Genomic DNA, 57,005 nt, shown 5'->3' on the forward strand with positions numbered 1-57,005 from the left:
CCGACCCCGCACCCAGCCGATTTGGTTCGGCGGGAAAGGTAAGGGGAATTTCAGAGCGGTTTTTCACCATCCTGCTAACTCAACAAGCCGCACTGGCGAACAGAGCCCGCCGTCACCGACCCTTTTTTCCTCGTCCGCCGGCTGTTCCCGCGTCCGCCAGCCAGGGCAATTCATGATTTTCCCTTGCGCGCATCCCAGGCTTCCTTGAGCCGCTTGGCCGAGATCGGGTAGGCGGTCTTCAGCATCTGTGCGAACAGCGACACGCGGTATTCCTCAAGGCTCCAGCGGAATTCGTCGCGCTCGGGCCAGAGACCACGCGGATCGGCCTTGACCCTTGTCCAATACGGGGTCCAGAACGCCTGTACCTCGACCATCAGCTTCTGGTCACGGCCGGGGTCGCTCTGGGCCTTGTCGAGACGATGGTCCATCGCCTTCAGGTAACGCGGCAATTCGGTCAACTGGCGGGCCGGCGTGCGCACGACGAAGCCGCGGAAGATCATCAGGGCCAGTTGTTCGCGCAGATCCTTGCGGGTGGACTCGGGCAGCCGTCCTTCGAGTTTGCGCGCGATCGCAATCCGCTGCGTCAGGACGCTGTCGACCAGACGACTGAGCTTGTCGGCCTCCGTGACCAGTTCGCCGCGGTGTTGAGCCAGCGTGGCATCGAACGCGGCACGGGTCCGGATGGCTCCCGGATCGACGACGAACAGCGCGCCGACGATGCGGTCCAGCAAGTCGTCGCGCAGTTCGCGCGCCGTCGCAAGATCGGCATGGCATAGCGGATGCGCCGGCAATTGCCGGTAGGCCAGCTCGGCCGCGGCGCCGACCACGAGGTTCTTGCGCAGGTACTTCAGTTCCTTGTTCAGGCTCAGCCGGAACAGCCGGATCAGGCCTTGCTCGTGCTGCAGAGCGGCCTCAGCCTCGGTGTCGAACACCTTCACACCGACGGTGTCGCCCTCGTCGATGATGGCCTGGTAGCCGTGGATCGCCTGGCCGTCGTGCGTGCCATCGAACACGGCGGGCAGATCGTCGAAATCCCAGGCCGTGCGGCGCGTGCAGGTCACCACGCTGGCGGCGAGCAACGTGAACGTGTCGACGGCCTTGCGCGAATGTTCGCACTGCAATGCAGCCAGGTCGCGCGAGCGCCCGACAACGCGCTGGTTCTCGTCGACCAACGCGAAGTTCATGCGCAGATGCACGGGCAGCGTCGTTTCGTCGAAGGCGCTGGTCGGCGGCGTCAGCTTCCCCAGCTTGCGCAGTCCGCCGGACAACTGCTCGAACAGCGACCCGCGCCGGTAATCCAGCATCGGCAGCACACGCTCGGCGAAATCCGGCGCCGGCACGAAATGGATGCGGTAGGTCTTGGGCAGCGACTTGATCAGGCCGACGACCTTCTCGGGGAACAAGCCCGGCACCAGCCACTGGAACGGCTCGGGCGCAAGCTGGTTCAGGCAGTGCAGCGGTACGATCGCGGTCACTCCGTCGTCCTCGTGCCCCGGCTCGAAGCGGTATTGCAGCGCAATCGTCAGCTGGCCGACTTTCAGCTCGTCCGGAAAATCCGTCGCCTGGACGGCCGAGCGCGCCGGCTGGGTGATGTCATCGCGCGTCAGGAACAGCAGCTTGGGCTGCTGGCGCTCGGCATCGCGCCGCCACTTCTCGAAGGTGATGCCGTTGACGACGGTGGCCGGCACGCGCTCGTCGAAGAAGCGGTAAATCCAGTCCTCGTCCACAACGAGGTCGACACGCCGTCCCTTCTGCTGCAGGTATTCCGCCTCGGTCAGCAGTTCGCGGTTCCGCGTCATGAACGGCGCCTTGCTGTCGTAGTCCATCTGCACCAGCGCCGAACGGATGAAGATCTCGCGTGCCGCAACCGGGTCGATCTTCTCGTAGGGCACCAAACGGCCGGACTGGACGGTCAGCGAGAACAGCGTCGTCCGCTCGTGCACGACTGCGCCGGCCTGCTTGCGCTCCCAGTGCGGATCGTAATGCTGGCGCTTGATCAGATGCGCGCCGCAGGTCTCGATCCATTCGGGCTCGATCTTCGCGACCGTGCGGCCGTAGACCTTGGTCGTCTCGACCTGCTCTGCGGTCATAATCCATTTCGGCCGCGCCTTGAACAGGAACGAACCGGGGTGGATCTGGAACTTCAGGCCGCGTGCGCCGAGGTACTCGCTCTGCTCATGTTTGAAGCCAACGTTGGACAGCAACCCGGTCAGCAGCGCGCGGTGAATCTGCGGGTACTCGCCCGGAATCTGATTCACGCGCAGCGCGAGGTCGCCCTTGACCACCTGCATGATCTGCTGCTCGATGTCCTGCCATTCGCGCATGCGTAAGTAAGACAGGAAATGATCGCGGCAGTAGGCGCGGAGCTTCGCGTTCGACAGATGCTTCTTCTGTTCCTCGTGGTCCTTCCACAGGTTCAGGTAGGCAAGGAAGTCGGAATGTTCGTGCCGGAAGCGCGCATGCGACTGATCGGCCGCGGCGGCCTTTTCGACCGGGCGCTCGCGCGGGTCCTGCACGCTCAGCGCCGCGACGACGATGGCAACCTCGGCCAGGCAATGCTCGTCGGCGGCGGCCAGCAACATCCGTCCGAGGCGCGGGTCCAGCGGAAACTTGGCCAGCCGGCGGCCGATCTCGGTCAGGCCGCCCTGCGCGTCCAGCGCGTTGATCTCCTGCAAGGTCTTCAGACCGTCGCGGATGGCGCGATCGTCGGGCGGCTCGATGAACGGGAAGCGGCTAATGTCGCCCAGCCCGAGCACCTTCATCTGCAGGATCACCGCCGCCAGATTGGTCCGCAGGATCTCCGGTTCGGTGAACACCGGCCGGCCCTGGAAATCCATTTCCGAATACAGGCGGATGCAGATGCCGGGACCGAGACGGCCGCAGCGGCCGGAGCGCTGGTTGGCGCTGGCCTGCGAGACCTTCTCGATCGGCAGCCGCTGCAATTTGCTGCGCGCGCTGTAGCGGCTGATGCGCGCGTAGCCGGTGTCGATCACGCTGCGGATGCCGGGCACCGTCAGCGAGGTTTCGGCGACATTGGTCGCCAGCACGATGCGGCGCTGGCCGCGCGGCTTGAACACCCGCTCCTGCTCGGCGCCCGACAAACGCGAAAACAAGGGCAGGATCTCGCAGGCGTGCGGGTGATGCTTGCGCAGCGACTCGGCGGTCTCGCGAATCTCCCGTTCCCCGCTCAGAAAGATCAGGATGTCGCCCTGCCCTTCCCGCCACAACTCATCGACTGCCTCGACGATCGCGCGCTGTTCGCTCCGATCGGTTTCGTCCGCCGCTTCCTCGACGCCGACCGGCCGGTAGCGGACGTCGACCGGGTAGGTTCGGCCCGAGGCATGGATGATCGGCGCGTCGTCGAAATGACGCGAAAAGCGCTCCGGGTCGATCGTCGCCGAGGTGATGATCAGCTTCAGGTCACGCCGTCGCGGCAGCAGCCACTTGACGTAGCCGATCAGGAAATCGATGTTCAGGCTGCGTTCGTGCGCCTCGTCGATGATCAGCGTGTCGTACTGGTCGAGGAAACGGTCGTTCTGCGTCTCCGCCAGCAGGATGCCGTCGGTCATCAGCTTGATCAGGCTGTCGGGACGCGTCTGATCGTGAAACCGGACCTTGTACCCGACCGACTGGCCCAGCGGCTGGCCCAGTTCCTCGGCGATTCGTACCGCAACCGTGCGCGCCGCGATGCGCCGCGGTTGGGTATGGCCGATGTAGCCGGCGACGCCGCGGCCCGCTTCCAGACAGATTTTCGGCAACTGGGTGGTCTTGCCCGAGCCCGTCTCGCCGCAGACGATGATGACCTGATTGGCGAGCAGCGCCTCGCGGATCGCGTCGCGCCGCTCGACGACCGGTAACTCTTCAGGGTAGCGGAGACTCGGCAGACTGGCCGCCCGCAACTGCCGCAGCTCGACCGACTTCGCCAGCTCACCGTCGACACGGGCCAGCGCCTCCGCCGCATCCTGGCCCTTCTTCAGCTGATCGCGCGCCCGGTCGAGGCGCTTGCGCAGCGTGAACTGATCCTTGCGCATGGCCTCACTCAGCGCCCGCTCCAGGCGGCGCAGGTGCTGGTCCGGCGTCAGCGTGGTCTCGTCCATCAGCACAGCAGACGGCGGCGGAAACGCCGGATCGCGAAGCTCGTCGCGCCGAACGCATAGGCGACGGGCACGAGCAGATGCCAGAGCTGACCAAGCTCGATCCGCCCGCCGACCAGCGGGCGGATCACCTCGACGACATGATGCAGCGGCAACAGGGCCGCGCCGAGGCGGACCGGCTCGGGCAGGGTCGAGAACGGAAAGAACACCCCGCTCAACAGGATCATCGGCGTAATGACCAGCGTGATGTAGTACACGAAGAAGTCGTAACTGCGCGCGAAGGACGTGACCAGCAAGGCCAGCGCACCGAAGCACAGCCCGGTGATGAACACGACCGGCAAGACCGCCAGCGCCTGCCAGTCGACGACCAGCCCCATGCCGGCCGCGACCGTCAGGATCAGCGTGCCGCTGATCAGGCTCTTGGTCGCCAGCCACAGCACCTCGCCGGCCACGATGTCGGCGATACCGAGCGGTGCAGCGAGGATCGCATCCCAGGTCTTCAGCACCTCCATGCGCGTGTAGGCCAGATACAAGCCTTCGAAGGTCGCGGCGTTCATCGCGCTGGTCGACAGGATGCCGGCCGTCAGGAAGCCGATATACGACACGCCCTGCACCTGACCGATGAAGCTGCCGAGGCCGTAACCCAGCGCGAACAGATAGAACAGCGGCTCGGCAAAGCCCGCCAGCAAGGCCGTGCGCGCACTCTTGCGCCACGCGAGCGCGTTACGTCGCCACACCGCCAGCCAGCGGCGCACCGTGTCAGCCATCGCGCAGATCCCGGCCGGTCAGTTTCAGGAACACGTCTTCCAGGTTGCTGGAGCGGTAGCTGTAGTGAAGGTCGTCGTACTCGTCCAGCGAGCGCACCAGCGATTCCAGATTGCGGCCGTAGAAGAACCAGCTCTCCCCGGCCCGCTCGCGGCGCACCTCCGAGCCGATCGGTGCAGTGGCCAGCCAGCGCTCACAACCGGCTCCGTGCACCTCGACCACATGGGATTCGATGCGGTCGCGGATCAGCGCCTGCGGACTCGCATCGGCCAGGATGTGCCCGCCGTCCATCAGGATGATGCGGCCGCACAGCCGCTCGGCCTCGTCCATGTAATGCGTCGTCAGCACGATGGTCAGCCCGTCGCGCCGCAGTTGCCGCAACAGCTGCCAGATGGCCTGACGGATCTGCGGGTCAAGCCCGGTCGTCGGCTCATCGAGGATCAGCAGCTCCGGACGGTTCAGCAGAGCCCGTGCGATCGACAGCCGCCGCTTCATGCCGCCGGACAACTGGTTGATCTTGGCCCCGGCCTTGTCCTGCAGCGAGGCCAGTTCCAGCAGTTCGGGAATGCGGGTGCGCACCTCGGCCGCCGACAGCCCGAAATAGCGCGCATAGACGCGAAGGTTTTCCTCGACCGTGAAGTCCGGGTCCAGGTTGTCGCTCTGCGCGACCACGCCAATACGCGCCCGCATGGCCCGCGCATCCTGCGGCACTGCGTGCCCCAGAACCCGCAACTCACCGGCCGTCGGCGGCGTTGCCCCGATCAGCATCTTCATGGTCGTGGTCTTGCCGGCGCCGTTCGGGCCCAGCACACCGCAGCACTCACCGGCATCGATCGCGAACGAGATCCGGTCGACGACGCGCAGTTTGCCGTAATCCTTGGTTAGACCGTGGGCCTGGATGATGGGAAGGCTGGATGGACTCACTCGGGGGGCAATCGGTGCGTGCGGGGACCGGGCGAGTCCCGCGATGAGGACACGCATTATACCGTAAGGGCTCGGCGCTCCCTGCGGGGACCGATTCGGTTCGTCGATCGGGGCGCCGGCACCGAGGGAGGCCGACCGCCGCTTTCTCGAGCTACGATCGCCGTGGGTGATAAGCGGCGCTTCGCCCTGGCACGTTTCTCGGCTGGCAAGCCAGGTGCGGCAAAGCAGGTGGCGATGGCGTAACCATTCATTCTGCTGCCTTGTTGGGTAGTGGGAGCGGGCCGGGAGGGCGAGACCGTCTGCGGGAGGGAACCCGCAGACTAGCCTCCAGGGACGGATTCACGGCGTGTCTCGGCCTCCCGGATCGCTCCCGCCAGGGGGGCGTGAACGGTTACGCGATGGCTGTGGAAAAACTCGCTGCCAGTGACGGCTTCTCACCCCGCGTCGAACCCCACGTTGACGTCGTAAATCAATGGATTTTCGGACTCGTGCAGGGTCAATTGGCCGATCTTCACACGCAACGCCCCACAGTCGACGTAAATATCCGCCGAGCCGATCCCGGCCGCTACTTCCAAACGAAAGCGGGCATTTTGGCTGTAGGGGTTATCCGGAAACTTACGATGGGCCCCTGGCGACGGCAGTCCGATGACGCCCGCGGTCCTTGATCCCGCGTCCGGGAGACAGCCGGATGGCACCGCATACAGACTCGTGACAGGACCTGACGGTTCCCAGGGGGCCAGGATACCAGCAACGACGACGGCACCCTCGTTGCTTACCGACAGCCTGTCGAAGCCGAACGACTCGAAGTGCTCATGGAGCGCCCGCCGGGAAATGAGTTGCAAGCGGTTGTTCCCATAAAACAGGACCGAGGACTGTTCGAAAGAGTGGGGAATGCTCAGCAGGCGCGAAATCGAGTCAGCGTGATAGGGCAAGTCGAGCCAGTGGAACAGGGATTCCAGCACGGGCCCGGGGTTGATCAAGTCCGTGTAGTCGAGCGTGAAACTCTGCGAGGAGTTGCGTTCGGCAAACTCGCGGAACCTGCCCTGCATTGCGGCAACCCGCGCTCGGGCGGTGTCGCTCGGCAACCTCTTCCAGAACCCACTGGCGATGATCTCTTCGGTGTCCCGGAGCAGGAAAAGAAAGCGCGCAGACGGACAAACCGTCTCGATGAAGTGCAGATAGTCGTCCAGATCCGGCATGTCGTACCGTACCTCCTTGAAGCCACGCACAAGGGTATCCGGAGCATGACCGGCATTGACGAACTTGCGGCACAGTTCCACGACTGACTGCTGCATTTCGGCAAAGTCCAGCTTGTCGGCACCGAAGAACGGACTTTGGTAGGCCGGTTCCGACCCCAAATGAATCTGGGCCAACCTGACCGCCTCCAGCGCCTTGAACTGGAGATAGACGAAGCCGAAGTTCTCCCCCCGAATCTCGACGCGCGGCACTGCGCTGAGCATGCTGGCCAGTAACGTGGACCCAGTACGCCCGGCGGTAACGATGAAGACATAGCGCTGCATGGCGGACACCCGTGGAGAGACTCCCGTTCGCGAGTCGGTCAAATCCGCTATCAGCTTATCCGATCCCGCCTCCGTCAGTACAAGGAGCGAGGAACATCCAGACCGGGGGCCATACCCAAACGCATCCCGTAGCGCAAATGTTCAAAGTACGACACTCCGTTGACGGCCGGCCATCATCGCGCCTGAACGGCGATCGACGCATTTCTGGCCGACTTGCGGCTACGCAGCCCGAAACACGGATCATGATCGCGGTACAAGCCTTGACGAAGCGTGCATTTCCCTATTTAATGCGCGTTCTCACGAGGCCAGGTAGCTCAGTCGGTAGAGCAGGGGACTGAAAATCCCCGTGTCGGCGGTTCGATTCCGTCCCTGGCCACCAGCAGATACAAAGGGCTTGCAGCAATGCAGGCCTTTTTTGTTTCTGGCGGGATCACGCCGTGCCGAACTTCGGGGTCAATCGGCACTCGGTTGTCTGCTTCCGTGCGCCGAATGCGGGGTATGCGCCTAGTCATTGCCCCCGATTCTAGCTGCTACCATCGTCCAGCATCGACACCGGGCAGCGCCCGGCCTGACTCTACCGCGCCTTTGTGGCGAACGCCCTTATGCGTTTACATTGCAACAGGTCGGCATCGCCAGCATGCAATATCCGACCACTTCCCCCGGCAACGCCGGAAGCGGCAACTCAGCTGCGGCGCGAGGTAGCATAACGCTGCCACAACGGTATACAGAACAAACCCATGGCTTCCGTGCTGATTAAGAACCTCCCGGACGCACTGCACCAGCAACTCAAGCAGCGCGCCGAAAGACACCACCGCAGCTTGAACAAGGAGGTGATTGCGTTGATCGAGGCGGCACTGACCAACCCGCAAGCGGAGGACGCTTCGGAACGCGTCGCGTCTCTGCGCGACCCTCGGATTACGGAGCTGTTAGACGAAGTCCAGCAGCGCCGTGCGGCTCGTGTGTTGGCGTTGCAGGGAAAGTATCGAACGTCTATATCGTCGAGCGACGAATTTGCCGATCGCAAGGCGGAAGGAATTGCACTGGAACGCTGACAGGTGAGCGTCGCGCTCGACACCTGCCCGCTCATTGCGTATCTGCGCGGTGAATCGGGATCGGAACGGCTCGCAGAACATCTGATCGCAGGGAATTGCTTTGCCCACGCGGTCAATCTCTGCGAGGTCTATTGCGACTGCATTCGCGTCGCCGGCGAGGTTAAGGCCGAAGCACTGATCCGTGATCTGATGGATGCCGGCGTGACCATCCGGTCCGATACTGACGAGGACATCTGGAAGGATGTCGGCCAGATCAAGGCCCGCATTGGGCGGGTTTCCCTCGCTGACTGTTTTGCGATTGCGCTGGCAAGACGCCTGAATGTGGCAGTCATCACGTCCGATCACCACGGATTCGACAGGATTGCGGCCCATTAAATCTGCGCCGTCGAGTTCATTCGATGACTGCTTCAGTGGGCCTGAGCTTCCGGGGCACGTTTCATCGAACACGGGTTCACGCACAGAAGGTCCGGCTGCTGATGCGCCTGCTCCGCCCCGTTGACTGAAACGGAGCGGTACTCCAACTCCAGCAAGGACAGAAACAGACCGACCTTGTGGCAGTGGCCCGAGAGCGCCAAATCGTTGAGTTCGATCACGGGATTCGTCAGCCGATGTATTGACGTTTCACGGGAAACGGTTCAGAACCCTGCCGCCGCGCGCAGTTCGGCATTCTCCCGTTCCAGTTCGGCCACCCTCGCCTGCAGCGGCGCCAGCAGCCGACCTTGAATTTCCTCGACGGTGAACCGCGGCGTGATGTGCCGCGGGCAGTTCCAGTCATAAGCCTCCACGGTCAATAGGACGGCCCGTTCCACCTGAGCCCGGTAGGCTGGCATTTCCAGCCGAGCGATGAGCGCTGGATCGTCGGCCTCGTCCACCACCCTCGCCCGCGCCCAGATTTTCAGGCGACGGCGGTTCGGGTAGTCCATCAGGATCAGTGCGATGCGGCTCTCGGCTGCCAGATTGCCGACACTGATGTATTGCACATTCCCGCGGAAATCGGCGTAGCCCAGGGTGTGCTCGTCCAGCACCTTGAGGAAACCCTTCGGGCCGCCGCGGAACTGGACGTAAGGCCAGCCGTTCTGGCCCACCGTCGCCTGGTAGAAACCGTCGCGGGCCGCGATGAAATCCTGCTCGGTCCGGCTCAGGACGGGTCGCGGTTCCTCCAGTTCCTCGAACCGGCGATTGGCCTCCCGACTGCCATAGCGGGACTGGGCGGCTTTGACGCTGTCGGTGAAGGTGATTGCAGCGAATCGGCGGGGCATGGTCGTGGCTCCTTTGCGTTGAGTTTCATCCGGACTGGGCCGGCACCGCAGCACCGGCCCTTGGCTCCCTGCCGTCAGGCCGCTTGCTTCAATGCGACCTTGGGAAAGTCGATCTCCACCCGACTGGCCTTGCCGAGAATATTGGTCAAAAGGTTCATGCCGACGTGGACGATGATCTCAACCATTTCGGCATCGCCGAAGCCGGCCGAGCGGACCGCATCCAGTTCAGCCTGGGTCACCGCTCCCTTGTGCTCGACCAGAGCGCGGGCGAACGCGACCGCCGCCGCGGCCTTGGCATCCTGCGACGTGCCGTCCCGATTGGCGGCGAGTTCCTCGCTGCTCAGCCCTGCCTTGCGGCCGATGGCGCTGTGGGCTGACAGGCAGTATTCGCAACTGTTCTGCTCCGCCAGGGTGACGGCGATGCGCTCCCGGGTCGGACGATCCAGAGCGCCATTTCCAGCGATGTGGTGGAGACCCAGGAAGGCACTCAGCGCTGCCGGCGAGTTGGCCAGCACCCGGAGGAAGTTGGGCGTGGCGCCCAGTTGGGCCTGGACGGCGTCCAGCAGGGTCTTGGCTTCGCCGGTGGCAGTCTGCGGATTGATGACATTCATGCGGGCCATGGGAGTTCTCCTGGAAGTCGGGTTGGGTTCGGGTTGGTGCCGTTGTTGTCGGCACGGGGATAGGCTACGTCGTTACAGGAGCATGATGAATAGCCTATGATCACAAGACTCTATTCCATTCTTCGGAATAATCATGGATCGTCTCCACGCCCTTCAGGTCTTCGTGGCAGTGGCCGATGCCGAGGGCTTCGCGCCCGCCGCACGGAAGCTGCACCTATCGCCGCCCGCCGTCACCCGCGCTGTCGCCGCCTTGGAGGACCGGCTGGGGGTCATCCTGTTTCAGCGCACGACGCGGCAGGTGCGACTGACGGAGGCAGGCCTGCGGTTCCTGGAGGACGCCCGGCGAATCCTGCAAGATTTGGAAGAGGCAGAGGAATCGGCCGCCGGCGCCCATCGCACCCCGCGCGGCCCGCTGCGTGTGACCGCGTCCATGCGGTTCGGCGCCCTCTACATCGGTCCCCTCCTGCTGGATTTCCTGCAGCGGTACCCGGAGGTGTCGGTGGAGACGCTGTTCGTCGACCGGGTCGTGAGTCTGTTGGAGGAAGGGCTGGACGTGGCCATCCGAATCGGCGAACTGCCCGATTCGTCCCTGACGGCGATCCGGGTGGGATCGGTGCGGCGAGTAGTCTGCGCGGCACCGGATTACCTGGAACGCCGCGGCATCCCGCAGGCACCGGAGGACATTCGGCGCCATGACATCATCCTGTTCTCCAGCCTCAACGCCAAACCGGAATGGCAGTTCCGGGGACCGGTCGACGGGCTGTCGGTGGCGTTTGCGACCCGGCTCACGGTGAACACGGCGGAGGTCGCCATCAATGCGGCGGTAGCGGGCCACGGGCTCACGCGGGTGTTGTCCTACATGATCGCGCCGGAACTGCGAGAGGGGCGGTTGCGGATCGTGCTGGCGGACCAGGAGACCCCGCCTCTACCTATCCATGTGGTCTACCAGGGGGGCCGGAAAGCGCCGGCCCGGGTCCGGGCATTCACCGATTTTGCAGTGGCACGACTACGGGCGGACCCGTCGATCAATTGAGGGACAAGCGCCCGACCGGCCGACGAGCCGACCTTTCGCTTGGGCTCGCACCGAGCGTGTGCGTCCAGTTTGCTCTAACCGGGTTGGCTAGGGGGATGGGGCTCGGCGCGAATGTCCCGACATTCCTGCCGCGCCACGACGCGCCTGGCGGATTGCGCCCGTTCAGCCGGATAATCAGAAGTATCTTCGGAGATCCATGCCCGCATACATTCCAGCCACTTGTTCGGCATAGCCGTTGAAGGGCAGGGTCGGGCGCTTGAGGAATTCGCCGATGCGGCGTTCCTTGGCCTGACTCCAGCGGGGATGATCCACGTCCGGATTCACGTTGGAATAGAAGCCGTACTCCCGCGGTCCCGCGTCATTCCAGGTGGTGACGGGCTGTTGCTCGGTGAGGCGAATCCTGACGATGGATTTGGCGCTCTTGAAACCGTATTTCCAGGGAATGACGATCCGCACCGGGGCACCGTTCTGGTTGGGCAGAATCTCCCCGTACAGGCCCACGGCCAGCAAGGTCAGCGGGTGCATGGCCTCGTCCATGCGCAGCCCTTCCCGGTACGGCCAGGTCAGGACCGAAGTCTTCTGTCCCGGCATCCGCTCGGGGTCGAGCAGGGTCGTGAATTCGACGAACTTGGCGTTGCCGGTGGGCTCGACTCGCTTCAGCAGTTCCGCCAGAGGAAAGCCCACCCAGGGCACCACCATCGACCAGGCTTCCACGCAGCGCAGCCGGTAGATGCGCTCCTCCAGCGGCGCCAGCTTGAGAATATCCTCGATGTCGAAGACCCGCGGCTTGCGAACCTCCCCTTCAACGGCAATGGTCCAGGGGCGGGTTTTGAAGTTTGCTGCGTGGCGGGCCGGATCCTCCTTGTCCGTTCCGAACTCGTAGAAGTTGTTGTAGCCCGTGACGGCTTCGTAGGGGGTGGGCTTGTCCTCGTCGACGTAGGCACCCCGCTTCAGGCCGGGGAGTTTCTCGCCGGCCGCCGCGAGCCCCGGCCAGGCGCTCAGCGCCGCCATGCCGGCGGAGAATTGCAGGAACCGCCGGCGGTCGTAGAACAGCTCAGGCGGGGTGATCTCTGACGAACGAAGGTCCGCTGGGCGCTTGATCAGCATGAGTTTTACCGTCTTGTGTTTTTTTCGGCAGTTCGCCGTCGCTGGCCGGAACCGTCAGCGCTCCGCCAGCCATAGCCGGTGAACCAGATGGTCCACCGACAACCGCCCCGGTCCGTGCAGGAGGCTGACCAACAGCATGAGGCCCCAAACCTTGTGTTGCTCCAGCCCTGCGGGACCCATGTCGGGATAAGAGATCACCGCGACGAGATTGAAGACGAACAACACGAACGCGGCGAAACGCGCCCCTAGTCCCAAGGCCAGCAGGACCGGGAACAGCAGTTCCACGCAGGTCCCGACGTAGGCTGCTATTTCCGGGGGCAGCAGCGGCACCGCGTATTCGTTCTCAAACAGATAGAGCGTGCTGTCCCAGGACTGGATCTTGGTCAGCCCGGACACCCAAAAGGCGTAGGCGACCCACAGCCGCAACAGCAGATCACCGAGGGGGGCTGCGTAGTTCAGGCCCTGAGTGACCCGGTGGAGTCGGCCACGCCAGCCGAGTTGGCGCGCGGTCCGTGGGGAATTGACGTAATCCATCATGGCAATGCTCCTCAGGCGGATCGCGCGGGATGGCTGAACACTTGGAGGCCCATCAACCGGACGAGACTCGCGGGTAAGTCGAACCCAGGCTCCGCGCGGATGGCGGCTTCGAAGGCCGTCTCGAGACTGCCCTCTCCGGACAGGTGTTCCAGGCACGCGAACTCGCCGGCCGACAGGGAATGCAGTAGTACCTCCGCCCCTTCTCGAAGGACCAGTACCCGGCATCCGGTCTCCCGGTCGAGGTCGATACTCGGGTCTCCAGAGTATTGCGGCTGATTGACATGGAAGATGCGCAGCACCGGCCAGGGAGAGGCCAGAAGACGGACGCTTGGCCGGAGGCGGAGAGAGAGTTGCGCGTGACGTTCTGGCGGCACTGCGGCGAGTTCGGCGATGCCGAAAGCAGGCCCCTCCGCTGCATGGAAGGCCTCGTGCCAGACCCATTCCAGACGCGCCACGTCCGGCAGGTACGGCAAGGAGGCCGCCAGCTCCGAGTCCGCGATGGAAGCGGGAAACTCCGCGCCGTAATCCAACAGGCAACCACTGCGGGGCGGACGCTCGGACACGAAACTCCGGGCCAGGGCGTCGAAGAACTCCGTTCCCACAAGCCGGTGGACTACCGGAAATCCGTCCCGCAGCGCCTCGCTCAGACCCAGGAAGGTGTTGTTCTGGTAGAGGGCAAGGCGCCGCTCCGGCGACAGGCCGTTGGCTCGTATCCAGGGCCGGATGGACCCGGGATCGCTAGCGAACACGGCGGCCGCGAAGCCTCGTTGAGTTTCAGCCAGCGAGGGCATAGGACCTTGCCTCCAGATGGCGATCGGCGGTCCGGGCTTCGACCAGCAACTCCGCCAGGGGTGGTAGCCGCGCGTCCCATTCGATCAGCGTGGGTTTCGGCCCGAATGCCGTCAGGGCCTCGACATACAGCGCCCAGACTTCGCGACACACCGGCCCGTCGTGGGTGTCGATGAGCAGATCGCCGTCCTCCATGGGCCGACGGGTATGTCCGGCTAGATGCAATTCCTCGATCGGACCGCCGGCGAGACCCCGCAAATATTCGTGGGTGTCCCAGCCATGATTGCGGCAGGACACATAGAGGTTGTTCAGATCCAGCAGAATGCCCGCTCCGGATCGGCGCGTGGCTTCAACGAGGAATTCCCACTCCGGCAGCGTGGAGTGGGCAAATTCCAAGTAGCTGGAGGGATTCTCGATCAGCAGCCGCTGGCCCAGGAACTCTTGGACCCGGGTGAGCCGCCCCACAAAATGATCCAGCGCTTCTTCCGTGTACGGCAGCGGCAGAAGATCGTTGTGGAAGCACCCGCCATAAGATCCCCAGGACAGATGTTCGGAAACCAGTCCCGGCTCGATCCGCATGATCAAGGCCTTCAGCCGAGTGAGGTGGCGCTGGTCGAACGGATCGACAGACCCCAGCGACATGCCCACACCGTGCAGGCTGACGGGATAGTCGGCCCGGAGGCTTTCCAAAACCCGAAGCGGTGTGCCACCCCCGCCGAAGTAGTTCTCGCTGTGCGCCTCGAACCAGCCCACAGTCGGGCGAGTTTCCGCTACCTCATGGTAGTGCTCGGCGCGGAGGCCGATTCCGGCCGACGCCGGAATCGTGCCTTGGGCGCGCTGGAGGCACGGGGCCGGCAGCACGACCGCCATTTACTTCCCGCCCTGCGGGGCTTCCAGTGAACCGCCAACGATCCGCTCGCAGGTGCCCTTGGGCACGACGAGAAAGGCATCCTTCTGCCCGTCTTCCATTGAATGGCCCGCGCAGGCATTGGACAGGGTCTTGCAGTCGTTCTTGCCGGATTTGACGATGCCATAGCATTTGTCCCCATCGGCTTTCTTTTCGGCGGCGCCGGCATTTCCGGCCAGCCCGAGGGCGACAACGGCGGCCAGGGTGGAGGTGACGATCGTCTTGTTCTGAGTCATATATTGATCCAAGGGCTTGAGTTGATGGTAAGAAGTCGGTCGCGGTCATTCATCGCGACGGAGGCTTAACAGCGAATGCCGTGCCAGGTTCTGAAGTGGCCATTAATGCGCAATAAATACAGCCGCTTGTAGCATCCTGGATAACGCCTCCAAGCGTTACATAGGACTGGCCTGGCCACGAATCGTTGAGGGCAGCCACCAGATTTGGTGGGGGTATTGCGGAACCGGGTAAGATGGCACCCTAGACACCGGAACCCGCTCTCCTATGTCCCAGGCCTCCCCCCAAGCCTCGCCAGAATCCCGAAACTCCGCCGATCCCAGCGAATTCGCCACCCTGCGTGCCCTGGTGGAAGGCACGGCCCAGGCCATTGGCGAGGACTTCTTTCGGGCCCTGGTAGGCAATCTGGCCCGGGCAACGGGTGTGACCGGCGCCTTCGTCGCGGAATTCGCCGATGAGAAGACCCGAGCCCGCTCCCTGGCTTACTGGAACAACGGGGCGTTTCTCGACACCCAGGAATGGGAACTGGCCGGTACGCCCTGCGAGATCGTCCTGAGTGGCGAGTTCTGCCATTACCCGGCGGCCGTTTCGGCCCGGTTTCCAAAAGAGGAAGGCGTGGAGAGCTACCTGGGGGTTCCACTGCGCGATGCGGACGACCAGATCCTCGGGCACCTGGCCATCTTCGATCGCCAGGAAATGCCCGCCGAATCCCGGCTGCTCTGTACCTTCCGGATCTTTGCGGCGCGGGCCGCCGCCGAACTGTCACGCCTCCGGATGATGGAGCGGTTGCGGGAAAGCGAGGAGCGCTTCCGGGATCTTTTCGAAGAGGCTCCCATCGCCTACGTTCACGAGGATCTGGACTCCCGTTTCCTTAGCGCCAACCGGGCAGCCATGCGCATCCTCGGCATCGGACCGGAAGACGTGCCAGGCTTTCTGGGCCGCTCCCTGGTGCCGAACTCGCCCGACGCACAACGCCGGGTTCAGGAGGCGTTAGGCACCATCGGCCAGGATACGGGCCATATCGGCACGGTGCTGGAACTCCGGCGGAGGGACAATGGCCGGCCGGTATGGATTCAATGGTGGTCGAAGCCCGATCCCCGCGGCCGAACGACCCGGACCATGTTTATCGATATCACCGAACGGGTTTTGATGGAACAGGAACAGGCCCGGCTCAAGGCGCAGAATCGTTATCTGAAGGAGGAAATTCAGGAGACCCACAACATCGAAGGGATCGTCGGCCAGAGCCCGGCGATTCGGGCACTGCTCGCCAACATCCGCCGGGTCGCAAGCACCGACGCCTCGGTACTGATCCAGGGAGAGTCGGGCACCGGCAAGGAATTGGTCGCGCGCGCCATCCACGCCGCGAGCCCAAGGCGCGACAAGCCCCTGGTCAAGCTCAATTGTGCCGCCCTGCCCACGGGACTGGTGGAAAGCGAGCTATTCGGCCATGAAAAAGGCGCCTTTACCGGAGCCCTCGCCAGGCGCATCGGGCGCTTCGAACTGGCGCACGGCGGCACCATCTTTCTCGACGAAATCGGCGAAATCCCGTTGGAAGTCCAGGTCAAGCTGCTGCGCGTGTTACAGGAGCGGGAGTTCGACCGCATCGGCGGCACGGCACCGATCGCCGTCGACGTGCGCGTGATCGCCGCCACCAATCGCGACTTGCTACAAGCGGTCGCCGATAAGACCTTCCGCGACGACCTGTACTACCGCCTCAATGTCTTTCCGATCGCGACCCCACCGCTCAGGGAACGCCTGGAGGACATTCCGTTGCTGGTCCAATTCATGATCGACAAGTTCGGACCGCGCCTCGGCAAACACATCGACGGCATCGGCGCAAACTCTCTGCATCGGTTACAGGCCTACCGGTGGCCCGGCAATATCCGTGAACTGGAGAACGTCATCGAGCGGGCGATCATTCTTGCCGAGGGTCCGCGCCTCGAAATCGAGGCCGAGATGCTGCCCGGTTCGGCGACCGCGGGAACCGCGGCACATCCCGCGCCGAGCCCAGCCCTCGAGGACGTCGAGCGCGAGCATATCGCCGCCGTGCTGAAGGGGACGGGTGGCATCATCGAAGGTCCTGGCGGAGCGGCACGAATCTTGGGCTTGCATCCGAGCACCTTGCGTTATCGGATCAAAAAGCTCGGGCTCAGATAAGTGCTGTGAAGTGCCGCCGGGCGTCCGCGCGCGCTGCCGCGATGATGCAATCCAGCCTATCCTGCTGTTCTGAAAGGCGTATCGCGAGCCTGTGGTCAAGACCGATCCTGTCCGGCCCATGGCTCTGGCCTTTCTGGGGGCCGAAGAACAAGTTCGCGCGCCACCCGTTTCCTGAATGCTTCGGCGCGAACAGACCGGGTCAAGTACGCCAGGGAATTCGCTTGAGCCCCGTTCGGCAGGTAGCGACCGGCATCGATTAGCCAGTAATGACCCTCAGCCTCCGCCGCCTGCTCCAGCAAATTCCGCGGGATATCGATAACCCGTCAGAGAACTCTTGTGGGATGTGCCTTGCGGCCATGCCGCAGCGGCGACTACGGGGCCTTCTCTCCCAGGCAGATCCCGATACGGCGAGCGCTTTCGAGCCAGGGGTGATCGACTGGCACGTATTTGAGCTTGCCGACGATGTCCTTCAAAGGCACTGCCTCGGTGCGGTCGCCCCGCGCCGCCACCAAAACCCCGAAGTGACCCTGAGCAATCAGGTCCGCGCAGGTCGTGCCCAGCCGCGTGGCCAACACGCGATCGGCAGGGGTCGGTGTGCCGCCGCGCTGCACGTAACCCAGGATCGTGACGCGTGATTCGAGCCCGGTCAGTTCCTCCAGTTGCTGTGCCAGCCGCAGGGTATGGTCGGTCCGCGTGGACTCCCATTCGAGCAGTCGGGCCTTTGCCTTGACCGCCGCCGCACCGTGCTTGTCCTTGCCCAGCGGCTTCTGCGCTTCCTGAAGTTCCCTGGCCATTTGTTGCGACTGGGCACCCTCGGCCACGGCCACGATGCTGAAGCGCTTGCCGCGCCGCACCCGCTGCAGCAGCGCGGCAGCGACGGCGTCAACGTCGTAGGCAATCTCCGGAATCAGCACTACGTCGGCCCCGCCGCCTATCCCAGCGCCGAGGGCCAGCCAGCCCACCTTGTGTCCCATGGTCTCCACGACAATGATGCGGTGATGACTGTGGGCTGTGCTGTGCAAGCGATCGACGGCTTCAGTGGCGATACTCAGGGCCGTGTCATAGCCGAAGGAAATGTCAGTCCCGTAGATGTCGTTGTCGATGGTCTTCGGGAGGTTGATGACGTTGATCCCCTTCTGCGCCAGACGGTAGGCATTCTTTGCGGTACCGGCGCCACCCAGGCATACCAGGGCATGCAGGTGATGCTGATGGTAGACCTCGACCATCGCATCGGTCATATCCAGTACCTTGCCGCCGACCGGCATCTTGTGCGGTTTGTCGCGGCTGGTGCCGAGTATGGTCCCGCCGACGGTGAGGATGCCCGATAACGCGTCGCCATCGAGCGCGATGGTGCGATTCTCCATCAGGCCCCGAAAGCCGTTCTGGAAGCCCACGACATTCCAGCCGTAATGGTCGACCGCGGTCTTTCCCACGGCGCGGATAGCGGCATTGAGGCCAGGACAGTCCCCGCCCGCCGTGAGAATGCCGATGGATTTCGTCATGCGAACTCTCCCTTATCTCGATGGCTGGTCATCGACTTTAGCACCCTCGCATTGCATTCAGTCGCGAGCATGCCAGCGGAAAGGGGGAGACAATGACGCCAGTCCTGAGGGGCCGACGCCGCGCCGCCATGGGCAAGCACCACGCGCACGCGGCGTGCGGGGCTCGGACCTACCCACCCGCACCGCCCATGCGCTGGCGCGGGAGCGCCCTACGAGCGCTCCCCGTCTCAGGCGAAGATGCCTTGCCCGGGTGTCAGTGTGTGGTTCCGATCGAACGCCTGCTTCAGCACCTGCACCTTTGCCCACTGCGGCCCGTAGTGCGCCTGCCAGTCGGACACCGCGAACGGGATACTGCTGATCGGGTACTTCTTGGCGCCTAGTGCGGCAGCGGCGTCATAGATGGAACGATTCAGCTGCACGAGCGAGTCGGCCACGCCGGGGATGGGCGGTGCGGTGCGCAGGATGTCGAAAAGGAAGATGACCGGCTCGTCCGGCACCATGAACAACGGGCGAGTGAGTTTGCGGCGCGGAAAGGGATAGAACAGCATTGGGTCCTGGGTGTCCGGCGACACGGAAGCAAGCGCGAGCCGGGCGATGTCGGCGGCCTCGCTCGCCGGGACCAGAAGATCGATCCAGGGGTGGGGGAAGGCCCAGACACCGATCTGCTGCAGGAAGGCGACCGTCGGTTCGAGCCGGCGCAGCCATCCGTCGTAGGTCAGATCCTCGATGCTCGAGGTGTCGAACGACAGGTCGGCGAGCAAGCTGGCATCATCGGGCGCCGAACGCCGCGACGTGGGAGAGAACCAGACGGCCGCCTCGACCATGTACTGGAATCCTCCCGCGCCGTTGGGCAGGACTTGCCCCTCCAGGTAGTCGAAGCGAGCAGCCTCGGCCAGGAAGGTCTGGTCCGCGACGTACTGGTCCAGATCGGCGTAGTACAGACGGTAGACGCGCGCGTTTTGCTTCGCCCGTTCCAGCGCGAGGGTAGCCCGGACGATGATCCCATACTGCCCGAGCCCGCCCAGGACGGCCTCGAAGAGCGCGCGGTTCCTGCGCCCTGAGCACTGGACCAGCCGACCGTCGCCGGTCACTACGTCGAGCGCGAGAGCATTGTCGACCTGCACGCCCTTGCGGTGCGTCGCGCCACCGATACCGCCGACGCTGAGGGTGCCGCCAATGGAAAGGTCGAGGTAATCCGTCAGCACGGGGGGCGTCAGGTCCCTGGCCAGCGTGGCGGCCAGGAGGGCGTTCCAGGTCACGCCCGCATCGACCGTAACACGGTCGTCCTCGATCTCGTGGATGGTCGCCAGCGTGCGCGAGTCGATCACGATGCCGCCGGCAACCTGCGCCTGTCCGTAGGTCGAGTGGCCCTGTCCGCGCATCGCCACCTTCAGGCCGTTACGGTTGGCGTACTTGACCAGCTTGACGATATCCTTGACCGAAGCGGGGCGTAACACGGCGATGGGCGCCCGGGAAACGATGTGGCCGAAGTCGTCGGCCGCCTCGGCTAGCGCCTCCGGATCGACGGTCAGTTCGCCATCGAGTTCCGGGACTGGAATCGCCTGCGGGTACGCCGCTTCGGCGGCGGTCAGCCAGGACCGGCGGGTTGGATCGAAGGCGGCGACGGTGAGCGCCGAGATGGTCGCAATGAAGGTTCTTCTCTGCATACGGAAAGCCTCTCCCCCTATTGACTAACCCGTTCGTATTAGAACTGATCGCTAGCGACCAGTGGCCGGAACATAAGCCCGACTTGATACCTTGTCAACGAGCGAGATCGACTCCGAACCTTGGCTCAGCGGCCACTTCTGGCTCGGACGGGGAAAAGCCGGATAATGGGAGACTGCTCGCACGGCTATAAAGCCGGCGGCCGTTCTTGTCGCCGGGCTCTGCGGCGCGGTGCGACTATCCGCCAATATCCCGTTCCCACTCGCCCCTCAGAAACGGGCATGATTTCCGGGTAAGTGGCCTGCGACATTCAATAAGGCGAGGACCCCACCATGAGTCAACCTGTCGAACCCCGCCCGCCGTTTCCGCCGTTCACGCCTGAAACCGCGGCACAGAAGGTCAGACTGGCCGAGGATGCCTGGAACAGCCGCGACCCGCAGCGCGTGGCCCTCGCGTATACGCCCGACAGCGAATGGCGGAACCGGGCCGAATTCCCTAAAGGGCGCGAGCAGATCATCGAGTTCCTGACCCGCAAATGGACACGGGAGCTGGATTACCGGCTGATCAAGGAACTGTGGATCTGCGCCGGCGACCGGATTGCCGTGCGCTTCGCGTATGAGTGGCGAGACGATTCCGGCCACTGGTTCCGGTCATACGGCAACGAGAACTGGGCCTTCGACGAGCACGGTCTGATGCGCCGCCGGTACGCCAGCATCAACGATCTGCCTATCACCGTGGCCGAGCGCAAGTTTCATTGGCCGCTGGGCCGCCGTCCGGACGAGCATCCGGGCTTGAGTGAGCTGGGTTTGTAAACCGGGTTGGAGGCGCCCGGCTATCGACGGTCCCGGCAACGCTAGCGGGCGCAGCAGGACTCTCGCCGTTGGATCGGCGGGCACGGCACCGACCCATACGAGCAGAACACGCAGCAATCGCCTGGCTTCGGTTTCAGCAGCGTACGGCAGCCCTTGCACTCGTAGAAGAACTGGCAGGCATCGGTCGGCATGGTTTCCGTTGCGGCATGCCCGCATTGCGGGCAGGTGATCGTCGATTCCAGAATAAGGCCGTTCATTTCCCCTCCCCTCTGACGCCGGATGGATAGCCCGCGGCGGTGGTCGCTGCGGTCGATTGCCCGACGGGTCGACGCAGTCGTCCTGTTAACCGTCAATGGTCACACGATTTTTCCGCTATCGTCCGCTTTCTCCGGCCGCTTCTGCGGCACAAGCTTGGCGCGCCGGCCCGCAATCGCCTCGAGGAGCTGCCTGACGATCACCGGGCTGGGATGACGCTGCAGCGCCTTCGGCCAGTCAAAGCGCCGAAGACGAGCCGACGAGCCATCGTGGGTAAGGACGAACCCGGGTGGCTTCGCCCCGACACAGGACTGTGACCTACGCCTTTACCGCCCGTTTGTCGCTACCCGGCCCTGACTTCAGAAAAAGTATCGCTTGAAGATCAGCACATGATCGATCGAGCCCACATACTCCCAGCCCTCGGCAACGGCTCGATCCATGGTCTTCTGCACTTCCAGCGCAGTCGTCACTTCCACACACTGATAGCGTTTGTTGACCACGGCGTGCGCCGACGAGATCAGCCGGTCGCTCACGTTCAACAACAACAGGGCGGCAATGATTGCCAGTAGTACATTCCGGATACGGTCTTGGCGCATGGTGACTCCCGTTTGTGTAGAGGCCCGAAAACGGTTTCGGTGCCGTGGTTCGATACCACGAAAACGCTGCGCTCGAAGATCGACGCTGTCAACACTCGGGACGCACGACGGCTCCGGACGCCCCGAGGCTCAGGAACCAGGCGCCATCGGCTGCCACTGCGCGGTCCGCGCAATCCGTGCGCGCCAGGACCGGGGCAGCCATCCGTCGTAGGTCGAACCTTCCATGGTCGAGGTATCGCAGGACAGGCGGTCGAGCAATGCAGCGTCCTCCGGTACCGCATGCCGTCAGATTGCCACTCAGGACAGTCGATCTCCAATACCGGTTGGCCTGAGGGCTTGGCAGGATTCGAGGGGCGATTGTCATTGCCGGAACTTGTTCCGGATGAAAACATTCCAGCCTCGGCGAGATCGGCCCCGGATACGAGCCGGATGCCGCCGAGCGACAGAACCCAGAAAACGAAGGAGGCGTATCGTGGTGAACCATCTTTTCGTGCCAGAGGCGGATACCCCCGACGCGAAGGTCAAGCGGATCGGTATCGTCGCATTCGATGGGGTCGAACTCCTCGACCTGACCGGTCCACTCGATGTGTTTGGGATGTCCGCGCTCGGTCTGCAACAGGCCGGCGTGGTGACTGAAACACCCTACCCGATCGAAGTCCTGGCCAGGCAGCCAGGCCTGATCACCTCGTCATCGGGCCTCAGGCTCCATGCCGACTGCGCCTACGGCCAGTTGAGGGACGATCTCGACACACTGCTGATACCCGGCTCCCCGGACATCAGCGCCGTACTGGCCGATCCGGGCTTGATCGCATGGGTGCGCGCAATGTCGACCCGGGTCAGGCGACTCGTCTCGATATGTACCGGTGCTTTCCTGCTCGCGGAGGCCGGCCTGCTGGACGGCCTCCGCGCGACCACGCACTGGGCGTTCTGTGACCGCTTTGCCCACGATTACCCGGCGGTCTCGGTGGAACCGGACCGCATCTTCTTGCGCGCTGGCCACATCGCCACATCCGGCGGAATCACCTCGGGCATCGATCTGGCCTTGTCGCTGGTCGAGGAAGACTGGGGGCGGGAGGCCGCGCTGCTGACCGCGCGCTACCTGGTCGTGTTCCTCAAACGGCCGGGCGGGCAGTCGCAGTTCAGCGGCTTCCTGGTCAGCGAGGCTACCAAGAATGCCGACCTTCGCGAGTTGCAGCTCTGGATCATGCAAAATCCCGCGGAGCAGCACAGCGTTGACGCGCTGGCCGCTCGCGTCGCGATGAGTCCTCGCAATTTCGCGCGGGTGTTTCAACTGGAGACGGGACTCACACCGGCCAAGTTCGTCGAAAAGGCCCGCATCGACGCCGCGCGTCATCTGCTGGGCACGACCGACAGTCGCATCGAATCCGTTGCCGTCAAGGCGGGCTTCGGCGATGCCGAACGGATGCGCCGTGCCTTCCTGCGCAATCTCGGTGTCAACCCGGTGAACTATCGCGAACGCTTCACCTCCCCTGGCCAGGAACCGCCACCGCTCGCGGTCGATCGACTCGACGCGACGATCCGCGCCCAAATGACCGGCTTCTGACGACGCCCGGGGAGACCTGGGCGTCCTTTCTCCGACGACACCACAACGACAAGGACAAGGGGGTTACATCATGCGCATCCTGCTGCTTTCCACCGCTTACAACAGCCTGACGCAACACGCCCACGTGGAACTGAAGGGCCTGGGCCACTGGGTCGGGGTCGCCGTCGGTACGACGGGAGACGCCATGCGCGAGGCGGTCGCGCAATTCGAACCGGACCTCGTGCTCTGTCCGATGCTGGCCCAGGTGATCCCGCGGGACGTCTGGGAACGGTACACCTGCCTGATACTGCATCCCGGGATCGTCGGCGATCGCGGCGGCAACTCGCTCGACTGGGCGATCCTGAACGATGAACAGCGTTGGGGCGTTACGGTCGTGCAGGCCGCGGAGCATGTCGACTCCGGCTCGATCTGGGCGACCTACGAATTCCGGATGCGCCCCGCGAGCAAAAGCAGCCTTTACCGTGACGAGGTGACGCAGGCCGCCGTGAAGGCAATGTTGGTCGCAGTCCGACGTTTCGACAGCGGGCTGTTCGTGCCGGCGCCACTGGATTACTCGAAGGCGGGTGTTCGCGGACGTTATCGCCCGTTGGTCAAGACCGCCGAACGGCAGATCGATTGGGCGAACGACCCGGTCGCGACGATCCTGCGGAAGGTGCGTTGCGGCGATGGCGCGCCGGGGGTTCTGGATGAAATCGGTGGCATGCCGGTTTATCTCTATGGTGTCCACGAGGAGGGTTCACTGATCGGCCGTCCGGGACAGATCATCGCACAGCGCCACGGAGCGATCTGCCGCGCTGCGGTTGATGGGGCGGTCTGGATCTCCCACCTGAAGCGCAAGGGCGAGCACGCTGACGACTTCTTCAAGCTGCCCGCGGCCATGGTCGTAGCCGATCAACTCGGCCAGGTGCCCGAACTGCCGATCGCGATCGATGCGGAAACGAACACGGCGACGTTTCGCGACATCTGGTACGAGGAACACAATGACGTCGGGTATGTGCACTTTCGCTTCTATAACGGCGCGATGGGCACCGATCATTGTCGGCGCCTGGAACAGGCGATGCTCCACGCACGTCAGCGGCCGACGAAGGTCATCGTGCTGTTCGGCGGGCAGGATTTCTGGTCGAACGGCATCCACCTGAATCTGATCGAAGCGGCGGCGGATCCGGCCGAGGAGTCCTGGAACAACATCAACGCGATGAACGATTTCGTGCGGAGCCTGTTGACCGCGACAGATCATCTGACCATCGCGGCGATGTACGGTAGCGCCGGAGCCGGGGGCGTCATGATGGCGCTGGGGGCGGACCGAGTCCTGGCGCGGGAGGGCATCGTGCTGAATCCCCATTACAAGGGCATGGGCGGGCTGTATGGGTCGGAGTACTGGACCTATTCCTTACCGGCGCGCGTCGGCGACACGCTGGCCGAGCGTCTGACCGAACAGTGCCTGCCGCTGGGCATTCATGAAGCCAGGGCGATCGGCCTGATCGATGACGTGATCCTCCAGGACGACCTCGGCCACAATGCCTTGGGGCGCTTCAACGAGCAGATCCGGCGGATGGCCGAGCATCTGGCGCACAGTCCGTCTTTCGATGCGCTGCTCGCCGCGAAACTCGATCGACGCCGCTTCGACGAGCAGGTGAAGCCATTGGAGTCCTATCGTCGAGCCGAACTCGCGGAGATGAAACGGAACTTCTGGGGCGACGACCCCAGCTATCACCTGGCCAGGACCGCATTCGTTCGCAAGCAGCCACGGCCGGCTCATTTGAAATGCGCGGTCGCACTGGAAGCCGTCTGCCGCAATCCCGGTTGTGAGCAGGCGGTGCCGCACGCCGCCAATCGCTGTGCGCTCGCTTCCAGAGGCTGGTCCGAAGGACGACCGGCGGCCTGAGACCTGTCGTGCACGGCGGCAGACCGGGCGGGAGCCTTCCCGCGATGCAGGGATGAGTCGCCAGCTGCAACCCCCGGGACACAATCCCGGGGGACCACGCCTCCGCTCGAACGCCCGCCCGATCAGCCGCTGTGCCGGTCGCTTTCCCGCTGCCCCCACCCAGACAGCCCGGACATTGACACACCCCCCGCCGCTGGCCCATTCTCGCTCCCCGGCGAGCCGGGTCGCATGCGCGTCTGTTTGTCATCCGCCCGGTCCGACGCACCCGATCGCAGGGTCCGCCGGGCAGAAAACCACATCCCCGGCACTAACCCGGAGTCACTACATCATGCACGAATCGACGAAGTGGGCCGCGGCTGTCCTCTGCGCACTCGGCCTGCCGGCGGCGGCCTTGGCGGAAAGCCCCGCATTCAGTTGCGCGAAGGCGCAGGGACAGGTGCAGAAATTGATTTGCAGCGATGCGTCGCTGGCGGCGCTCGACCGCAAGCTGGATCAGGTCTACAAGGCCGCATCAGCCAAGGCGAAGGGCAAGCTGCTGTCGGACCTGCGCACCGAACAGCGCGGCTGGATCAAGGGTCGGGACGACTGCTGGAAGACACAGAGCGGCTCGCCGACCTGGCTGACCGCGAGCTGGACCGCGACCTCGGTGAAGGAGTGCGTCGAAGGCCAATACAAGATCCGTACGACGGAACTTCAGTCGGTGTGGCGCTTGGTGCCGCCAAAGACGGTGTTCTATGCCTGCCAGAAAAACCCGGCGAATGAAGTCGTGGCGAACTTTTTCGCCACCGACCCGGCCACGATACGCCTCGAACGCGGCGACCGCACCGTGACGCTGTGGCAGGTGGGACCGGTGGATGAAGGGAAGTACGAAGGGCAGAACGTCAGCCTGGTGCACAGGAACAACGAGGTGAAGGTGAACTGGTTGAACGTCGGGACCGGCAACACCGAAGACTTGCAGTGCCGGGCGCGGTAACGGTCGGGTGGATGCGCGCGACGGTCTCCGACACCCTCGGCGCCCGGACAGCGTTAGCCCGCCGCTGGCATTACCCGAGCTGACCCAGCAGCGGCTCAGGCGCGACCCGGTTATCCCGCGGTCCGTTCCAGGTCGAACTCGGCTTCTCCCAGCGTGACGATGCCCAGATAGCCATCGACCGTGATCTGGTCGCCATTGCGAATGTCCCGCATCGCCGGCTCGACACCGCTGACACAGGGAATCCCGAGTTCACGGGCGATGATCGCACCGTGAATCAACATGCCGCCGCGACGCTCGACGACGGCGCTCGCGAGCGGCACCAGATGCGTCATGGTCGGCTGAATGGCATCGCAGACGAGGACGTCCCCGCGACGGAACGCCAACAGATCGTCACTGTTACGAACGAAACGCGCCGTGCCGGCAGCCAGACCCGGCGCCGCCGGCTGACCGATCAGCTGACGTGCCCGACGTCGCGCTTCATGCGCAGCGGCGTCACTGGCCAGTTCCTTCGGCGAACGGCGCTCGGCGATGGACACGCCGTGCTGGCTGCGGAGCGCATCAGCGATCTCACCCGCCAGCGTCGTGCTGTAGACGAAGGCGCCGTTGCACCGTCCGCTGCGCCGGAGCCGCTCCGCACCCGCCTCCGCGGCCCGCGCGAGCTGGCTTTCCAGGCGTCCCACCAGGATGTTGTCGTCGTCACGCAAGCGCCAGCTCAGACGGGCCAGCGCGAGTAAATCGCTCGCTTCCGCTTTTCTTTTCGGACCTGCAGCGGCGAGATAGCGGCGCTCGAGCTCACCATCCGCGGCGGCCGGCACCCGTAGTGACGGCTGCGTGCCGAGTTCGAGCAGCGTATGCAGCACCATTCCGTGGCTGTCGGCCAGGCGCGTGCCCTCGTAGACGAAGTCGAGATGATCCCGGCACAGCGCTTCGAAATCCGCCAGGAACGCCACACCGCCCGGAAGAGCGCGCAGCCGCTGGCGCGTTGCGTCGTTCCACGCCATACCCTGACCCTCGAGCTCACGTAGTGCAGTCCGCAGCGGGGCATGCCCTGCGACGGCAGCGGCGAGGCGGCGCATGCTCTCGTCCCGCTGGCCGGCGAGGAAATCCTGGCCCGACAGCAGCGTCACGAATTCGAACGGATCGGCGGGCCGCATCAGGTCGTTGTAGTAAACGCCGAACTGACGCACGCCATGCGCGAACGGGATGAAGTCTTCGGTGTAGATGCCCGTCCAGCGTTCGACTTCGGTCAGGCGCCGTTCGATCGCCGAGGCCAGCGCGCCATCGCTCAGCGCATCCAGAGGCTCCCCGGCCAGCTGCTCGCAGGTCGCGGTCAACTCCGGAATCAGCGTTCCCACGACCCGCTCGGCGAGCCGCTGAAAACGTTCCTTCGACGGTTTCAGGGACAGATACCAGGGACGTCGGTCGTCGGGGGTCTCGTTGCGCACAGTCAGGGGCCGGGCCTGCAGCAGGATCAGTTCGCCGTCGTGCCAGGTCCATTCCATATCCGCCGGCCATCCCGTCGCTTGCTCCACGGCGAGCAGCGCCGCGCGAATCGCGTCGAGTTGATCCGGTAACAGGGCCGGCACGCTGCGGCCATCGGTGCCTCGAACGAGGCGCTGGTCGACGATCTCTCCTGTTCCCTTGTCGAGGACCCAATGGTCCGGCTCGATGGCTCCATCGACGAGATCGCCGCACAGGGTGGGCACTGCCTCGATGACCACGCGGTCCGCATCATGCCGCATCGGGTCGCGGCCGAAGGCGACGCCGGAAGGAGCGCCGCGCACGAAGGGCTGCAGCAACACCGCCATGCGGCTACGCACGGGGTGCAGATCGAGTTCTCTCCGGTAAAGCAGGGCCGCATCCGACCACAGGGAAGCCCAGACCGTGCGCATGGCATCGACGACCGAGGCGCTTCCGTGCACCGGCAGCACCGATTCATGCAGTCCGGCGAACGAGGCGCCCGGAGAGTCTTCGCCGGGGGCCGACGACCTGACTGCCCAGCCGTGCGGCGCGGCCCGCTGCTGCAGGGCCCATTCGATACCAGCCACCAACGCGGCCGGAACCGGGGCACACGAAAAGGCGGAACGAATGCGCAATGCGGTGTCCCAGAGCTCCTCCCAGCGCATCGCCTCGAAGGGTTTGCGCTGCAGTTCCATGGCGATGATCGTCTTTAGCTGACTTTCCTGCACGAAGCGCTCGTAGGCGTCGGCGGCGATACAAAACCCGCCGACCACAGGGAAGCCTGCCTGCTTCAGGCGCGCGAGATGGGCCGTCTTACCGCCGACCCGCTGCTCCGCTCTGGCGTCGGGGCTCGTGAGGTCAATCAACCAGTCGGGCCCGGAACCCATTGCGTGACCTCCTGAAAGCGCGCGACGTAAAAATAGCGGCAAACATCGACCCGAAAGACGGCCGTCGTCGGTGCCTTCAGAAAATCGCGCAGGTACGGGTGCCGCACACCGATCTGCGACGACCACTCACTGCGCGCCTCATCCTCCGCGAGTCGCATGGCACGACCGGTGACGGTCACCGCTTCGACCTGCATCATATCGTCCGGATGCCGGCTGCGGCTGTCCACGACCAGGGCGATCCGCGACGATGCTTCGAGCAGCCGGTACTTTCGGGTCGTGATCGGGGTCGAAAACGCGAGTGCCGTGAGACACGGCGAATAGGCGAAGCCCACCAGGGCACCGTATGCCTGCCCCCCGCCTTGCGTGCAGAGGACGGCAAACGGCTGCGAGGCCAGCAAGCGCCCGATCCGCTCGCCCAGTTCCGGGCTCGGATTGTCGACCGCTGGGGCCGGGCTCCATTCGATCCCGGGAACGGGCTCGTCGATAATGTTCATGGCGTCATGGAGAACAATGTGATTCGGGCCGGCAATCATCCGGAGCGGCGCTCGTTCGGCCGGGAAGGGAGCCGGCTAGCGGCCTCGGACTGCCGCACCGGGGCCGCGGGACGGCGAAGCCGTAAAGCCGCGACGGCTCCGCGCTGCGGCTAAACCTTTGCGCGGCACCCCGGTCTGACCGCTCATGAAGACCGCCATGAGACCCTTCTTGCCGAATATTGTTGCACTGATCGTCATCGGGATGCTTCTGGGCTGCACCCGCAGCCAGGATCCCGAAGCGATGTACCGGGACTATGTCGACCGACTCGTCAATGTCACCGGCTTCGAGCCGCGTTCCGTCACGGAGATGGAGCCGATCCCGCCGTATCCGCGCCCCAGGGACAGCGTACTGCCCGAAGAGGAAGTTCGGGTCGGCTTTCTGACCTTGTTGTCGCTCGGCGAATGCCAGCTGCTGCAGGCGGTGAGCGAGCGCAACAGTTCTCTCGGCCGCGTACAGGCCGCCAGCGGACGGCTGTTGTATGAAGCGAACTTTCTCGCCCGTATTCGCGCCTGCGAAAGCCAGTTGCTTGCCAGCCAGGACCAGGACCGAGAGTTCATCGATCAGGTGGTCGCCATCCGGCAGATCAAGGAAGCCAATCTGCCGCGTACGTTCTGGAATGCCACCTTTGGCGGCCCGGAGTTCCGCACCCTGCTGAGTACGGGCACACCACCGTTGCAGCGGCGCGAGTCGCTGGCGCTGGCGGAAACGGAACTTGCGCTGGACCGGCTCACACTGCTGGGAAAGGAATTGATGGACCATCCGGAACGCATCGCCGACGCGCCACTGGAGCAGCAACTGTATGCGCTTCAGGCGCAAAAATCCGTCGGCAAGCTGCTGCACGGTCTGCAACTGAGCCGGCACTACCTGTCGCAAGCAGACGACGTCCTGCGCCAGACCGCCGACGCAAACCGGCTGTGCCCGATGGGCAAGAAAAGCCAACGCGGCGAGTATCTGTTCAACGTTTTCGTCAAGTTCTACGCAGGCGGGATACAGCCCTACCTCAGCGTGCTGCACCGGCAGAGCGGTCCGCTACTCGAGAAACTGCACGCTCTTCGTCGCATCGAAACGGCGGCAGCACCAGGCACCTACGGTACCTTCTACGACCGCTGGCTCAACCCCGAAGCCCAGGACGGACTTTGGCGGAGTTTCGATGCGGCGCTCAAGGACCATACACGGTCGTGGCAAACCGTGCTGACACACTGCGGCCTGATGCCGCAGGGGCCGGACGATCTTCGTTAGCGCTTGCTCGACGGCCGAATCTGCGAATTGCAGAGCCCGCTGCGGCAGGCGTGTGAGAACTGTCGGAATTCTTTACATGACGCCGTCCGCACGAATTGCCAGACATCCGCAAAGGCGCGTGTTGCAAGGCGAACCGCCCCAAGAAGACGATGTGGCATGAGCTGTGCCTTAGATCGTTGCGAATTGCTGTCGTCGGCGAATGGCGGGGGACACAAGGACGGCTGGGCCGGGTTGCTTCCCGCTTCCTGCTCGACCGCCACGAAGTCGATCTCCATCATTCGGCACCGGACGACCAGCAAAATTGCTTTCTGCTCAACGTACTCAACCGATCGGACCAATGAATACAATCAAGACGGGATCGTTTGCGACCAGGTCGCACGCTGTGGCTCCGGCACGCCTGACTGTGCGCGGAGGCCAACCGCTACGCACGGCTGTTTTCATGGCGCTCGCCACGGGTGCTGGCGCCGCTCTTGCGGGTACCCCGCAATTCGATACGCAGGTTCCCTACGTCGTCGGACACACACCGCGGGCGGTCGCTCTGGTGGACCTGAACCGGGATGGCCGGCTCGACTTGGTGTCCGCCGATTTCCGCGACGACCGGATCAGCATCCTGCTGGGACAGGCCGGGGGAACATTCGGCGCAGCCGCTGGTGTTCTGGTAGGCAGCACCCCCGCCCCGGCCCCCCGTGGTTCGCGGCCCTGGAATCTGGCGACCGGTGACCTCAATGCCGATGGTAGGCCCGATATCGTCACCGTCAACTGCAACAGTCTCGATGTCAGCGTGCTGCTCGGCGACGGCAACGGCAGCGTGCTGCCAAAAACCGACTTCCCGGTCGCCACGGGCGCTCAGGATTGCCCCAAGGGTATTGCCATCGGCGACCTGAATCGGGACGGAAAGTCCGACCTGGCGGTTGCGATTGAAGTCGGGCACGCCTTGAAGATCATGTCCGGTAAGGGGGATGGCACCTTCGGAGAAGCTATCGAAGTTCCGGGCATCCCGGATACGGCCAGGCCGTCTTTCGTCACGGCAGCCGACACCAACCGCGACGGCATCCTCGATCTGTTCGTCGCCGATCCGACTTCCGCGGCAATCCTCGAGTTTCGCGGCCAAGGCAACGGCACTTTCGCGGCGCCGGTCAGTCACTCGGTCGGCGTGGACCCGGCGGGTATTGCTGTCGGGGATGTCAACCGGGACGGCATCGCGGACATCATCACGGCCAACCAGGGTATCGACGGTCCCGGCAACTTCGGCACTCTGAGCGTTCTCCTCGGCACTCCCGATGGCAACTTTACTGCAGGCCCGACTGTGGCGCCTTCGCTCAAGGTCCGGTCGGTCGTGCTCGCGGATGTCGATGCCGACGGCATCCTCGATGCGGTCACGGGCAACGGCGTCTCGGACGCCGTCAGCGTTCTGCCCGGAATCGGCGATGGCAGCTTCGGCACCCGGGTCACGATGAACACGGGCTTCAACGCCAACGGTGTAGCGGTCGCCGACCTGAACCGCGACGGGCTGCCGGAAATTGCGACGGCCAACCAGGGTTTTATCGGACAGGTAACCCCGCACGATGTCAGCATCCTGAAGAACCTCAGCGTCAAGCCTTCGGCCGGAACCTTGCAGCGTTCGGCCAACAGCACCACCGGAACGAATCCATCGTCGGTCGCCAGCAGCGATATCGATCGCGACGGGATCCTGGATCTCGTCGTCGCAAACCGCGGCAGCAACGACCTCAGCGTTCTCAAGGGGACGCGCGATGCGGCCGTGTTCGCCCCGCAAACCCGCATCGCGCTGCCGGCGGGAATCACCGAACCCACGTTCGTTGCGGTCGGCGACTACAGTCGCGACGGCATACAGGATATTGCCGTTGCCGGCACCGGCGGCATGGCACTCATGGTGGGTACCGGCGACGGCAGCTTCGTGACTCGCCGGACGTTTACCGACAAGTCGGTCTCCGCGGTCGCGCTGGTCGATGTGGACGCCAACGGGATGCCCGACATCGTCATGGCCAATCCGGCCGAAGACACGGTCACCGTGTATCGGCGAGGGGCGTCCGGGAACCTATTCCCTGCGGCAACCTACGCGGTGGGTGACGAGCCTGTTGCACTGAAGATTGCCGACTTGAACCGGGACGGTCGCCTTGACATCGCCGTGGCCAACCGTTCGAGCAACACGGTCAGTGTGCTCAACCAACTCCGCAGCCGAGAGTTCCAACTCGGTGCTCAGAGCCCTGCCGTCGGCACGAGCCCGCAGGCACTGGAAGTCGCGGACTTCAACGGTGACGGGAGGCTGGACATCGCGGTGGCCAACCATGACAGCAGCGACGTCAGCGTCCTGATGCGGGCTCGCCGCGGAGGCTACCGAGCGGCCGTCACGTATGACGCGGGCGCCAAGGTCACTGCCCTGACAGCGGTCGACTTGAACCTCGACGGCGTCCTGGACCTGGCGATGACCAGTGACGACGGGGCAGCGCGCCGCCTGAGGATCCTGTTCGGCCGTCGGAGGGGCACGTTCGGCCAGGCCGTCGGAGTCGCTGCCGGCGGTACACTTCCGGCGTTGGTTAGTGGTGATTTCAACGGCAACGGCGTCCCGGATCTCGCGGTCGCAAGCGGCCCGAGAAACCTCATCAGCACCTACTTCAGCCAGTAAGCCGAGGATAGACCGCCCGCCGGTAACGCATCCGGCGGGCGGTTCTCGCGTTCTCTCAGACCCACGGGGCGGTTGCCATCTCAGTCCGGCCAGCCGCTACCGCGCAATTCCCTGGGCCCGATCTACGGTCCGAACCCTGCGACCGGGGGTCGGCCGCGGCTCCCCGCGGTCCGCCGGGTGGTATCGGCCGGATCAGCCGAAGCGCCAGCCTCCTCATTCAATCGCGCGATAAGCCCGGAATGGCGCCGCGTGGGTGTGGCGATTCCCGCGGCAAGGACTGCGGCTGCGGCCAACAGATCGACGCGTTGCCGGGCGCGGGTGATGCCCGTATAGAGCAATTCGCGTGACACCACCGGCAGCGGCCTACCCGGCAGCACCAGGGCCACCGCATCGAATTCGGAACCTTGAGATTTGTGCACCGTCATCGCGAAGGCCGTCTCGTGCTCCGGCAAGCGCAGCGGTGGTATCGCCCGATACGCGCCGGCGGCGTCGGGAAAGTGGACGTGCAGGGCGCCGGCGGAGTCAGCCAGAGTAATCCCGATGTCACCGTTGAACAGACGCAGCGCGTAATCGTTGCGCAGAATCAGCACGGGCCGCCCGGGAAACCAGTCGGCGTGCGTGCGCGTGTCGAAGCGATGAGCCAGCCGGCGGCGGAACTCGGCGGCGAGCGCGCGATTCAAGGCCGCCACACCGCGGGCAGATGACCGCGTGGCGCAGAGCACCCGAAACTGGCCGAAGGCATCGAGTGCCGCAGCGGGATCGTTCGAATTCATCTGCAGCGCATCCAGAAACGTCCGATATCCGTCCAGCAGTCCGGCCACCATCGCGCCATCCGCCGCCGCATCCCGCCGGTCCAGCCAGCGCACGCTCTCATCATCGCCGCGTTCCAGCCAGACCCGTGCTGCATCCCAATCGCCCCGATTGACATAGCCGGCCAGACGGCCGATTCCGGACTCCTCGTGAAATCGGTAATTGCGACTGAACCAGACGACGCAATCGTGAAGCGGCGTCGGCCGAACACACGCCGGGGACGCGATATGTTCCGGCGGTGTGGCGGTGAGCTCGGCCAGTTGGTCGATCGTGGCTGGAGACAGACGCGGGTCGGCAGCCAGTTCCGAGAACACCGCGCCGGCCTCGACCGCCGCCAACTGGTCCTTGTCACCGAGCAGGATCAGCCGGGCATCGGGCGGAATGGCTTCAATCAGCCTCACCGCCAACGCCAGGTCCAGCATCGAGGCTTCATCGACGACCAGCACGTCCACCGCCAGCGGATGCTCCGCATGATGCCGGAAGCCGCCCTGCGGAAGTACGCCGAGCAGGCGGTGGATCGTGAACGCACTCTGCGGCAGGGCTTGCCGCAGCGCGGCGGGCAGTTGCTCGGCCCGTTCCCGGAGCGCGGCCAATAGACGCGCCGCAGCCTTCCCGGTGGGTGCGGCAAGGGCAATACGACAATCGGGCTGGGCGACCATGAGACAGGCGAGCAAATTGACGACCGTCGTCGTCTTGCCCGTGCCGGGGCCGCCGCTGATGATCGTCAGACGCCCGAGCAGCGCCAGCGCGACAGCGATCTTCTGCCAGTCGGCCGTCGGCGCGTCCGCTGCCTCGAAGAGTTCCGCCAGGGCCGTGCGCGCCGCAGGCGGAACATTCACCGTGCTCGCCGGATGCTTCGCCAAACGCAGCAAGGCAGCAGCCAGGCGCCGTTCGTAATCGAAGTAGCGGTAGAGATACAGGCGCCCGTCAGCGTCGAGCACCAGCGGCAGGGGCTCACGATCATCGGGGCGCCCGACCAGTCGGGATTCCAGCAAAATCGCCTCGATCGCCGCCGGCTCCCGCCCGAGTCTCCCGGAGAGAACCGAGAGATCCGCACAGGCATGGCCGTCGCCCATCGCCAGACACACCTGCCGCGCCGCCTCGCGCAAGACCTCAACCTCGGTGAAATCGGAGTCGAGTGTCTTCGCCCAGCGGACCAGACGCCGCGCGAAACCCTCCGCGAGCGCTTGTTGCGCCGGGGTGATCGTGTCGGTTGGATTCATGGTGAGTGGTCCCGTCTAGGGGCGGCCGACTAGGGCATCCAACACATCGAGGCTTGGCCCGGACGGACGGTCGTAGAAGACGCCGGCCGGTCCCTGCGCCGTCTTCCACGCGGGACGGACACCGCGGACGAACAGGTAGTAGACACCCCCGAAATGCAGCTCATGGTCGTAGTCGGGAACACGCCGCAGCAGCAAGCGCTGCAAGGCCACGCCGTAGATCAGATACTGCAGACGGTAAGCATGCTCGGTCATCGCCTGACTCAGCCGCGCCGGCGCGTAATCGTCCATGGTTTCGCCGAGATGGTTGGATTTCCAGTCGAGCAGGTAGTAGCGTCCGCCCTGCTCGAACACCAGGTCGATCGCGCCGCTCAGATAGCCGCTGACCGTCTCGAAATCGAGTCGGCCGACCGGGTAGCCGTAATCGATCAGAAAACGGTTCAGCGTATCGGGTCGCAGACCCCGGGCGGGCAGCGTGAAGGCGAGTTCAGTCAGGCGCTGCGGCAGCCCGATCTCCCCGAGGCTGAAGCCTTGTCCCAGATCCGTGCGCAATACGTCATGCAGCATGCCGTTCAGCTGCGCGCGCAGGATCTCGGAGTCCGCCGTTGCCGTACCCTGGGGGTGGGCCGCGAGCGCCGCCCCGATCGCGGCCTCCCAACCGCCGGGATCGCTGAAATCGACGTGCTCGAACAGATGGTGGATGCACTCGCCGGCCGCGGCACCGCGCGGGAAGGCCAGAATGTCTTGCGACGCGGGCACGTGGCGGATTTCGCGCTCCGGCGGTTCGTCGCCCTGAATGCCCACATCGTGATCGGCAACGGTGACCTCCGGACTCAGATTCCGGATCAAGCTGCTGAAACTGCTGCGGTTCCAGGACGGCGCGCACGGCCCCGGCGCCGGCCGCGCCGACAGCCGGACCCGCTCCGTCTCGCCGCCCAGCGGGGGCTGCCTGCTCAGCTCGGGCAGGACGTCGACCCGGCAATACCCGGCATGTTTCTCGGCCAGGCCGAACCAGGCAGGCTCGATCTCCGCAGGATCAATCTTCGAATCGTACCACTGCTCCGGCGCGCACCCGGCGCCGCAGACCAGCCAGTTCAGCATGCTGTGAGTGCTCTCCTTGAAACCGGAACGCCCTTGACTCGATGCGGCATAACAACCGGCGACCAGATAGCAACGGTGCACCGCGCGGGTCATCGCGACGTAGATCATCCGCACCGTTTCAGCCGCGGACTCGCGCTTGCGCAGCGCCTTCAACGCCTCGTCACTGCGGCTGTCCGGGCGGAAGTCGAGCACCGCACTGCCACTGGGCTCGTGGTATTCGATCAGATCCGGCGTGTCGCTGGACAACCGGCTGTAGCCGTCCCACAGGAACGGGCAGAAGACGATCGGATACTCCAGACCCTTGGCTTTGTGGATCGTGACGATCTGCACGAGGTTACGATCCGATTCGAGCCGCAACTGCGCCGCGTCGGCACCGGACCGCTCGCGACGGTTGGCGCCGAGCCACCGCAACAGGCTGTCCACCGAGTTGTGCTCGGCGGCGGCTTCAGCCAGCAGTTCGGCCAGATGCAGCAAATCCGTCAGCCGCCGCTCTCCCCGTTCGAGTCCCAGCAGCCGCTGTTGCACGCCTTCCTCGCGCAGCAGCTTGCGGAACATCATCGGGAAACCCCGTTGATCCCACAGCGATCGGTAGTCCGAAAAACGCTGCAAATGCTCGAAAAAAGTGGCTTCATCACTGTTCATTGCAGCGAGCGCGGCTGCGTCGTTACCGAGCAGTTCGGTCGCCAGCGCCGCCCGCGCGAGGCGCTCGTTGGCAGGCTCGGCGATGGCCATCAACAACCGCTCCAGTTCCTCGGCTTCCGCCGTTTGGAACACGCTGGCCTGGGACAACTCGACGCTGCCCACACCCCAGGCTGCCAAGGCCTGCCGCATCTGCCGTCCCTGCTTGTGGCTGCGCACCAGAACAGCGATATCGGCTGACCGCACACCGCGCCCATCTATCGTCAGTCGACCCGCGCGCCCGTCAGCGAGCAGGCGCGCAATCTCGGCGGCGACGGTCAGACCCGACTGCTCGATTGCGCCGGCCCGGGTCATCCAGGCGCCTTCCCCATCTCGTGGCAGCAGCCAGACCTGCAATGGCGCGCGCGGCTCTGCGCTGGCATCGACCAGTTCGGGAACGGGCTTGCGGCCCTTGCGCACCGGACGATAGTCGATGCCATCGAGCAGGAAGGCCCGCGGATTCATTCCGAACAGCGCGTTGCAACCGGCGATCAGGCCCCCGACCGAGCGTTGGTTTTCGCCCAGCGTGTAACGCCCGGACGCCAGCGACTGCGCGCCCAGATAGGTGTGCAGATCGGCGTTCCGGAAGCCGTAGATCGCCTGCTTCGGGTCGCCGACCATGAACAAGGGCCCTGCCCCGGTTTCTCCCACCGCATAGAGCCCGCGGAAAATGTCGAACTGCAGCGGATCCGTGTCCTGGAATTCGTCGATCAACGCGACCGGAAAGCGATGGCGCAGGGCATCGGCCAACCAGGGAAAATCGCCCGAGACCAGCGCCTGATGGAGGTTGAACAACATGTCGTCGAAGGCCACGACCCGATCCTGCCGTTTGCGCCGGCGCAATTCATCCGGCACCCCCTCGACCAGCTGCCGCAACAGACGCAGCCGCGCCGCACCCAGCGCAGCCACATAGTCGGAGCAGGTATTCAGCAGCTCATCGGCCGCTTCGAAGAAGCGGTGACGCGGCGCCGTGCAGTTCTTTTTCGTGCGCAGCCGCAGGACGCCTTGACGATAGAGTTCGCCTTCCTTGGACGCCATCACGGCTGAGTAAGCCATGGCGTCCGCCGACGCGAACCAGCCCTCCCAGGCGTCCCGGCACTTCGCGAGCCGGGACGCGTTGTAGCTGTTCCCATTGAGCTGACCGAGCGCACTGGCCAGGAGTTGGTCGATTACCTCCGCCTCGGATAGCCAGATCGCGCGTGCCCGGAGATAGGCATCGTTCAGCGACGCCGCATCGGGTGCGGGCGCCGTATCGAGGTCATCAGGCCACAGGCGGGGTGCCAGAGGCTTGGCCAGCGCACGACGCAGCAGCTGGGCGTACTTCTCCGGGTTGTCCTTGGCGTTGGCCAGCGCCGCCGCCAGCTCTCGCGTGACGGCCGCCTCCGGGCCACCGGCAACGGCAACGTGCCGGCGCCAGAAATCATTCGCTGCTTGCTGGATCAGCTGCGCGTCATCGGTGACCAATTCGATCTGGAACGGCAGTCCGGCCGCGAACGGGATTTCGGCCAGCGCCCGCTGGCAAAACCCATGTATCGTATGGATTGCCGCCTCGTCGAAGGTTTCCAGCGCGAGTTCGAGTCGCGCGATCAGGTCGGCCCGCTCGAGCCCGAGTTCGACTTCGAGATGCGTCAACAGATCGGCCGTGAACGGGTCGCTCGCCGGTATCCCGCCCGCAGGGTCCCGCAGGTGACGCAGCGTCTCGACCAGCCGCCGACGGATGCGGTCGCGCAACTCGGCCGTAGCCGCGTTCGTGAAGGTGACGACCAGAATCCGATCGACCGTGCGCGCCTGCTCCAGCAGCAGGCGCAGGTACAGGCCACAAATCGTCCAGGTCTTGCCGGTCCCCGCCGACGCTTCGATCAGGTTGATCCCGTCCAGCGGGACGCGAAATACATCCAGCGCGGTGAAAACCGTCATCGCAGGCGCTCGTCGTCCAGGTGGTCGCGCAGGGGGCCGAATACGGTGGTCGCGGCATGCTCGAAGGTCTCGTCCAACGGGTCGTCGACGCCACGCAAGGCCAGCTGGTAAGCGGCGCCCGTGCTTTCGCCCCGTCCTTCATGGTTGAGCCTCCAGCGCTTACGAGCGGCGGCCAGCGCCGCGTCGCGACCTTTCGGCAGCGCCTCGACATACGCCCAGGCGCTCTTCGGAAAAAAACGGAAGGGCTCGGACAGTCCGTCGCGAAAGGCGGCGACGAGCGTCGCCAGACATGCTTGCGCGGTATCGCAGGCTTTTAGCCGGTAGCACCCGTTGCGCGACTGCCATAGGGTCTGCTGGGCTGCGCCGGCCGGGGCCACGGCGCTCAGCAACAGATGGTCGAGCCAGCCGTTCAGATAGTCGATCGGCCGGGTGTCATCGTAGCGCCATCGGACGAGCCCGTAGGACCGCAAGTCGTGCAGCGACCCGTGCAAGATCCACAGCTCGTCGCCGATGGCTAACTCCAGCCGTGCCGCAACCGGGGGGAGCTGTTCCTCGCGCGTCAGATGGACGACCGCCTGCCCGAACGAGAGCATCCGGGGTAGTTCCAGGTCACGCAGCGCATCGCCATATGCCCCGGCCGGATACTCGGTTGCCGCAGCAACGAGGGCGGCGACATCCGCTGCGCTCGCGCCGGCCCGGAGCTCCAACAGGAGGCGTTCGGCGAGCACGGTGGCCTGGCCGTACTCGGGCATGAAGGGTTCGTCGTCGGCGAGTTCCTCGTCGGCCTCTCGCAGAGTCAGGTCCAGACGATGCTGCAACAGGTAACCACAGGGATTGCGCAGGAACCGCTTCAGGTCGTCCAGCGACAACTCCCTCAGGCTTTCCTCCGGCCAGGGCAGCGGCCGCACAAAGAACGGCGCGCCGATCTCCCGTGCTGCTTCGTCGTCATCCTCCTCAGTGTCGGGTTCAGGCGGAACCGGTCGCCCGGATCGCGTTTCCGGTGTGCCCGCCACGCTGGGCAGGTACTCGGTGGCGTAACTGAACAGGCGCGCATCCGTCCCGTCGGCCGCGCTGAAATAGGCGCGGGAGAAAGCCTGCAGCGGGTGATGCACGATCAACCGACGGCGCGCCGCGTCGAGGTCCTGATCGGACGCGCCGGCGCCCGCCAGCAGCGCGCTCGCGTGATCGAGCAGCTCGGCCAACAGGATGGACGGCGTCAGCGCACTGTTGTCCCGTATGCTGGAACCGGTGTAACTGAGATACAGGCGGTCGCGGGCGGCCAGCACCAGATCCAGAAAAACGTTGCGATCGTCGTCACGGCGCTGGCGATCGCCGAGGCGCGGCGCCACCGCAAGGAGATCGAATTCCTCGGGACGCGCGGCCACCGGAAAAGCGCCGTCGTTGAGCCCAAGGACGCAGATGACGCGATAGGGCAGCCCGCGCAGTGGGGTCATACCGGCAAAGGTGACCGATCCACACGGCAGGGCGCCCCGAGCGGGGTCTTCGAGGCGCTCGGTGAGCGCCGCGGTAATGACGTCCAGGCTCAGCAATTCCTGCGGCGCACCGGAAGCAAGATCGTCGCACAGGCTGGCGATCGCGCGGCGGACCTCGGTGATGTCATGAATGCTCTGACTATCGGCCGGCAGCAGGGCCTCGATCCAGCGCTCCAGGCGCTGCCGCCAGGCGTCGGCATTGGCAGGGTCCAGACTCTCGCGCCGCGCGGCTTCGAGCCCCGCAATGTAATCGTCGAAGGCGCCGAGAATCTGCGCGGCCGCACCTTCGACGTCGCCCGCCGGCAGCCGCCCGGCGAGCGGCGCCGAGCGCTGCGGCGCCGCGTAACCGAGGAACAACCGGTCCAGGCCATCGCGCAGGCTGTTCCGGTCGGAGTCCGGCAGACCCAATGCCGCCCGCTGCTCCGCATCCAGCCCCCAGCGGATACCCGACTGTACGATCCACTCGCGAATCCGTTCGAGCGCCTCCTCGTCCAGCCCGAACCGGGCGCTTACCAGCGGGCGCCGCAGCAGGTCGAACACGGCACTGGCCTTGAAGCGGGAATGGAGCAACGCCAGCAAAGCGATGAGTGCAGCGGCCGCCGGGTTGGCCTCGGCTCGCGGCAGTCCGGTCACCGCGTAAGGAATATGGCGCTCATCCGGTACCGTGCCGAACACGGCGTGAATCAAGGTTGCGGCCTCTTCCAGGCGGGGCGTCACGATCAGGATATCCGCCGGAGTGAGATCCCCGGGTCCGGCCAGCATGTCCAGCAACTGGTCGTGCAACACCTCCAGTTCGCGGGTCAGCGAGTGACAGACATGGATCTCGAGACTTCGATCCGAGTCGGACACAGCCGGGCTTGAGGCCGGAGTCAGCGTCAGGATTTCATCCTGCAGCGCGGCCAGCAGCGAAGTTCGCCGTGAGGGGAGGTAGTCTTCCTGTTCGAGACCGCGCCCCTCGGTGCGCTCATGCAGCAAGGCGAGGAAGGCCTGCGTCTGGCGTCCCCATCCTGCCAGAAGCCGATGTCCAACCTCCTGATAGTCGAGCCGGCCAGTAGCCTTCAGCCGAGCCAGCCGCTTCGTGTCGACGAGGTCATGCCAGTATTCGCGGCACGGACTCATGACGTACAAGGACAAGTCGACCCGCTCGGCGACCCGAGCCAGGATGTCGAGGTACAAGGGCGGAATCGTCGGCAGGCAGAACAGCGCGGCGGGGCTCAGCTGTCCGATACCGGGCACCGGGCCGTTCCCCGGCGTTCCCAGCCGCCGCAGAAACCGCGCCGATGGATGTTCGGGACCGATCGCCAGTTCCCGGGTCAGATGCCGCCACAGCGCGGCCTGCCAAACCTCATCCGGAGCCGACTCGCGCTCCGTGGGGCCGCCCAAAACCAACCGGTCCTGCGTCCAGGCCTCGAGCCAGTCGGGCCGATAGGTAATGTACTGTTCCAGTTGCCGCGCCAACCGTTGGGCAAAATCGTAGCGCATGACCGGATCGGACTTGCCCAGATAGGACGCCAGCCGCGGATGCGGAGCGACCAGTTCCGCGTCGCCGAACGCCCGGAAGATCCGCCAGCTCAGGCGTTCGGCATCGAACGGCGATGCCTCCGGCACGTCGATGACGAGGGCGATCTGGCGCCAGACCCACTCCGCCAGATAGCCGAAGCGGACCTGTGCACAAATTCCGAAGCGGTCGGCGTAGTCCATTTCGAGCCGCCGCCGGACGGCCGTGCCCGGCACGATGATCTGCTCCGCTACGAACGGATCGGCCGGGGCGGTTGCGAGAACCTCGAACAGACGCTCGCGCAAGACTTCAAACCGGTTGGAGAAATACAGCCTCAGCAACGTCGCAGTCCCTTTCTGCAGAGTGATGGTCGCGGCCGGGCTCCGGCCCCTCGGTTACAATGCGGCCGAACGCGGCGGCTCCTGGCCGCCCCGGCAAAACTTTCTGGTCGAAGGGAACCCCCATGAGCGAGCCCGTCAAATACCTGCTCGAAGAGAGCAGGATGCCCAGGTCCTGGTACAACATCGTCGCCGACCTGCCCGCGCCACCGCCACCGGCGCTGCACCCGGCCACACACCGACCGCTCGGACCCGACGACCTCGCGCCCCTGTTTCCAATGACGCTGATCGAGCAGGAAGTGTCGACCGAACGCGACATCGAGATTCCCGCCCCGGTCCGCGACATTTATCGTCAGTGGCGGCCCAGTCCCTTGTATCGGGCCCGGCGGCTGGAACGGGCGCTCGATACGCCGGCACGGATCTACTACAAGTACGAGGGCGTCAGCCCGGCCGGCAGCCACAAACCCAACACGGCAATCCCGCAGGCATTCTACAACCGGGAAGCCGGCATCAGGCGGATCGCGACCGAAACCGGCGCGGGTCAGTGGGGGTCCTCGCTGGCTTTCGCCGGCGCGCTGTTCGGCGTCGAGGTCGAAGTGTTCATGGTCCGGGTGTCCTACCAACAGAAGCCCTACCGCCGGGCCCTGATGGAGACCTGGGGGGCGACCTGCACCGCCTCCCCGTCGGACCGCACTGCCGCGGGCCGTGCCGTTCTCGCGCAGCGTCCGGATCACCCCGGCAGCCTGGGCATCGCCATCTCCGAGGCGGTGGAGGTCGCCGCGCAACGCGACGACACCAACTATGCGCTCGGCTCGGTGCTCAACCACGTGCTGCTGCACCAGACCGTCGTCGGCCTCGAAGCGATCGCTCAGCTGGAACTGGCCGACGACTATCCCGACGTCATCGTCGGCTGCACCGGCGGCGGGTCGAATTTCGCCGGCATCGCCTTTCCGTTCCTGGGCGCGCAACTGCGCGGGGGACGCAGCATCCGCATCGTCGCCGTGGAACCGGCCGCCTGCCCGAGCCTGACCCGGGGCGAATATGCGTATGACTTCGGCGACACCGCGCATCTGACGCCGCTGACCAAGATGCATACGCTCGGCTCCACCTTCACGCCGCCCGGCTTCCATGCCGGGGGGCTGCGGTATCACGGCATGGCGCCGCTGGTCAGTCATGTGCAGCAGCTCGGACTGATCGAGGCCCGGGCCTACCTGCAGCTGGCCTGCTTCGAAGCCGGCGTGCTATTCGCCCGGACGGAGGGCATCCTACCCGCGCCGGAGGCCAATCATGCAGTGCGCGGGGCCATCGACGAAGCGCTGCGCTGCAAGGAAGAAGGGACCAGCCGCGCCATCCTGTTCAACCTGTGCGGTCACGGCCACTTCGACATGCAGGCCTACATGGACTATTTCGCGGGCCAGCTCACCGACCAGACCTACGACGAAGGTGAACTCGCGATGGCGCTGGCCGGCCTGCCCTCGGTCACGATACCCTGAAGACCGCTCAGGACAGAAAGCGCGACGCTCACTACGCTTCAGGGAGGCCTTGAGTAACTCGACGGAGGACCGTCATGGACGCGCAAGACATCCTGACCGGTTTCGTGACGGGGACACTGCTGGCGGGTCTCGCCCTGATCGTCGCGCTGCCGCTCGCATCGGCGCTGTTGTCAGCGGGCACATCGGACATCAAGAATCGCCTCGGCGCAGCCCAGGGCAGGTTCGAAGCCTATTTTCTGGACTGGCGCCGCAGCTTCTTCTGACGGCCACCGCGCTGACGTCGGAGGGCATCCGCTCATCCGCACCGGGAGCCTGACCGGACGAGCGACGTCCGTCAGGCTACCTTCTCGTCGATCTCCTTCGGTTTGAGTAATTCGGATACCAGAGCCAAATGGGAAGCCAGTTGCGGCACCTCGGGTATTTTGATCGGCTTCTTTATAAACCGGCTCATAAGGTTATCCAGCCACAGACGGTTCGATTTTGCCTGTTCGATGACAAACCGGTAGGGTTTGCCGTCACCGATGACTGAAAAGTCCTCGACCCAAAGTTCGATCGGCTCCAACTCACCTGCCAGCGTTGCCTGAACATACACCTTCCGTGCGTCAAGATCGAAATTAAAGGCGGTCAGTTTAGCAACCCCCCTTAGAACGATATTGGCACCCCAGACGATCAACACATTCGGCGTCAGCCTGATCGCTAATCTGACTAGACTCGCTTTGTAACTCATGTCTGCCACTCGATAAAACGGATCACTTAAGCAAGGACTACCGTAATCTGCGTCCTGTTAATTCGGCCTTGATATTATCAAATACCCATACCACAGTCATCTCTCCCGGACGACTCGATGCCGGTCACGCGCAAACCCGAGGTTCGATCCCTAGTCCGGCAACCCCTCCTGCGCAACTCCCCTGCCTTAGCCCACGAGTCAGGCGACGCGCACTCTGGCAGCTACTCTATCCAATGGACATACGCGAATCGTACGTTGAATGACATGGTAATTCGCGAGCAATACACCCATCGGATAAGCCAATTAAAAGTAATAGGCAATCACACGGATTCACCTTCCGTCAATACACCCACAAACTTCCCATCGCACTCCGAACGCCGGCTTCGAACCGACAGGGAAAGCTGCATGCGGTGCGGAGAGGCAGAAGTGGCACAGCGCGATAACGGTTAAATCAAGGCGATGAGCAGATTGCTCCATCCCGCCACTTCGCGCGCCTTGTTATACATTCAAGCCAAGAGGTTCATCATGAAAAGCATGACTTTTCGCACCTTACTGACATCGGCGGCGCTGGCAGCATCGCTCCTCGCCTCCGGGCTGGCATCGGCTGCAGAGCCGATCATTCCGCCTCCCCCGCCACCGGCCCCCGTGCCACCGCCGGCCTGCCGGCACTGGGACAAGATCGTGTTCACGATCACCGATGCCAAGCTTGCTGGACAGTTCAAGCTCATTGCGAATGATCCTTACGATATCAAGGTCCAGGACAACCCGAAAAGGGTTGTAGACCTCAAGGGCAGGGTGCTGGGCTTCCTGAACGGCCCAGGGAAAACGTACGACCCGTACGACCGGGCCAAGGTCGTAATCATCGACGTCGAATACGCACTCGACTGCAGTCTGGTGGGCATGCTCACCCCGCCGCCGATCGAACTGCCGAAATAAGGCGCGACGCCACCATCGATCCTGGGGCAGGCCCATCCTAGCGCGCTGGGCCACGCCGGCTCCACTTCCCCTCGCTGATCGCGGATCCGTCCGCGACGAGGGGAAGCGGGCCTCTCGCCCCCGATTAGACCGAAGCCCCGGGACCCCGGTCGCACGGGACGGCCGACCGTGGCTCAAGGCTTCGGGGTCGATGCCACTCCGCTGGTCGTCAGCCAGAACCGGCTGATCGGCCTTTGATCCTTCAACGCCTCCTCGGCAAATCCGCAGAATTCGCCGCGACGATCCGTGCCCTCGGCCACCAGAATGCCGACGTACACGCCGAAATACATCGAGAGCAGGTTCTCGAATTTCCGCTGTTCGGCCGTTGGGCGCTTTTCCGCGCCGGTACCGGCTGCCAGCGCATCGAATTCCTGTTTGAATCTTCGCTGGTCCAGGTTGACCGCGGCACAGTAGTCGGACAGCACCGCCGCCTCGGCCATCAGTCTCAGCGACTGCTGGGACTCTTCTCCCATTAACTTGGCGACCTTCTGGTCGATCTTGCCCAAAGCGGGTTCAAACTTGAGCGACGGCGCAGCGACCGGCGCCTCTTCTGTGGCGGCGGCAGTGGCCGGCATCAAGCCAATGAGCAGCGCCAAAGCCGTAACGGATTTCCACATGACGATTGATCCTTGAAAAAGGTGGGAGATTGGGTGTTGCCCGGCCGACCCTATACAGGTGTCGCGGGCGGACTTCTGATTCCCAGGGTTCACCGATGCCGGCCCGCGCGTGCTGCGCCGCCTCGTCCACCCCCACCGCTCCGAGTCGGCCGGCTGGCTGTGTTTCGATTCACCTTGTTCCGATTCACTTGGCTCCGGTCGATGTTGGCGCGATTCACTTTAGCGGCATTCACCCGGTTGTTTTTGTCGACCCGGTTATACGAGTTGACCTTCTGCTGGTTGTTGTTGACGGTTACATTCCGGTTGACGTCGACGTCCGCGTAGCCGCGCCGTCCACCGCCGTAGTACCCGCCCCCGCCGCCGTAGTAGCCCGGTCCGCCGTAGTAATAGCGATCGTCGTCGTTGTTACTGAGGGCCACTCCGAGGGCAGCCGCGCCCAGTGCGGCGCCGGCCACACCGGCGGTGGCACCGTAGTCGATCTCGTTCTGGCCCGTGGCAGGGTTGTAGGTCGTACACCCCGCCAGGAAACCAGCGGCGATCGCCGCCATCGTCAGCCGCTGCCCCCAACGGTCGCTTGAATCTCGCATCTGCTGCTTCCTTCAGGTATTGAATCCGCAAAACGGCAGTTGCGGACACGGAACAGGCCGACCATCCGCAACCAACCCACACCCGACCGCCCTGATCAGGCGCCTGGCAGGCATTAGGATGCGCTCCGTTCGCGCGCGCATCAATGCAGAATGTGGCAACGCAACGCAGGGCGTGCGTCGCCCCTTCGACTTCCGGTGACACGTTGGTGAAGGCACTGATGGCCCTCTACCGCTTGACGGCGGGGCGAAGCAACAGCGAAAGTCGGTGCCGGCGAGACGAACAGCGAGACTCGCTTTCCGACCCACTCACCAGGAGATCCCCATATCCATGCGCATGCCGCATGCCACCAACTTGTTCCTGTGCCGGAATCTCGCACTTGCGGCCCTGTCCGTCCAGCCCAATGCCACTCCAGCCGATCTCCCAAAGGGCATTGACGCCGCCGGGATCGGGGTGGCTCGACTGTCGCCCGTCGAATCCACGCCGTCCCGGCACGATGCCTGAGATGTGCGTCCCGTGCGTCCGGTGGCGGATACGCGAGCTTGCCGGCCTGATCGTCCTGATGGCAAGCCTCGCTGATTGCACGCTATGGACTGATGGAATGACTCGAACACCCGGTCTCCCCACACTGCATGGTGACCTTCCCCTCATCTTCGGGCACCGCGGCGCCTCCGGCTACCTGCCGGAGCACACGCTCGCCGCGTATCGCCTGGCGATCGAGCAGGGCGCGGACTTCATCGAGCCGGATCTGGTTACCACGCGAGATGGCGTGTTGATCGCGCGTCATGAGGTCAACATCACCGACACCACCGACGTTGCGAAGCACCCCGAATTCGCCGCGCGCAAGACCACCAAGATCATCGACGGCAAGGCCGAGCACGGCTGGTTTTCGGATGACTTCACGCTGGCCGAGATCCGGACTTTGTGGGCGAAACAGCGCCTCCCGCTCCGGCCCGGTGGTTTTGACGATAGGTACCGCATCCCGACCTTTCAGGAAATCATCGATCTGGCACAGGCGGAAGCGCGGATACGAAAGCGGCCTATCGGCCTTTATCCGGAGACCAAACACCCGATCTACCACCAAGGAGTGGGCCTTGAACTCGAGTCCAGGGTGGTCGACGCCCTCGAGAAGAACGGCCTGAACCGCGCGGATGCCCCCGTGTTCATTCAGTCCTTCGAAACCGCGAACCTGAAGCAACTCCACGCCATGACACCGGTGCGGCTGATCCAACTCGTGGACGCACTCGGAGTAAATCCGGACGGGTCGGTCAACCCGGGCCAGCCCTACGACTTCGTCGTCGCCGGCGACCCACGCACCAACGCCGATCTGCTCACGACCACCGGACTGAAGGAAATCGCGACCTACGCTGCCGGAGTATCGCCGTGGAAACGCTACATCGTCGGAGCCCGGCGCAGCGAAGACGGTGCCGAGAGGACGGTCGCCGACGCCGACAGGCGCTTGCTCCCACCCACCGACCTGATCACCAAGGCTCACGCGGCCGGTCTGCTGGTACATACCTGGACCCTGCGTGATGAACCGGGCTACCTCGCCGCCGACTACCAGGGAGACCCCCTGCAGGAATACGTCCAGTTCTACTGCCTGGGAGTCGACGGCGTGTTCTCGGATTTCCCGGACACCGCGTTCAGGGCGCGGGAACTGGCGAGCGACAATCCCGACCTCTGCTCGGGACGCTGAGGCAGCGCCCGGCAACGACGCACCGCGATCGATCCGAACGAACGGCATGCCCTAGCTCACCAACTCATCGAGATACTTCACCCAGTCGAACTGGGCAACGTTGCCTCGTCCGGGCAGCCCCGCACGGCGCCGGCCCGAATGCCCTCGCAACATACCGCGCGTGACGGCTTGCAGGTCACGGTGGATCTGAGTCAGGTCCCCATCGCGGAAGCGCTGCACCACCTGTTGCAGGACTTCGAGCTGGTCATGCTCTATCGGGCGGGCGACACGCGAAGGAACGTGCCGAAGTCGGTCTTGATTTACCCGGGAGGAACCGGCGAGCACAGACTGACGGCCGCAACCCGCAACGCGGACCGGGCACGGAGCTTCGCGCAGGACCGGCGCCACCCCGACCCAGAACGGCGGACCCGCTACGTCGAACGTTCCCTGGCCAAGGCAACCAAGCATGAAGCCCGGTCGATCATCGAACAGGCGCTGAACGACCCGGACGGGTCAGTCCGCGAGAAAGCCATCAGCGGCGCGCTGACGCAACATTGGCATAGCCGAAGCCGACCTTACCCAGTTGGCGCACGGCGACCCTTCAGGCCCGGTGCGTTTTCTGGCACTGTCGGCCCTGGCTCACGGTGCATCGTCCGGGGAAACCTTGCGCGCGGTCGCCGAAGCCGCCCGGAATGATCCCGACGCTATGGTCCGGACCAAGGCGCAGGAAATACTGCAGCAGTTCGACATGCAGGCATCGGTCCCGACGGAGGTCGTGACGGAGGCGGTCGCCGAGAATGTGGGTACGGTGGATCCGCCTCCACACCGATGACGGTGGGCACGCCGCCCGCTCCGCGTCGGCAGCCCGTGGCCAATCAATAGTACCCTTTCTGCCGCATTTCCGTCTCGAACGAATACAGGTACTTGGGATCAGGATGGTTGCGGACCGCATCTTCGAGCAGGTCTCGATCGGCTCCCGCCACATCGGCGGCGAACAGTAGCACCAGGCCGGGGTTGCCGGAGCCAATGACGGCATCCTGCAGGCGTGCCACGTCCTGACCTCGCTCACCCTTGACCATGGCAAAATCGAACATCAGCCGCGGATCTGTCGACTGCAGCACCAGGGGCTCGAGCGCGTCGAGATCGGCCTCCTCCGCCGCGCAGGCGAAGCGGTAGGCGAGCTCCGCATCGATGACGCGGGCTTGCAGATCGAGCGAAAAGCCCTGCTCGCGCACCTGGCGGATCGCTTCGAGCGCGGCCTTCATCGCTTCAGGGGGTGTCGGCATGGCGGTGCCCTTACCGGCATGGGCGTTCCGGAACCAGTTGGTACCGCTGCAACTTGACGTACAGCGTGCTCCGCGAGATGCCCAGGGCCCGCGCGGTCTCCGCTACGTTGCCGCGGGTACTCCGCAGGCACGTAGCCCCGATTAGCGCAGCGCAATCGGACGAATGAATCTATTGGTGAAAAGTGGAACGTGGCCAATCCTGTAGACGCTTCACCAGACCATGCACTCGCGGATTCACATGGACACACTCCACGTCCCTGCGATAGTCCGCGTCATCGCGCATCAGGTATTCCCAGGAATGCCGTTGCCCAACGCCGCGCGCCCACACCTTGCAGTTTTGCGTCCATCGGAAGGTCACTGGGTTCTGGGCAGCGCGGGGGCAACCCGACTTTTGATCAAGCACCGCCGGGCCCGAAGTCGGCATCGTCCGGTGGCAGCGTCCAGACGCTGTGCAGGTGATCCGGCAGAACAACACAGTCGTTGAGGTAAAAAAAGCAGCATACGCCAAGATGACAACATGCGTCCGATTACGCTGCGCTAATCGGACCTACGCGGGGTGTTTTGCGCTGTGCGGAGGCCAGACAATGACCAAGCGGGGAACCGCGGGCGAAGAGGAAGTCGGAGCGGCGGCCGCGCGGCCGGTTCGATGGAAGCCCGCGGCGAGGAACCCACCCGCCGCGGATTCCCGCCATACGCTCTCACCCGAGAAAGTCGACACCGACCAGCGTGACGACCGTGCCGTCCTCGATGCCCTGACCGAGGGCATAGGCCGAGAGATTGGTGAAGGTGGCGATCACGTCCCATCCGTTCGCTGCCGTGTTCGCGGCGAGCACCGCGTTGGCGCCGGACTGGAAAACCATCAGATGGTCCTCAATGTCGATCGGCGCCAACCCGCCGGCGAAGAACCCGCGGGTGAACACGAGTTCGTCCTGCGCCAGGCTGAAGCCGTTGATGGTATCGTGCCCGGTGTGACCGGCATACCAGCGGACCTCTTGGGCCATGGCTCCGAGGTGGAGCGTGTCATCGCCTTCGCCGCCGATCAGTGTGTCGTTGGTGACGCCATGGAGGACGTCGTTGCCGGCTCCCCCGTCGAGCGTGTCGTAACCGATGCCGCCGTCGAGGATGTCATCACCTTCGCCACCGAACAACTGGTCGTTGTTCTCCTCGCCCATCAGGATGTCATTGCCCTCGCCGCCATGGAGACTGTCGTTCGAGGTGCCACCGAACAGCGTGTCGTTACCGTCCTGGCCATACAGCGTGTCGTTGCCGCCTTCGCCGTAGAACAGGTCGTTGCCATCGTTGCCGTAGGCGTAGTCGTTGCCCCCGCCCAGACGGGCGATATTGGCCCCGGTGTTGCCGAGGAACGAATCCGACCCCGAGCCCAGGCGAAATTCCTCGAGGCCCTGGAAGGTATCGGTGCTGGAGGCGCCGAGCACGAGACCCGAGCTGCTGCCGTTGAAGACGATCGTGGCGCCGAGCACGTCCGTGAAGATACCGATGTCATAGCCGGCTCCGCCGTCAACGGTATCGTCGCCGGTGCCGGCAATAAGCGTGTCGTTACCACCAAGACCGTTCAGCACGTCGTTACCGGACCCGCCGTCCAGCTTGTCGCCGGCGTTGCCGCCGACGATCACGTCGTTGCCGGCCTGGCCGTAGCCCTCGCCGGACTGGCCGATCAACAAGCTGTCGTTGCCGTTGCCACCGTACAGCAGGTTGTAGCCGTCCTGACCATGCAGGACATCGTTCTGATCGTCGCCGTAGAGTGTGTCATTACCGGTCCCCCCCTCCAGGGTGTCCACACCGGTTCCGCCAAACAGAACGTCATGGCCCGCATCGCCCCGAACGACGTCGTTGCCCGCCCCGCCGCGCAGGGTGTCATGGCCATCGCCGCCGTTCACCGTGTCGTTACCGCCGCGCCCGTCCATGTCGTCGTTGCCGTCGAAGCCCGAGAGATGATTGTCGACGCCTGAGCCGTAAATGATGTCGGCGAAGTTCGTGCCGAAGATGTTCTCGATGCTGGCGAGCATATCGACGCGGTTATTCCAGTGGTTTAAGTCGGTCGGGTAGCCGATCGCGTAGGCACGGCCGTATTGCGCCGACCAGGCCAGATCGACCACCATCGCGGCGTTCGACTGGGTGTAGATCACCGTGTCGGAACCGGAGCCACCGTCGAAAAAGTCTGAGCCGCGGTCGGCGTTGGGCCCTGTTCCGGTCTCCGCAAAAATCGTGTCGTTGCCGCCGTAGGCATAGATGAACGTGCCCCGCGAGGAGTAGTTCGACTGGCCCGGTTGGCGGTACAGTGTGTTCACATCGCCGAGTAGGTCGGCGCCCGAGGTGCCGTGAATAACGGCAGTCGATGGGTTTGGCGTTGGCATGTCGATGTCCTCTGTTAATCGCTTATCCGGGAGTCACTGCGCCCTAACGTGAGCGTGGGGAGCAAGCGCTCCGTGCCGCGCGAACAGGCCCAACATGCGGCCTGGCGCTCGGCCCGCATCGCGGTGCTACGCGGCGTCCCGTGCCTGCGCTTCAGGAACAATCGTGCCAAGCGGAAATAACTAATTAAAACAATTCTATGGAACACGGGGGCTATTAATGCCAACCGCTGGAGTGTTTGGCTGAGCCAACACCGAAAGCTCACAGAGCTTCTATCCCTCTGTTTGGAATGAACATCCTGAGTGTTGGGCAGAGCCAACAGTCCGCCGGGAAACGGATCAACTGCGCAGCTCGGATGTAGGACGTAGGTCCGATTAGCGCAGCGTAATCGGACGCATGGATCTACGCGGACTTGCCCGGAGGGCCCGAGCCTTGCTAACACGATAATCCAACCCTTTTTTGTCTGTCGCTCCGCGAGTGGCCGCCACGACTTCGTTTCAGGTATGGCTTCGCGGCCGGCTTTGCTGCTACGTTGGCCAGGCTGTGGCCGTGCGTGGCCGGTTGACCCGCCGAAAACGATGTTCTCGGTTGCCGAAACCAGGGAAACCGCCAGAACGGCAGATGCGAGGACTCGTCCAGCGCATCCCCTTAAACCAAAAATAAAACGGTAGAGGTGTGCGATGACTGAAAAAAAGAAAGACAACGGACTGGCCGTCAGCCGCCGCGCCTTCCTCGGAACAGCTGGTGGCTTCACCGGCGCGCTACTCGGCGCGCAATGGCTGCAGGGGATCATGAACTCGGCGCAGGCCGATGTCCGGGGCTGGTCGGGTAACAGTGCACCGCCCGATCTCAGCGGCAAGGACGGCATTGCCGTAGTCGATGCCTCGAAATTGCGCCTGTGCAAGGAAGATCTGGGTGACTACATCTACCTCGCGCCGGAGAAGCTCGGGGGTGGCACGCACGCAGTGGATCTCGGCGGAGGAAAGACCTTGGCCTGGATTTCGTACTGGACCTATGGCGATACCTGCCCCATTTCGCATCACCTGGCCGCCTATCCCTCGGCTGATCCCTATAGGGGCTTCGAGTTCGTCAACTCAACCCAAGGCGGCGATAACGTCATGATTTATGGTCTCAACACCAAGATCAAGGAACGCGGCCTGCTCGACCGTTTTGGCCAGGGCAACCATCTTTATCGCGTGCATTTCGACGGCCAGTCGATGACTCTGATCGAAGACGTGGCCGAAAGTACCGGGATCGGCCTCGGGGTACATACGACGATCTATCCCGATGCGACCGGCTTCGCGTCCGCTGACGGCCAGAAGGACATCTGCGCTTTCTTCGATCGTCCGCCGCTGGATCAGAAGACACAGGTGCTGCAGGCCTTCCGCGCCGACTGGATCGGCAAGGCGTCCGGAGGTTCACTGGAAGATAACTGGGGCAAAGGCGGTACCTTGCGCCTGACCCGGCTGATCAAGCCGAAGGAAACCGGCAAATTCGATCTGGAAGGAACCCAGGGGAACAAGATCGACTGGGAAATGGTGCCAATGGCGGAAAATCTGGTCGAACTGGGGCAATTACCGGGAGACAACCCGAGGGCGCTGACGGGGCTCGATGCGGTGGTACATCACCCCGGCAATCGCTGGTCCTCCCTGGTCATCCGCATGTTGTCGTCATCCATCATCATCGACCGAACCACTTGGGAGCCGGTCTGCGTGCTGCACAATCCCGAAGGTTCGCCCGACAACCTGCCGATCAGGAAGGTTTCATCCGGCCCGGATGTCTGGGAGTGCCGATTCGACGACATCAAGTGTGTGGGACACGAGGCGGGATTCTCGCCGGATGGCACGCGCTACACGATGATGAACAACATCCAGCAGAACAACATGGCGGTGTTCGACACCGCAGACACGGACCCGCGCAAATGGAAGAAGGTCGCGTTCGTGAAGGACCCGGCCTGGGTAGGCGAATACCCGAGCCCGTTCCACCTGTGCTTTTCGGTCGACGGCAGCAAGATGTTCGTGTCGGTGCTCTACCCCAAGCCGCACAACAGCTCCTGCGTAGTCGTCGACACGAAGACGTGGAAGATCATCAAGAAGTTCGTGAATATCGGGCCGGATTGCCAGACCATGTCGGTCAGCTACGACGGCAAGTATGTGTTCCAGATCTTCAGCGGCTTCCAGCGCCTGTCCGCGGGAGTCTTCATCTTCCGTCAGGACACGCTCGAACCGCTCGGTTTCCTGCCGAATTTCGGCGGACATCACGACTGCGTGATCGTACCGACCAAAAACGAGCACCTAAGAAATAGTCGCTGCACGACGCTCTAGTCCAACGGCGGGACCCATTCCATCGCGGGGATGGACTTCACGTTCCATCCGTCCGCGCCGCTGACCTGCTGGGAGTTCGCGGCGAGAACGCCACCTGCAACGGACTCCCGCTGCGCATGGTCACCCGAGGAAATCGAATCGGATCAACGTCAAGACCGTGCGGTTCTCGATGACGCGACCCACGGCATGGATCAGGAGACCCTTGTGAGCGCAACTCTGACCAAATGCCGTTTTGGCTCAGTTCAGAGCCGGTGGGACAAAGCGCGGTTTCGCCTCACCTCACCGGATCCAAGGTCGACAACGTTCGATCCGGACGATGCATCCGGGAATCTCGGCGATCATGTCCCACGCGCTCGACCAGGAGGCTCCGTTCAGGACGGAGCGCTCCCCAGCTACTGGGCCCGGTCGATGAGGAGCACCGTGTTTAATGGCGTCAACGCGTCAGCACGAATCGGCGCGACCTCCAGCGGAAGCGTTCGGCGGCCCCCCTCGCGCGAAAGCTGGCAATAACGTACAGCCGGGCCCGCTGCTTGCCCCTGAGGGCTGCCCGGCCGTCGGGCGTGCTCTGCAATTCCACCAGGAGAGGCTGATGAGGTGTCACGACAGCGCGACCACGGGAGACGATGACCGGCGGCGCCACTGCCGCAGCAGGCTCGCTGATGAAAGCCTCATTGGCTTGCGGTGCCGGGGCCGGGGCCGGAGGCTGATACGCCACGGTGAAGTTGACGACCCCGTCCGCATTGGTTGTCGGCAGGTTCATGGATACCGCCGTCGCCTGCAGCAGGAAACCCAATTTCAGGCGGTTGATGATGTCTGCACCGGCGTTGCCGAGCGCCCCGACCAGCGCCGCGCCATCGACTCCACCCCCGTTGGGCCCACCGACTGGCGGAGGCGCCGGGTTGCACACCGGACCTTCCATGGGCGGGGCCGGAAAACTCGGGTTGGACTGGAATCGCAGGTTCAGAAACGTCCCATCCCGTGGCATCGCAAAATTGCAGGCGTACACCGACGGACTCGACAGCTTCTCGCCGAAACCCGAGCACTGCCCGCTGAAACCGACAAAATTGACCAGCCAGGAGCGGTATTCGCCCCCAGGGGCCTGGTAGGAATGCTGATGTGAGAACTGGTAGGCTCGGATGCTTAACAGGGTACCCGGCTCGGCCTCAGCCCAGCAGTTGACCTGATCGGCGCGCAGGATACCGTGACCGCTGATCGAAGCAGCACAATCGTAGACCGGGAGTTGATATCCACCGCCGTTGCCGAAATACACGAAGCCGCCGCGCGCTCCGCAACCGGTCAATGTGATCGCCACTCTGGCGGGCGCGGCCAATACGCCGGTGGACAAGACCATCCCGGCAACGAACAGAAAGCGGCTGATTCGTTCAGACATGATGTCACCTCAAGACCTCTGAGTAGGTGCAACCCCCCAGCCAAAGCCCCATGGCGACCCCATGATTACCTCTCTGCCACTTTTGTCAATAGGCATTTGGTCGGTCGGGCACTCGCCGCGCCCGCTGCACCGCTGATTTCATCGGCCTTTGCTTTTTGGCTGCCAACTCCGCCAGATAGGTTTCGAGCCCCGCCCGGCGAGACTTATGCCAACAGGGTTGGATCCGGAATGATCTCGGTGGAAAAGTCGTCCGTGTTTTCCGTCGCATGGACCTCGAGCACCCGTGGCATAACGTCGTCCTGGAAGCCCAGAGGCGGCAGGACGGCTGAGATGGACGGCAAACCGGGCGTCCAGCCGGAGTCGGCCCGGGCCAGATCGCGAAAGGCGCGCCATAACTGACGGGCAAGCGCTTCATAGGGCGTGGGTGGCAGCGCGTTCTTCGATTCCATGCCGGGCGCAACAAGTTCGCCGACCGTAGGGTAGCACCTGAGATCGGCCTCACTTCGATCGCGGTGTGGTGTTGCTCCAGAGCACCCCCGTCAGGTTATGCAAGTCCTCCCGCTCATCCGTCGCGACCACGAACAGCTCTCGATTGAATTTTCCCATGGGGATTTCCACGTACGCGGGCGGCTCCAGTTCCCCTCGGTTCGAAAGCTGGCATCGTCCGTGATGCGGATGCGGACCTTGGCGCCGGACATCAAACCGGAACCCGTGACGACCATCCCGGCTCGACCTTTCTCCCGCTCCAGTCGGGCGCCGATCTGGGGAATCGGTCTGCCGAATACCGGGGGCACCTGCCAATCCATCAACTGGCTAATCCGCGCGATCGTCGCTGTGAGCTGCGCCACTCTCCCTTCCAACGCGGCAATGCGGCCGCTGTGCCCGTATCGATGGCCCCACCGTCGTCGCTCTTTCTCCGCAACTGAATCAATATAGTGTGATTCCGCTCCTGTCCCCTGTTTCGAATACGTTCTCCCGTCGCTGGCGGCAAAGGAAGCGGCTTTCGCTGATTAACCCGTGAATGAAGTTTCCAGCCATTCTTTCGCTGGTATGCGGGGTGGTATGCTGAGAGTCGATGGACCTTGAACTCACATGGAGTACAGCATGCAGGGGTTCGTGATGCGCTGGGTTTCGACTTCACTCCTTCTCATTCTTCCACTGCTGACGAAGACTGCATCCGCACAGGAAGACGCTCTTCGGTATCAAGACCGTGGCAACCGAGCCGAGGGGATAAAGGCCAAGCCCGTCGCCGGAAACAGTATCGAATTGCTTGCGGCGACGATCCACGACCCCGAAAACGCCGTCACCCCACGCGACGATCTGGCACTGGCCTTCTTTCTCGACCCGTCGGCTTCGCCAGACAGCCCCAAAATCACGGTTCGTGAAATCGAGTACCGGACCTACTACTGGTTGGACCGCGTCACACCGGCTTCATCGTGGCAGCCGGGCGCAACGAACGTATTCCGTTGGCCGACGCAAGAAGTCGTATC

General features: G+C 64.1%; 49 protein-coding genes and 1 tRNA gene (1 of these 50 running past the window's edge). 21 read left to right on the top strand and 29 right to left on the bottom strand.

The genetic code is table 11. From position 1 onward, the window contains the following. Window positions 1–170: 170 nt before the first annotated feature. The 4 genes from hrpA to ACW73L_RS17040 all read right to left on the bottom strand — a co-directional run bounded on the left by hrpA (window position 171) and on the right by ACW73L_RS17040 (window position 7,303). Complete coding sequence (hrpA, locus tag ACW73L_RS17025) at window positions 171–4,097, bottom strand: ATP-dependent RNA helicase HrpA (RefSeq protein ID WP_498923740.1); 3,927 nt, start codon at window positions 4,095–4,097, stop codon at window positions 171–173. Continuing rightward, complete coding sequence (locus ACW73L_RS17030; RefSeq protein ID WP_498923742.1) at window positions 4,097–4,861, bottom strand: ABC transporter permease; 765 nt, start codon at window positions 4,859–4,861, stop codon at window positions 4,097–4,099. The genes hrpA and ACW73L_RS17030 overlap by 1 nt, the downstream gene beginning before the upstream one ends. Next, window positions 4,854–5,783, bottom strand: coding sequence for an ATP-binding cassette domain-containing protein (locus ACW73L_RS17035; RefSeq protein ID WP_498923744.1), 930 nt, complete (start codon window positions 5,781–5,783; stop codon window positions 4,854–4,856). Before ACW73L_RS17035 ends, ACW73L_RS17030 begins: the two co-directional genes overlap by 8 nt. Window positions 5,784–6,217: 434 nt before the next feature. Beyond that, window positions 6,218–7,303: a sulfotransferase family protein gene (locus ACW73L_RS17040; protein WP_498923746.1), complete on the bottom strand. Its 1,086-nt coding sequence runs from the start codon at window positions 7,301–7,303 to the stop codon at window positions 6,218–6,220. A 303-nt stretch (window positions 7,304–7,606) separates the two neighbouring features. Here ACW73L_RS17040 and ACW73L_RS17045 point away from each other — a divergent pair. The 3 genes from ACW73L_RS17045 to ACW73L_RS17055 all read left to right on the top strand — a co-directional run bounded on the left by ACW73L_RS17045 (window position 7,607) and on the right by ACW73L_RS17055 (window position 8,730). Next, window positions 7,607–7,682: transfer RNA gene (locus ACW73L_RS17045), tRNA-Phe, on the top strand. Between the two features lie 358 nt (window positions 7,683–8,040). Further along, window positions 8,041–8,355 carry a FitA-like ribbon-helix-helix domain-containing protein gene (locus tag ACW73L_RS17050; protein ID WP_498923748.1) on the top strand — a complete coding sequence of 105 codons (315 nt, stop codon included), beginning with the start codon at window positions 8,041–8,043 and terminating at the stop codon, window positions 8,353–8,355. A gap of 3 nt (window positions 8,356–8,358) precedes the next feature. Beyond that, window positions 8,359–8,730, top strand: a complete 372-nt coding sequence (locus ACW73L_RS17055; protein ID WP_498923750.1) for a type II toxin-antitoxin system VapC family toxin — start codon at window positions 8,359–8,361, stop codon at window positions 8,728–8,730. 32 nt (window positions 8,731–8,762) lie between these two features. On the opposite strand, the gene ACW73L_RS17060 is transcribed toward ACW73L_RS17055, so the two are convergent. From ACW73L_RS17060 to ACW73L_RS17070, 3 genes are all read right to left on the bottom strand, one after another. Further along, a complete protein-coding gene (locus tag ACW73L_RS17060) occupies window positions 8,763–8,948 on the bottom strand; it encodes a thioredoxin domain-containing protein (RefSeq protein ID WP_498923752.1) in 186 nt (61 codons plus the stop codon). A gap of 42 nt (window positions 8,949–8,990) precedes the next feature. Then, on the bottom strand, window positions 8,991–9,614 hold the full coding sequence (locus ACW73L_RS17065; RefSeq protein ID WP_498923753.1) for a pyridoxamine 5'-phosphate oxidase family protein: 624 nt from the start codon (window positions 9,612–9,614) through the stop codon (window positions 8,991–8,993). A gap of 74 nt (window positions 9,615–9,688) precedes the next feature. Continuing rightward, window positions 9,689–10,234: a carboxymuconolactone decarboxylase family protein gene (locus ACW73L_RS17070; RefSeq protein ID WP_498923754.1), complete on the bottom strand. Its 546-nt coding sequence runs from the start codon at window positions 10,232–10,234 to the stop codon at window positions 9,689–9,691. A gap of 133 nt (window positions 10,235–10,367) precedes the next feature. Here ACW73L_RS17070 and ACW73L_RS17075 point away from each other — a divergent pair, with 133 nt between their 5' ends. Next, the gene (locus tag ACW73L_RS17075; protein WP_498923755.1) at window positions 10,368–11,267 is read left to right on the top strand and encodes a LysR family transcriptional regulator; all 900 of its coding nucleotides are present in this window, start codon (window positions 10,368–10,370) and stop codon (window positions 11,265–11,267) included. Window positions 11,268–11,441: 174 nt separating this feature from the next. On the opposite strand, the gene msrP is transcribed toward ACW73L_RS17075, so the two are convergent. The 5 genes from msrP to ACW73L_RS17100 are packed head-to-tail and all read right to left on the bottom strand — an operon-like array spanning window position 11,442 to window position 14,843. Then, window positions 11,442–12,374, bottom strand: coding sequence for a protein-methionine-sulfoxide reductase catalytic subunit MsrP (gene msrP / locus ACW73L_RS17080; RefSeq protein WP_498923756.1), 933 nt, complete (start codon window positions 12,372–12,374; stop codon window positions 11,442–11,444). 54 nt (window positions 12,375–12,428) lie between these two features. Further along, window positions 12,429–12,911, bottom strand: coding sequence for a DoxX family protein (locus ACW73L_RS17085; RefSeq protein ID WP_498923758.1), 483 nt, complete (start codon window positions 12,909–12,911; stop codon window positions 12,429–12,431). An 11-nt stretch (window positions 12,912–12,922) separates the two neighbouring features. Further along, window positions 12,923–13,702, bottom strand: coding sequence for an HvfC/BufC N-terminal domain-containing protein (locus tag ACW73L_RS17090; protein WP_498923760.1), 780 nt, complete (start codon window positions 13,700–13,702; stop codon window positions 12,923–12,925). Beyond that, window positions 13,686–14,570, bottom strand: a complete 885-nt coding sequence (gene bufB, locus ACW73L_RS17095; protein WP_498923761.1) for an MNIO family bufferin maturase — start codon at window positions 14,568–14,570, stop codon at window positions 13,686–13,688. Before bufB ends, ACW73L_RS17090 begins: the two co-directional genes overlap by 17 nt. After that, entirely contained in the window at window positions 14,571–14,843 is a 273-nt protein-coding gene (locus ACW73L_RS17100; RefSeq protein ID WP_129882864.1) for a BufA1 family periplasmic bufferin-type metallophore, read from the bottom strand. A 265-nt stretch (window positions 14,844–15,108) separates the two neighbouring features. On the opposite strand from ACW73L_RS17100, the gene ACW73L_RS17105 reads away from it, so the two are divergent. Beyond that, window positions 15,109–16,998 (top strand): sigma-54 interaction domain-containing protein, encoded by a 1,890-nt coding sequence (locus ACW73L_RS17105; protein ID WP_498923763.1) that lies wholly within the window; start codon window positions 15,109–15,111, stop codon window positions 16,996–16,998. Window positions 16,999–17,369: 371 nt separating this feature from the next. On the opposite strand, the gene ACW73L_RS17110 is transcribed toward ACW73L_RS17105, so the two are convergent. Both ACW73L_RS17110 and ACW73L_RS17115 read right to left on the bottom strand, forming a co-directional pair. Continuing rightward, window positions 17,370–18,500 (bottom strand): 6-phosphofructokinase, encoded by a 1,131-nt coding sequence (locus ACW73L_RS17110; protein ID WP_498923765.1) that lies wholly within the window; start codon window positions 18,498–18,500, stop codon window positions 17,370–17,372. A 227-nt stretch (window positions 18,501–18,727) separates the two neighbouring features. Continuing rightward, entirely contained in the window at window positions 18,728–20,167 is a 1,440-nt protein-coding gene (locus ACW73L_RS17115; RefSeq protein WP_498923767.1) for an FAD-binding protein, read from the bottom strand. A 330-nt stretch (window positions 20,168–20,497) separates the two neighbouring features. Here ACW73L_RS17115 and ACW73L_RS17120 point away from each other — a divergent pair, with 330 nt between their 5' ends. Next, window positions 20,498–20,977, top strand: a complete 480-nt coding sequence (locus ACW73L_RS17120; RefSeq protein ID WP_498923769.1) for a nuclear transport factor 2 family protein — start codon at window positions 20,498–20,500, stop codon at window positions 20,975–20,977. 41 nt (window positions 20,978–21,018) lie between these two features. Here the strand turns inward: ACW73L_RS17120 and ACW73L_RS17125 are convergent, their stop codons facing one another. Next, window positions 21,019–21,234, bottom strand: a complete 216-nt coding sequence (locus ACW73L_RS17125; RefSeq protein WP_498923771.1) for a GDCCVxC domain-containing (seleno)protein — start codon at window positions 21,232–21,234, stop codon at window positions 21,019–21,021. A 357-nt stretch (window positions 21,235–21,591) separates the two neighbouring features. Beyond that, window positions 21,592–21,828 carry a hypothetical protein gene (locus ACW73L_RS17130; RefSeq protein ID WP_129882850.1) on the bottom strand — a complete coding sequence of 79 codons (237 nt, stop codon included), beginning with the start codon at window positions 21,826–21,828 and terminating at the stop codon, window positions 21,592–21,594. A 472-nt stretch (window positions 21,829–22,300) separates the two neighbouring features. Here ACW73L_RS17130 and ACW73L_RS17135 point away from each other — a divergent pair, with 472 nt between their 5' ends. The 3 genes from ACW73L_RS17135 (at window position 22,301) to ACW73L_RS17145 (ending at window position 26,250) form a co-directional block, all read left to right on the top strand. After that, window positions 22,301–23,392 carry a GlxA family transcriptional regulator gene (locus tag ACW73L_RS17135; RefSeq protein WP_498923773.1) on the top strand — a complete coding sequence of 364 codons (1,092 nt, stop codon included), beginning with the start codon at window positions 22,301–22,303 and terminating at the stop codon, window positions 23,390–23,392. A 70-nt stretch (window positions 23,393–23,462) separates the two neighbouring features. After that, window positions 23,463–25,277, top strand: a complete 1,815-nt coding sequence (locus tag ACW73L_RS17140) for a hydrogenase maturation protein (protein ID WP_498923775.1) — start codon at window positions 23,463–23,465, stop codon at window positions 25,275–25,277. A gap of 328 nt (window positions 25,278–25,605) precedes the next feature. Continuing rightward, on the top strand, window positions 25,606–26,250 hold the full coding sequence (locus ACW73L_RS17145) for a lysozyme inhibitor LprI family protein (RefSeq protein WP_498923777.1): 645 nt from the start codon (window positions 25,606–25,608) through the stop codon (window positions 26,248–26,250). A gap of 110 nt (window positions 26,251–26,360) precedes the next feature. Here the strand turns inward: ACW73L_RS17145 and ACW73L_RS17150 are convergent, their stop codons facing one another. Together ACW73L_RS17150 and ACW73L_RS17155 are read right to left on the bottom strand one after the other, a co-directional pair. Continuing rightward, the gene (locus ACW73L_RS17150) at window positions 26,361–28,598 is read right to left on the bottom strand and encodes a PEP/pyruvate-binding domain-containing protein (protein WP_498923778.1); all 2,238 of its coding nucleotides are present in this window, start codon (window positions 28,596–28,598) and stop codon (window positions 26,361–26,363) included. Next, window positions 28,574–29,092: a pyridoxamine 5'-phosphate oxidase family protein gene (locus tag ACW73L_RS17155; RefSeq protein ID WP_498923780.1), complete on the bottom strand. Its 519-nt coding sequence runs from the start codon at window positions 29,090–29,092 to the stop codon at window positions 28,574–28,576. Before ACW73L_RS17155 ends, ACW73L_RS17150 begins: the two co-directional genes overlap by 25 nt. A 196-nt stretch (window positions 29,093–29,288) precedes the next feature. Between ACW73L_RS17155 and ACW73L_RS17160 the strand changes: the two genes are divergently transcribed. The 3 genes from ACW73L_RS17160 to ACW73L_RS17170 all read left to right on the top strand — a co-directional run bounded on the left by ACW73L_RS17160 (window position 29,289) and on the right by ACW73L_RS17170 (window position 33,015). Beyond that, complete coding sequence (locus tag ACW73L_RS17160) at window positions 29,289–30,371, top strand: DUF3080 family protein (protein WP_498923781.1); 1,083 nt, start codon at window positions 29,289–29,291, stop codon at window positions 30,369–30,371. A 149-nt stretch (window positions 30,372–30,520) separates the two neighbouring features. Next, window positions 30,521–30,712 (top strand): hypothetical protein, encoded by a 192-nt coding sequence (locus ACW73L_RS17165; RefSeq protein ID WP_498923783.1) that lies wholly within the window; start codon window positions 30,521–30,523, stop codon window positions 30,710–30,712. A gap of 98 nt (window positions 30,713–30,810) precedes the next feature. Continuing rightward, on the top strand, window positions 30,811–33,015 hold the full coding sequence (locus ACW73L_RS17170) for an FG-GAP repeat domain-containing protein (RefSeq protein WP_498923785.1): 2,205 nt from the start codon (window positions 30,811–30,813) through the stop codon (window positions 33,013–33,015). A 122-nt stretch (window positions 33,016–33,137) separates the two neighbouring features. On the opposite strand, the gene recD is transcribed toward ACW73L_RS17170, so the two are convergent. The 3 genes from recD to recC are packed head-to-tail and all read right to left on the bottom strand — an operon-like array spanning window position 33,138 to window position 42,073. Further along, entirely contained in the window at window positions 33,138–35,048 is a 1,911-nt protein-coding gene (gene recD, locus ACW73L_RS17175) for an exodeoxyribonuclease V subunit alpha (protein ID WP_498923786.1), read from the bottom strand. A gap of 15 nt (window positions 35,049–35,063) precedes the next feature. Then, complete coding sequence (recB, locus tag ACW73L_RS17180) at window positions 35,064–38,741, bottom strand: exodeoxyribonuclease V subunit beta (protein WP_498923788.1); 3,678 nt, start codon at window positions 38,739–38,741, stop codon at window positions 35,064–35,066. Next, window positions 38,738–42,073 carry an exodeoxyribonuclease V subunit gamma gene (recC, locus tag ACW73L_RS17185; RefSeq protein ID WP_498923789.1) on the bottom strand — a complete coding sequence of 1,112 codons (3,336 nt, stop codon included), beginning with the start codon at window positions 42,071–42,073 and terminating at the stop codon, window positions 38,738–38,740. The genes recB and recC overlap by 4 nt, the downstream gene beginning before the upstream one ends. 122 nt (window positions 42,074–42,195) lie before the next feature. Between recC and ACW73L_RS17190 the strand changes: the two genes are divergently transcribed. Continuing rightward, window positions 42,196–43,563 carry a TrpB-like pyridoxal phosphate-dependent enzyme gene (locus ACW73L_RS17190; protein ID WP_498923791.1) on the top strand — a complete coding sequence of 456 codons (1,368 nt, stop codon included), beginning with the start codon at window positions 42,196–42,198 and terminating at the stop codon, window positions 43,561–43,563. A gap of 74 nt (window positions 43,564–43,637) precedes the next feature. Then, the gene (locus ACW73L_RS17195) at window positions 43,638–43,826 is read left to right on the top strand and encodes a hypothetical protein (RefSeq protein ID WP_498923792.1); all 189 of its coding nucleotides are present in this window, start codon (window positions 43,638–43,640) and stop codon (window positions 43,824–43,826) included. Between the two features lie 71 nt (window positions 43,827–43,897). Here the strand turns inward: ACW73L_RS17195 and ACW73L_RS17200 are convergent, their stop codons facing one another. Then, complete coding sequence (locus ACW73L_RS17200) at window positions 43,898–44,290, bottom strand: hypothetical protein (RefSeq protein ID WP_498923794.1); 393 nt, start codon at window positions 44,288–44,290, stop codon at window positions 43,898–43,900. A 525-nt stretch (window positions 44,291–44,815) separates the two neighbouring features. Here ACW73L_RS17200 and ACW73L_RS17205 point away from each other — a divergent pair. Then, window positions 44,816–45,226: a hypothetical protein gene (locus tag ACW73L_RS17205; protein WP_498923796.1), complete on the top strand. Its 411-nt coding sequence runs from the start codon at window positions 44,816–44,818 to the stop codon at window positions 45,224–45,226. 173 nt (window positions 45,227–45,399) lie between these two features. On the opposite strand, the gene ACW73L_RS17210 is transcribed toward ACW73L_RS17205, so the two are convergent. Together ACW73L_RS17210 and ACW73L_RS17215 are read right to left on the bottom strand one after the other, a co-directional pair. Next, window positions 45,400–45,882: a hypothetical protein gene (locus ACW73L_RS17210; RefSeq protein WP_498923798.1), complete on the bottom strand. Its 483-nt coding sequence runs from the start codon at window positions 45,880–45,882 to the stop codon at window positions 45,400–45,402. 89 nt (window positions 45,883–45,971) lie between these two features. Then, window positions 45,972–46,469 (bottom strand): hypothetical protein, encoded by a 498-nt coding sequence (locus ACW73L_RS17215; protein WP_498923800.1) that lies wholly within the window; start codon window positions 46,467–46,469, stop codon window positions 45,972–45,974. Window positions 46,470–46,797: 328 nt separating this feature from the next. On the opposite strand from ACW73L_RS17215, the gene ACW73L_RS17220 reads away from it, so the two are divergent. The 4 genes from ACW73L_RS17220 (at window position 46,798) to ACW73L_RS17235 (ending at window position 48,974) form a co-directional block, all read left to right on the top strand. Beyond that, complete coding sequence (locus ACW73L_RS17220) at window positions 46,798–46,971, top strand: hypothetical protein (RefSeq protein ID WP_498923802.1); 174 nt, start codon at window positions 46,798–46,800, stop codon at window positions 46,969–46,971. A 97-nt stretch (window positions 46,972–47,068) separates the two neighbouring features. Further along, window positions 47,069–48,163 (top strand): glycerophosphodiester phosphodiesterase, encoded by a 1,095-nt coding sequence (locus ACW73L_RS17225; protein WP_498923803.1) that lies wholly within the window; start codon window positions 47,069–47,071, stop codon window positions 48,161–48,163. Between the two features lie 138 nt (window positions 48,164–48,301). After that, complete coding sequence (locus ACW73L_RS17230) at window positions 48,302–48,838, top strand: hypothetical protein (protein WP_498923882.1); 537 nt, start codon at window positions 48,302–48,304, stop codon at window positions 48,836–48,838. Continuing rightward, complete coding sequence (locus ACW73L_RS17235; RefSeq protein WP_498923878.1) at window positions 48,753–48,974, top strand: hypothetical protein; 222 nt, start codon at window positions 48,753–48,755, stop codon at window positions 48,972–48,974. Before ACW73L_RS17230 ends, ACW73L_RS17235 begins: the two co-directional genes overlap by 86 nt. Before the next feature lie 43 nt (window positions 48,975–49,017). Here ACW73L_RS17235 and ACW73L_RS17240 read toward each other — a convergent pair whose 3' ends face one another. The 3 genes from ACW73L_RS17240 to ACW73L_RS17250 all read right to left on the bottom strand — a co-directional run bounded on the left by ACW73L_RS17240 (window position 49,018) and on the right by ACW73L_RS17250 (window position 51,803). After that, window positions 49,018–49,407 (bottom strand): hypothetical protein, encoded by a 390-nt coding sequence (locus tag ACW73L_RS17240; protein ID WP_498923805.1) that lies wholly within the window; start codon window positions 49,405–49,407, stop codon window positions 49,018–49,020. A 31-nt stretch (window positions 49,408–49,438) separates the two neighbouring features. Beyond that, the gene (locus tag ACW73L_RS17245) at window positions 49,439–49,597 is read right to left on the bottom strand and encodes a helix-turn-helix domain-containing protein (protein ID WP_498923879.1); all 159 of its coding nucleotides are present in this window, start codon (window positions 49,595–49,597) and stop codon (window positions 49,439–49,441) included. 529 nt (window positions 49,598–50,126) lie between these two features. Further along, window positions 50,127–51,803 (bottom strand): calcium-binding protein, encoded by a 1,677-nt coding sequence (locus ACW73L_RS17250; RefSeq protein ID WP_498923807.1) that lies wholly within the window; start codon window positions 51,801–51,803, stop codon window positions 50,127–50,129. 678 nt (window positions 51,804–52,481) lie between these two features. Here ACW73L_RS17250 and ACW73L_RS17255 point away from each other — a divergent pair. Beyond that, window positions 52,482–54,125, top strand: a complete 1,644-nt coding sequence (locus tag ACW73L_RS17255; protein WP_498923809.1) for a YncE family protein — start codon at window positions 52,482–52,484, stop codon at window positions 54,123–54,125. 433 nt (window positions 54,126–54,558) lie between these two features. Here the strand turns inward: ACW73L_RS17255 and ACW73L_RS17260 are convergent, their stop codons facing one another. Further along, the gene (locus tag ACW73L_RS17260; protein WP_498923811.1) at window positions 54,559–55,515 is read right to left on the bottom strand and encodes a hypothetical protein; all 957 of its coding nucleotides are present in this window, start codon (window positions 55,513–55,515) and stop codon (window positions 54,559–54,561) included. Between the two features lie 203 nt (window positions 55,516–55,718). Next, entirely contained in the window at window positions 55,719–55,964 is a 246-nt protein-coding gene (locus ACW73L_RS17265; protein ID WP_498923813.1) for a hypothetical protein, read from the bottom strand. Between the two features lie 655 nt (window positions 55,965–56,619). On the opposite strand from ACW73L_RS17265, the gene ACW73L_RS17270 reads away from it, so the two are divergent. Next, window positions 56,620–57,005, top strand: the 5' portion of a protein-coding gene (locus tag ACW73L_RS17270; protein ID WP_498923814.1) for a hypothetical protein. Its footprint extends 385 nt past the window's final position; the window shows 386 of its 771 coding nt (coding positions 1–386); its start codon is at window positions 56,620–56,622; its stop codon lies beyond the right edge, outside the window.

It is taken from the genome of Methylolobus aquaticus (assembly GCF_054172105.1).

What these genes read in the sequence shown, in the direction of transcription:
- hrpA (WP_498923740.1), bottom strand. Translation starts at nt 4,097, where the DNA reads ATGGACGAGACCACGCTGACGCCGGACCAGCACCTGCGCCGCCTGGAG.
- ACW73L_RS17030 (WP_498923742.1), bottom strand. Translation starts at nt 4,861, where the DNA reads ATGGCTGACACGGTGCGCCGCTGGCTGGCGGTGTGGCGACGTAACGCG.
- ACW73L_RS17040 (WP_498923746.1), bottom strand. Translation starts at nt 7,303, where the DNA reads ATGCAGCGCTATGTCTTCATCGTTACCGCCGGGCGTACTGGGTCCACG.
- ACW73L_RS17050 (WP_498923748.1), top strand. Translation starts at nt 8,041, where the DNA reads ATGGCTTCCGTGCTGATTAAGAACCTCCCGGACGCACTGCACCAGCAA.
- ACW73L_RS17065 (WP_498923753.1), bottom strand. Translation starts at nt 9,614, where the DNA reads ATGCCCCGCCGATTCGCTGCAATCACCTTCACCGACAGCGTCAAAGCC.
- ACW73L_RS17070 (WP_498923754.1), bottom strand. Translation starts at nt 10,234, where the DNA reads ATGGCCCGCATGAATGTCATCAATCCGCAGACTGCCACCGGCGAAGCC.
- ACW73L_RS17075 (WP_498923755.1), top strand. Translation starts at nt 10,368, where the DNA reads ATGGATCGTCTCCACGCCCTTCAGGTCTTCGTGGCAGTGGCCGATGCC.
- msrP (WP_498923756.1), bottom strand. Translation starts at nt 12,374, where the DNA reads ATGCTGATCAAGCGCCCAGCGGACCTTCGTTCGTCAGAGATCACCCCG.
- ACW73L_RS17085 (WP_498923758.1), bottom strand. Translation starts at nt 12,911, where the DNA reads ATGATGGATTACGTCAATTCCCCACGGACCGCGCGCCAACTCGGCTGG.
- ACW73L_RS17090 (WP_498923760.1), bottom strand. Translation starts at nt 13,702, where the DNA reads ATGCCCTCGCTGGCTGAAACTCAACGAGGCTTCGCGGCCGCCGTGTTC.
- bufB (WP_498923761.1), bottom strand. Translation starts at nt 14,570, where the DNA reads ATGGCGGTCGTGCTGCCGGCCCCGTGCCTCCAGCGCGCCCAAGGCACG.
- ACW73L_RS17100 (WP_129882864.1), bottom strand. Translation starts at nt 14,843, where the DNA reads ATGACTCAGAACAAGACGATCGTCACCTCCACCCTGGCCGCCGTTGTC.
- ACW73L_RS17105 (WP_498923763.1), top strand. Translation starts at nt 15,109, where the DNA reads ATGTCCCAGGCCTCCCCCCAAGCCTCGCCAGAATCCCGAAACTCCGCC.
- ACW73L_RS17110 (WP_498923765.1), bottom strand. Translation starts at nt 18,500, where the DNA reads ATGACGAAATCCATCGGCATTCTCACGGCGGGCGGGGACTGTCCTGGC.
- ACW73L_RS17115 (WP_498923767.1), bottom strand. Translation starts at nt 20,167, where the DNA reads ATGCAGAGAAGAACCTTCATTGCGACCATCTCGGCGCTCACCGTCGCC.
- ACW73L_RS17120 (WP_498923769.1), top strand. Translation starts at nt 20,498, where the DNA reads ATGAGTCAACCTGTCGAACCCCGCCCGCCGTTTCCGCCGTTCACGCCT.
- ACW73L_RS17125 (WP_498923771.1), bottom strand. Translation starts at nt 21,234, where the DNA reads ATGAACGGCCTTATTCTGGAATCGACGATCACCTGCCCGCAATGCGGG.
- ACW73L_RS17130 (WP_129882850.1), bottom strand. Translation starts at nt 21,828, where the DNA reads ATGCGCCAAGACCGTATCCGGAATGTACTACTGGCAATCATTGCCGCC.
- ACW73L_RS17140 (WP_498923775.1), top strand. Translation starts at nt 23,463, where the DNA reads ATGCGCATCCTGCTGCTTTCCACCGCTTACAACAGCCTGACGCAACAC.
- ACW73L_RS17145 (WP_498923777.1), top strand. Translation starts at nt 25,606, where the DNA reads ATGCACGAATCGACGAAGTGGGCCGCGGCTGTCCTCTGCGCACTCGGC.
- ACW73L_RS17150 (WP_498923778.1), bottom strand. Translation starts at nt 28,598, where the DNA reads ATGGGTTCCGGGCCCGACTGGTTGATTGACCTCACGAGCCCCGACGCC.
- ACW73L_RS17155 (WP_498923780.1), bottom strand. Translation starts at nt 29,092, where the DNA reads ATGAACATTATCGACGAGCCCGTTCCCGGGATCGAATGGAGCCCGGCC.
- ACW73L_RS17160 (WP_498923781.1), top strand. Translation starts at nt 29,289, where the DNA reads ATGAGACCCTTCTTGCCGAATATTGTTGCACTGATCGTCATCGGGATG.
- ACW73L_RS17165 (WP_498923783.1), top strand. Translation starts at nt 30,521, where the DNA reads ATGTGGCATGAGCTGTGCCTTAGATCGTTGCGAATTGCTGTCGTCGGC.
- ACW73L_RS17170 (WP_498923785.1), top strand. Translation starts at nt 30,811, where the DNA reads ATGGCGCTCGCCACGGGTGCTGGCGCCGCTCTTGCGGGTACCCCGCAA.
- recD (WP_498923786.1), bottom strand. Translation starts at nt 35,048, where the DNA reads ATGAATCCAACCGACACGATCACCCCGGCGCAACAAGCGCTCGCGGAG.
- recB (WP_498923788.1), bottom strand. Translation starts at nt 38,741, where the DNA reads ATGACGGTTTTCACCGCGCTGGATGTATTTCGCGTCCCGCTGGACGGG.
- ACW73L_RS17190 (WP_498923791.1), top strand. Translation starts at nt 42,196, where the DNA reads ATGAGCGAGCCCGTCAAATACCTGCTCGAAGAGAGCAGGATGCCCAGG.
- ACW73L_RS17195 (WP_498923792.1), top strand. Translation starts at nt 43,638, where the DNA reads ATGGACGCGCAAGACATCCTGACCGGTTTCGTGACGGGGACACTGCTG.
- ACW73L_RS17200 (WP_498923794.1), bottom strand. Translation starts at nt 44,290, where the DNA reads ATGAGTTACAAAGCGAGTCTAGTCAGATTAGCGATCAGGCTGACGCCG.
- ACW73L_RS17205 (WP_498923796.1), top strand. Translation starts at nt 44,816, where the DNA reads ATGAAAAGCATGACTTTTCGCACCTTACTGACATCGGCGGCGCTGGCA.
- ACW73L_RS17210 (WP_498923798.1), bottom strand. Translation starts at nt 45,882, where the DNA reads ATGTGGAAATCCGTTACGGCTTTGGCGCTGCTCATTGGCTTGATGCCG.
- ACW73L_RS17215 (WP_498923800.1), bottom strand. Translation starts at nt 46,469, where the DNA reads ATGCGAGATTCAAGCGACCGTTGGGGGCAGCGGCTGACGATGGCGGCG.
- ACW73L_RS17220 (WP_498923802.1), top strand. Translation starts at nt 46,798, where the DNA reads ATGCGCATGCCGCATGCCACCAACTTGTTCCTGTGCCGGAATCTCGCA.
- ACW73L_RS17225 (WP_498923803.1), top strand. Translation starts at nt 47,069, where the DNA reads ATGACTCGAACACCCGGTCTCCCCACACTGCATGGTGACCTTCCCCTC.
- ACW73L_RS17230 (WP_498923882.1), top strand. Translation starts at nt 48,302, where the DNA reads ATGCCCTCGCAACATACCGCGCGTGACGGCTTGCAGGTCACGGTGGAT.
- ACW73L_RS17240 (WP_498923805.1), bottom strand. Translation starts at nt 49,407, where the DNA reads ATGAAGGCCGCGCTCGAAGCGATCCGCCAGGTGCGCGAGCAGGGCTTT.
- ACW73L_RS17250 (WP_498923807.1), bottom strand. Translation starts at nt 51,803, where the DNA reads ATGCCAACGCCAAACCCATCGACTGCCGTTATTCACGGCACCTCGGGC.
- ACW73L_RS17255 (WP_498923809.1), top strand. Translation starts at nt 52,482, where the DNA reads ATGACTGAAAAAAAGAAAGACAACGGACTGGCCGTCAGCCGCCGCGCC.
- ACW73L_RS17260 (WP_498923811.1), bottom strand. Translation starts at nt 55,515, where the DNA reads ATGTCTGAACGAATCAGCCGCTTTCTGTTCGTTGCCGGGATGGTCTTG.
- ACW73L_RS17265 (WP_498923813.1), bottom strand. Translation starts at nt 55,964, where the DNA reads ATGGAATCGAAGAACGCGCTGCCACCCACGCCCTATGAAGCGCTTGCC.